The 57,671-nt window shown below is 31.1% G+C and carries 50 protein-coding genes, 2 pseudogenes and 3 riboswitches (1 of these 55 only partly in view); of the genes and pseudogenes, 40 read left to right on the forward strand and 12 right to left on the reverse strand.

The features are described 5' to 3' along the window. The first annotated feature begins 150 nt into the window (after window positions 1-150). From cbiM to pepT, 6 genes are all read left to right on the forward strand, one after another. A complete protein-coding gene (cbiM, locus tag AC0N0V_RS04110) occupies window positions 151-1,146 on the forward strand; it encodes a cobalt transporter CbiM (RefSeq protein ID WP_474462277.1) in 996 nt (331 codons plus the stop codon). Window positions 1,147-1,437: 291 nt separating this feature from the next. Next, window positions 1,438-1,794, forward strand: a complete 357-nt coding sequence (locus AC0N0V_RS04115; RefSeq protein ID WP_474462278.1) for a response regulator — start codon at window positions 1,438-1,440, stop codon at window positions 1,792-1,794. Between the two features lie 363 nt (window positions 1,795-2,157). Then, window positions 2,158-3,213 (forward strand): sensor domain-containing diguanylate cyclase, encoded by a 1,056-nt coding sequence (locus AC0N0V_RS04120; RefSeq protein WP_474462279.1) that lies wholly within the window; start codon window positions 2,158-2,160, stop codon window positions 3,211-3,213. Between the two features lie 274 nt (window positions 3,214-3,487). Further along, entirely contained in the window at window positions 3,488-7,414 is a 3,927-nt protein-coding gene (addA, locus tag AC0N0V_RS04125; protein WP_474462280.1) for a helicase-exonuclease AddAB subunit AddA, read from the forward strand. Window positions 7,415-7,451: 37 nt separating this feature from the next. Then, complete coding sequence (locus tag AC0N0V_RS04130) at window positions 7,452-9,155, forward strand: methyl-accepting chemotaxis protein (RefSeq protein WP_474462281.1); 1,704 nt, start codon at window positions 7,452-7,454, stop codon at window positions 9,153-9,155. 186 nt (window positions 9,156-9,341) lie between these two features. Beyond that, window positions 9,342-10,574, forward strand: coding sequence for a peptidase T (pepT, locus tag AC0N0V_RS04135; RefSeq protein WP_474462282.1), 1,233 nt, complete (start codon window positions 9,342-9,344; stop codon window positions 10,572-10,574). Window positions 10,575-10,648: 74 nt separating this feature from the next. Here the strand turns inward: pepT and AC0N0V_RS04140 are convergent, their stop codons facing one another. From AC0N0V_RS04140 to AC0N0V_RS04150, 3 genes are all read right to left on the reverse strand, one after another. Continuing rightward, window positions 10,649-12,715, reverse strand: a complete 2,067-nt coding sequence (locus tag AC0N0V_RS04140) for a thiamine pyrophosphate-binding protein (protein ID WP_474462283.1) — start codon at window positions 12,713-12,715, stop codon at window positions 10,649-10,651. A 67-nt stretch (window positions 12,716-12,782) separates the two neighbouring features. After that, window positions 12,783-13,205 (reverse strand): hypothetical protein, encoded by a 423-nt coding sequence (locus AC0N0V_RS04145; protein ID WP_474462285.1) that lies wholly within the window; start codon window positions 13,203-13,205, stop codon window positions 12,783-12,785. A gap of 350 nt (window positions 13,206-13,555) precedes the next feature. Then, window positions 13,556-14,503 (reverse strand): patatin-like phospholipase family protein, encoded by a 948-nt coding sequence (locus tag AC0N0V_RS04150; RefSeq protein WP_474462286.1) that lies wholly within the window; start codon window positions 14,501-14,503, stop codon window positions 13,556-13,558. 268 nt (window positions 14,504-14,771) lie between these two features. On the opposite strand from AC0N0V_RS04150, the gene AC0N0V_RS04155 reads away from it, so the two are divergent. Further along, window positions 14,772-14,894, forward strand: coding sequence for a hypothetical protein (locus AC0N0V_RS04155; protein ID WP_474462287.1), 123 nt, complete (start codon window positions 14,772-14,774; stop codon window positions 14,892-14,894). Between the two features lie 45 nt (window positions 14,895-14,939). On the opposite strand, the gene AC0N0V_RS04160 is transcribed toward AC0N0V_RS04155, so the two are convergent. The 6 genes from AC0N0V_RS04160 to thiD form a co-directional block, all read right to left on the reverse strand. Then, on the reverse strand, window positions 14,940-15,575 hold the full coding sequence (locus AC0N0V_RS04160; RefSeq protein ID WP_474462289.1) for an amino acid ABC transporter permease: 636 nt from the start codon (window positions 15,573-15,575) through the stop codon (window positions 14,940-14,942). 18 nt (window positions 15,576-15,593) lie between these two features. Next, window positions 15,594-16,415 (reverse strand): amino acid ABC transporter substrate-binding protein, encoded by an 822-nt coding sequence (locus tag AC0N0V_RS04165; protein WP_474462290.1) that lies wholly within the window; start codon window positions 16,413-16,415, stop codon window positions 15,594-15,596. A 280-nt stretch (window positions 16,416-16,695) separates the two neighbouring features. Further along, the gene (gene thiE, locus AC0N0V_RS04170) at window positions 16,696-17,307 is read right to left on the reverse strand and encodes a thiamine phosphate synthase (RefSeq protein ID WP_474462291.1); all 612 of its coding nucleotides are present in this window, start codon (window positions 17,305-17,307) and stop codon (window positions 16,696-16,698) included. Next, on the reverse strand, window positions 17,298-18,128 hold the full coding sequence (gene thiM, locus AC0N0V_RS04175; RefSeq protein WP_474462292.1) for a hydroxyethylthiazole kinase: 831 nt from the start codon (window positions 18,126-18,128) through the stop codon (window positions 17,298-17,300). The genes thiE and thiM overlap by 10 nt, the downstream gene beginning before the upstream one ends. Window positions 18,129-18,303: 175 nt before the next feature. Continuing rightward, window positions 18,304-19,476, reverse strand: a complete 1,173-nt coding sequence (gene cytX, locus AC0N0V_RS04180; RefSeq protein ID WP_474462293.1) for a putative hydroxymethylpyrimidine transporter CytX — start codon at window positions 19,474-19,476, stop codon at window positions 18,304-18,306. Next, the gene (gene thiD, locus AC0N0V_RS04185; protein ID WP_474462294.1) at window positions 19,469-20,272 is read right to left on the reverse strand and encodes a bifunctional hydroxymethylpyrimidine kinase/phosphomethylpyrimidine kinase; all 804 of its coding nucleotides are present in this window, start codon (window positions 20,270-20,272) and stop codon (window positions 19,469-19,471) included. Before thiD ends, cytX begins: the two co-directional genes overlap by 8 nt. Before the next feature lie 77 nt (window positions 20,273-20,349). Continuing rightward, window positions 20,350-20,449: riboswitch (TPP riboswitch) on the reverse strand. Window positions 20,450-20,852: 403 nt separating this feature from the next. On the opposite strand from thiD, the gene AC0N0V_RS04190 reads away from it, so the two are divergent. From AC0N0V_RS04190 to AC0N0V_RS04260, 15 genes and pseudogenes are all read left to right on the forward strand, one after another. Beyond that, window positions 20,853-21,761, forward strand: coding sequence for a D-alanine--D-alanine ligase (locus AC0N0V_RS04190; RefSeq protein WP_474462295.1), 909 nt, complete (start codon window positions 20,853-20,855; stop codon window positions 21,759-21,761). A gap of 195 nt (window positions 21,762-21,956) precedes the next feature. Further along, window positions 21,957-22,067, forward strand: a riboswitch (SAM riboswitch). Window positions 22,068-22,429: 362 nt separating this feature from the next. Then, the gene (locus AC0N0V_RS04195) at window positions 22,430-23,395 is read left to right on the forward strand and encodes a methionine ABC transporter ATP-binding protein (protein ID WP_474462296.1); all 966 of its coding nucleotides are present in this window, start codon (window positions 22,430-22,432) and stop codon (window positions 23,393-23,395) included. Next, entirely contained in the window at window positions 23,388-24,029 is a 642-nt protein-coding gene (locus AC0N0V_RS04200; protein WP_474462298.1) for a methionine ABC transporter permease, read from the forward strand. The genes AC0N0V_RS04195 and AC0N0V_RS04200 overlap by 8 nt, the downstream gene beginning before the upstream one ends. Window positions 24,030-24,106: 77 nt before the next feature. Further along, window positions 24,107-24,937, forward strand: a complete 831-nt coding sequence (locus AC0N0V_RS04205; RefSeq protein ID WP_474462299.1) for a MetQ/NlpA family ABC transporter substrate-binding protein — start codon at window positions 24,107-24,109, stop codon at window positions 24,935-24,937. Window positions 24,938-25,195: 258 nt separating this feature from the next. Next, complete coding sequence (locus AC0N0V_RS04210; protein WP_474462300.1) at window positions 25,196-25,915, forward strand: MBL fold metallo-hydrolase; 720 nt, start codon at window positions 25,196-25,198, stop codon at window positions 25,913-25,915. Window positions 25,916-26,038: 123 nt separating this feature from the next. Beyond that, a complete protein-coding gene (locus AC0N0V_RS04215; RefSeq protein ID WP_474462302.1) occupies window positions 26,039-26,419 on the forward strand; it encodes a hypothetical protein in 381 nt (126 codons plus the stop codon). Window positions 26,420-26,428: 9 nt separating this feature from the next. Beyond that, entirely contained in the window at window positions 26,429-27,067 is a 639-nt protein-coding gene (locus AC0N0V_RS04220; protein WP_474462303.1) for an HAD family hydrolase, read from the forward strand. Continuing rightward, window positions 27,068-27,391 (forward strand): hypothetical protein, encoded by a 324-nt coding sequence (locus AC0N0V_RS04225; protein WP_474462304.1) that lies wholly within the window; start codon window positions 27,068-27,070, stop codon window positions 27,389-27,391. It begins immediately after the preceding gene. Between the two features lie 24 nt (window positions 27,392-27,415). Continuing rightward, the gene (locus AC0N0V_RS04230) at window positions 27,416-29,872 is read left to right on the forward strand and encodes a glutathionylspermidine synthase family protein (protein ID WP_474464438.1); all 2,457 of its coding nucleotides are present in this window, start codon (window positions 27,416-27,418) and stop codon (window positions 29,870-29,872) included. Between the two features lie 30 nt (window positions 29,873-29,902). Next, window positions 29,903-30,109 carry a DUF350 domain-containing protein gene (locus AC0N0V_RS04235; protein WP_474462306.1) on the forward strand — a complete coding sequence of 69 codons (207 nt, stop codon included), beginning with the start codon at window positions 29,903-29,905 and terminating at the stop codon, window positions 30,107-30,109. A gap of 230 nt (window positions 30,110-30,339) precedes the next feature. Then, the gene (pdxR, locus tag AC0N0V_RS04240; RefSeq protein WP_474462307.1) at window positions 30,340-31,779 is read left to right on the forward strand and encodes a MocR-like pyridoxine biosynthesis transcription factor PdxR; all 1,440 of its coding nucleotides are present in this window, start codon (window positions 30,340-30,342) and stop codon (window positions 31,777-31,779) included. Between the two features lie 162 nt (window positions 31,780-31,941). Further along, a riboswitch (SAM riboswitch) is annotated at window positions 31,942-32,053 on the forward strand. Window positions 32,054-32,376: 323 nt separating this feature from the next. Next, window positions 32,377-33,399: a hypothetical protein gene (locus tag AC0N0V_RS04245; RefSeq protein ID WP_474462309.1), complete on the forward strand. Its 1,023-nt coding sequence runs from the start codon at window positions 32,377-32,379 to the stop codon at window positions 33,397-33,399. Beyond that, window positions 33,383-33,709 (forward strand): ABC transporter permease, encoded by a 327-nt coding sequence (locus AC0N0V_RS04250; protein ID WP_474462310.1) that lies wholly within the window; start codon window positions 33,383-33,385, stop codon window positions 33,707-33,709. The genes AC0N0V_RS04245 and AC0N0V_RS04250 overlap by 17 nt, the downstream gene beginning before the upstream one ends. Window positions 33,710-33,991: 282 nt before the next feature. Next, window positions 33,992-34,315 (forward strand): annotated as a pseudogene (locus AC0N0V_RS04255) (GTP-binding protein); the annotation flags it as partial. After that, entirely contained in the window at window positions 34,305-34,637 is a 333-nt protein-coding gene (locus AC0N0V_RS04260; RefSeq protein WP_474462311.1) for a hypothetical protein, read from the forward strand. The pseudogene AC0N0V_RS04255 and the gene AC0N0V_RS04260, both read left to right, overlap by 11 nt. Window positions 34,638-34,790: 153 nt before the next feature. On the opposite strand, the gene AC0N0V_RS04265 is transcribed toward AC0N0V_RS04260, so the two are convergent. Beyond that, window positions 34,791-35,792, reverse strand: a complete 1,002-nt coding sequence (locus AC0N0V_RS04265; RefSeq protein ID WP_474462313.1) for a helix-turn-helix domain-containing protein — start codon at window positions 35,790-35,792, stop codon at window positions 34,791-34,793. 208 nt (window positions 35,793-36,000) lie between these two features. On the opposite strand from AC0N0V_RS04265, the gene AC0N0V_RS04270 reads away from it, so the two are divergent. The 8 genes from AC0N0V_RS04270 to AC0N0V_RS04305 all read left to right on the forward strand — a co-directional run bounded on the left by AC0N0V_RS04270 (window position 36,001) and on the right by AC0N0V_RS04305 (window position 43,287). Continuing rightward, on the forward strand, window positions 36,001-36,951 hold the full coding sequence (locus tag AC0N0V_RS04270; protein ID WP_474462315.1) for an ABC transporter substrate-binding protein: 951 nt from the start codon (window positions 36,001-36,003) through the stop codon (window positions 36,949-36,951). Next, the gene (locus AC0N0V_RS04275; protein ID WP_474462316.1) at window positions 36,938-37,930 is read left to right on the forward strand and encodes a FecCD family ABC transporter permease; all 993 of its coding nucleotides are present in this window, start codon (window positions 36,938-36,940) and stop codon (window positions 37,928-37,930) included. Before AC0N0V_RS04270 ends, AC0N0V_RS04275 begins: the two co-directional genes overlap by 14 nt. A 1-nt stretch (window position 37,931) precedes the next feature. Continuing rightward, window positions 37,932-38,939 (forward strand): FecCD family ABC transporter permease, encoded by a 1,008-nt coding sequence (locus AC0N0V_RS04280; protein ID WP_474462317.1) that lies wholly within the window; start codon window positions 37,932-37,934, stop codon window positions 38,937-38,939. Next, window positions 38,940-39,740, forward strand: a complete 801-nt coding sequence (locus tag AC0N0V_RS04285) for an ABC transporter ATP-binding protein (RefSeq protein WP_474462319.1) — start codon at window positions 38,940-38,942, stop codon at window positions 39,738-39,740. After that, a complete protein-coding gene (locus AC0N0V_RS04290) occupies window positions 39,730-40,950 on the forward strand; it encodes an MFS transporter (protein WP_474462321.1) in 1,221 nt (406 codons plus the stop codon). The genes AC0N0V_RS04285 and AC0N0V_RS04290 overlap by 11 nt, the downstream gene beginning before the upstream one ends. 232 nt (window positions 40,951-41,182) lie before the next feature. Then, window positions 41,183-41,662 (forward strand): L-2-amino-thiazoline-4-carboxylic acid hydrolase, encoded by a 480-nt coding sequence (locus AC0N0V_RS04295; protein ID WP_474462322.1) that lies wholly within the window; start codon window positions 41,183-41,185, stop codon window positions 41,660-41,662. A gap of 97 nt (window positions 41,663-41,759) precedes the next feature. Beyond that, entirely contained in the window at window positions 41,760-42,329 is a 570-nt protein-coding gene (locus tag AC0N0V_RS04300; protein ID WP_474462323.1) for a LemA family protein, read from the forward strand. Between the two features lie 109 nt (window positions 42,330-42,438). Beyond that, window positions 42,439-43,287 (forward strand): TPM domain-containing protein, encoded by an 849-nt coding sequence (locus AC0N0V_RS04305; RefSeq protein ID WP_474464439.1) that lies wholly within the window; start codon window positions 42,439-42,441, stop codon window positions 43,285-43,287. Between the two features lie 48 nt (window positions 43,288-43,335). Here AC0N0V_RS04305 and AC0N0V_RS04310 read toward each other — a convergent pair whose 3' ends face one another. Then, window positions 43,336-44,424 carry a hypothetical protein gene (locus AC0N0V_RS04310; protein ID WP_474462324.1) on the reverse strand — a complete coding sequence of 363 codons (1,089 nt, stop codon included), beginning with the start codon at window positions 44,422-44,424 and terminating at the stop codon, window positions 43,336-43,338. A 420-nt stretch (window positions 44,425-44,844) separates the two neighbouring features. Between AC0N0V_RS04310 and ortA the strand changes: the two genes are divergently transcribed. The 7 genes and pseudogenes from ortA (at window position 44,845) to AC0N0V_RS04345 (ending at window position 53,506) form a co-directional block, all read left to right on the forward strand. Next, window positions 44,845-45,156 carry a 2-amino-4-oxopentanoate thiolase subunit OrtA gene (ortA, locus tag AC0N0V_RS04315; RefSeq protein ID WP_474462325.1) on the forward strand — a complete coding sequence of 104 codons (312 nt, stop codon included), beginning with the start codon at window positions 44,845-44,847 and terminating at the stop codon, window positions 45,154-45,156. Next, complete coding sequence (ortB, locus tag AC0N0V_RS04320; RefSeq protein ID WP_474462326.1) at window positions 45,156-46,577, forward strand: 2-amino-4-oxopentanoate thiolase subunit OrtB; 1,422 nt, start codon at window positions 45,156-45,158, stop codon at window positions 46,575-46,577. Before ortA ends, ortB begins: the two co-directional genes overlap by 1 nt. Window positions 46,578-46,606: 29 nt before the next feature. Then, window positions 46,607-47,944 carry an APC family permease gene (locus AC0N0V_RS04325; RefSeq protein WP_474462328.1) on the forward strand — a complete coding sequence of 446 codons (1,338 nt, stop codon included), beginning with the start codon at window positions 46,607-46,609 and terminating at the stop codon, window positions 47,942-47,944. A gap of 970 nt (window positions 47,945-48,914) precedes the next feature. After that, complete coding sequence (tetA(P), locus tag AC0N0V_RS04330; RefSeq protein ID WP_474462329.1) at window positions 48,915-50,180, forward strand: tetracycline efflux MFS transporter TetA(P); 1,266 nt, start codon at window positions 48,915-48,917, stop codon at window positions 50,178-50,180. Further along, window positions 50,167-52,122 (forward strand): tetracycline resistance ribosomal protection protein, encoded by a 1,956-nt coding sequence (tet, locus tag AC0N0V_RS04335; RefSeq protein WP_474462330.1) that lies wholly within the window; start codon window positions 50,167-50,169, stop codon window positions 52,120-52,122. Before tetA(P) ends, tet begins: the two co-directional genes overlap by 14 nt. A 524-nt stretch (window positions 52,123-52,646) precedes the next feature. Further along, entirely contained in the window at window positions 52,647-52,817 is a 171-nt protein-coding gene (locus AC0N0V_RS04340) for a hypothetical protein (RefSeq protein WP_474462332.1), read from the forward strand. A gap of 1 nt (window position 52,818) precedes the next feature. After that, a pseudogene (locus AC0N0V_RS04345) lies at window positions 52,819-53,506 on the forward strand (response regulator transcription factor). A gap of 464 nt (window positions 53,507-53,970) precedes the next feature. Here the strand turns inward: AC0N0V_RS04345 and AC0N0V_RS04350 are convergent. Next, window positions 53,971-54,276, reverse strand: coding sequence for a hypothetical protein (locus AC0N0V_RS04350; RefSeq protein WP_474462333.1), 306 nt, complete (start codon window positions 54,274-54,276; stop codon window positions 53,971-53,973). Window positions 54,277-54,674: 398 nt separating this feature from the next. On the opposite strand from AC0N0V_RS04350, the gene AC0N0V_RS04355 reads away from it, so the two are divergent. The 3 genes from AC0N0V_RS04355 to abc-f form a co-directional block, all read left to right on the forward strand. Beyond that, window positions 54,675-54,929 (forward strand): TfoX/Sxy family protein, encoded by a 255-nt coding sequence (locus tag AC0N0V_RS04355; protein WP_474462334.1) that lies wholly within the window; start codon window positions 54,675-54,677, stop codon window positions 54,927-54,929. A gap of 445 nt (window positions 54,930-55,374) precedes the next feature. After that, the gene (locus tag AC0N0V_RS04360) at window positions 55,375-56,580 is read left to right on the forward strand and encodes an MFS transporter (protein WP_474462335.1); all 1,206 of its coding nucleotides are present in this window, start codon (window positions 55,375-55,377) and stop codon (window positions 56,578-56,580) included. After that, on the forward strand, window positions 56,558-57,671 hold the 5' portion of the coding sequence (gene abc-f, locus AC0N0V_RS04365) for a ribosomal protection-like ABC-F family protein (RefSeq protein WP_474462336.1). It continues 797 nt past the right edge of the window; only the first 1,114 of its 1,911 coding nucleotides appear in the window; its start codon is at window positions 56,558-56,560; its stop codon lies off the right edge, out of view. The genes AC0N0V_RS04360 and abc-f overlap by 23 nt, the downstream gene beginning before the upstream one ends.

Raw genomic sequence — 57,671 nt, forward strand, 5'->3', positions numbered from 1 at the left:
GTACTAAAATTTGTATCGTTTTGAGAAATTTTTCTTTATTTTTTGCCTTAATACTTCAAAAACGACATGGCATGAAAGTTGCTAAAATATTAACATATAGAAAGTAAGTGATTTACATAAGTATTATATAAGGTTTAGGGGGTTTTATTAATGCATATTCCAGAGAATTATTTAAGTCCATCTACTTGTGCTGTTATGGGAGCAGTCATGATGCCAATATGGAGTCGTGCAGTAAAAAAGGTAAAAGAAGAGGTAAGCAGAAAAAAGATGCCTGTGCTTGGGGTTTGTGCTGCCGTTTCCTTCTTAATTATGATGTTTAATGTACCAGTTCCAGGAGGAACTACAGCACATGCAACTGGGGCAGTCTTAACCGCTATATTAATAGGTCCTTATGCGGCAACTATTTCTGTTACCATAGCATTGGCAATTCAGGCATTATTCTTTGGGGATGGAGGAATACTTGCATTAGGAGCAAATTGTTTTAATATGGCTTTTGCAATGCCTTTTGTTGGATACTTTGTTTTTAAGTTTATAAAAAGCAGAGTGAAAAGTGATAAGGGAGAATATATAGCAGCTTTTTTAGCAGGTTATTTTGGAATACTTACTGCAGCTTTATTTACAGCAGCAGAGTTTGGGATACAACCTACACTATTCAAAGATGCACTAGGTGCACCAATATATTGTCCATATGGACTAAATGTAGCTATACCAGCTATGGTTTTACCACATCTTCTTATTGGGTTACTAGAAGGTGCAATAACTGCAGGAGTATATGCTTATGTTAAAAAAATGTCTCCAGGAGTTGTGTATGAAGGAAAGGCAACAAATAAAAAATCATTATACGGGTTATTAATTGGAATGATAGTACTTTGTCCTCTAGGACTCTTGGCTACAGGCACTGCATGGGGAGAATGGGGAGCTGATGAAATAAAAGAGGTAGTAGGATTTGTTCCTAAGGCACTTGAAAATGGATTCAGTTTTAATGCTATTATGCCTGACTATAGTGTAGGCGGAATGAATGAGGTAATAGGATATATCTTATCAGCTGCTGCTGGAGTTGCTATTATTTTAATACTGTTTAAAATAATAGGGTCATCTAAAAAAGATAGAGTAGCTAATAGTACTGATGTAAAAGAAATTTCTTAGGTCTTAAATAAAACAACATAAACATAGGTAGAAGCTTTTGATATCCCTATATCAAAAGCTTCCTATTTGTGTTTAAACTTAAAACCAGAAACTTCTAATTAAATGCGTAAGTGTATAAATAGATAATTAATTTTAATATAAATAATATTGTAAGAATATGTTTAAAATATTGTTAAAATGTGATATTATTCTTCTGTTAACATATACAGTTTTATCTGAATTATGTTTAGCAATATTAAAAAGAATAATTTGTTAACTGATGAATATTATAAAAATATAGGGGGAAGTAAAATGGCTACTGTATTAATTGTTGATGATGCAGCATTTATGAGAATGACACTAAAGAATATGCTTGTTAAGAATGGGTTTGAAGTAGTGGCAGAGGCAGATAATGGAGAAAAGGCAGTAGAGTTATATAAACAATTTAAGCCAGACATAGTTACTATGGATATTACTATGCCTGATATGGATGGTATAGAGGCTGTTAAGCAAATAAAATCACTTGACTCAAATGCCAAAATTATTATGTGTAGTGCTATGGGACAACAATCGATGGTATTAAATGCAATTAAAGCTGGTGCGAAGGATTTCATTATAAAGCCATTTAATGAAGAGAGGGTAGTTACATCTTTAAATAAACTATTATAACTATAACAAACTTTATACCTTATAAAGCTTTTTATTTAACATTCATATGTGAATATTAAATAAAAAGTTTTTTATATATATGACTAATGAGACAATTTATTCGTATATTAATGTAAATTATTACCATAAATCTATAAATGGAATTGCCCAGATAAAATAATGCTTTTATAAAAAGTTTATGGAAAAAATATATAAAATTATGATATTCTATTTATATGACGTTTTTGTTTACAATAAAGTGGAAAAATTGGAATAATAAACAGATATGTTTAAGTATATTTTACACATAAAAATGAATACAATTACTGGGTGATAAGTTAAGTAGTGTAAATATGCGACATAATTGTAGGGGAGAGGTATAGGATGTCACTATTGAGAGAGTACAATAAGCTAAAAGATGAATTCGAAACCTATCAAAAGTTAGCTGAAGATACCATACAAAAACAGAGTATGAAAATCATAGAGTTAGATAAAAAACTAGACATGTTATCCCTTGTAGTAGAAATTAGCGAATATATAAATAGAGGCTTAGGTAATGATGAAATAACTTCAACAATCAATGATATAATGATTGGTATTTTAGGGGTGACTTATTCTAGCGTCTATTTACTAGAGAATAGAAAGTTAAAGTTAAAAGATTCGAATTTAAGTGATACAAGTCATCACTACATTGTAGATGAATTTAACAATAAAAAGGCAAGCAAACTAGACACTAGTTTGATAAATTCAAGTTCAAATATTTGCAACAGCTATGATATAGACATACATTCCTCTATTTTTATGCCCATTTATGTAAAGAATAATATTTTGGGATTAATTATTGTAGAACATAACATTTACAACTATTTAAATGAGGAACATATAACACTATTAACAGCACTTACAAATCATATTGCTATATGTTTAGAAAATAATAGGCTTTATAATCAAATAAAGGATAATTCGCAAAAGGATTATCTTACAGGATTATTTAATAGAAACTATTTCTTTAGTACAATGCAGAAAAAGTATAGAACGGATAAAGAGTCTCTTGCTATAATCATGGTAGATATAGACAACTTTAAATGTTGCAATGATGCTTATGGTCACTTATGTGGTGATGTAGTTATAAGGAAGGTCTGCCAAATTATAAAATCTAATATTAGAAGAGAGGATATTGCAGCAAGATTTGGTGGGGAAGAAATAATAATTTATTTATACGATATTAAAAGTCCTATTGATGTTTATAATAGAATGGAGATAATAAGAAAGACTATAGAAGAAGCTAAAGTTTGTTATAAGGATGCAGAGATAGGAGTAACTGTTTCTATAGGTATTGGTATGAGAGAAGAAGAGGATACTTTGGAACAAACCGTAAGAAAAGCAGATTTTAATCTATATAAAGCAAAACATTTAGGAAAAAATAGAGTAATCTATTAATTTCGGAATATTATTTATAGGTATATAATATTTGGAGATTCCATTTTCAAAAAGAAGGTCTATTACTGGATTAATTTTAAGAATGAACTTTAACTCAAAGCTTTTTACAGAAGCAAAGTTGAAATTATATTTTTGAAATTATAAGTATTAGACCTTCTAATGCTATATGATTGGATTTACAACCATTATGTATCTATGCTAATAGTTGGAGTTTGAGTGTTAAATATATAACACTTATTTGGTAATTATGATAAAATAAGGTTGGGTGATAAATATGAGTACAAAATGGACAGAAGAACAAAGAGAAGCTATTTACACAAAAAATTGTAATCTTTTAGTGGCTGCAGGGGCTGGGGCTGGAAAAACAGCAGTTCTTGTTGAGCGAATAATACAAAGAATAATAGATGGTGAGGAAAATCTAGATATAGACAATTTATTAGTTGTTACATTTACTAATGCGGCAGCGGCAGAAATGAGAGAAAGAATAGGCGATGCAATATCTAGGGAGCTCGAGATAAGACCAGAATCAAGAAAGCTGCAAAGGCAGCTTACGCTGTTAAATCAAGCTAACATAATGACAATGCATTCATTTTGTTTGCAAGTTATAAAAAATAATTTTCATATTATAGATTTAGATCCAGGATTTAGAGTCGCGGATAATACAGAAACTATACTTTTAAAGCAGGAAGCTATAGATGAGCTCTTTGAAGAAAAGTACGAAGAAGTTAACAATGAAGAATTTTTGAGATTAATAGATTCATATGGAGTAAAAAATGATACAAAAGTTCAGGATATGATACTAGGATTATATGAATTTGCTAAAAGCACTCCAACTCCAGAAAAATGGCTTATTATGATGGCTGAAAGATTTAATATAGATAAGGATTTTAGCTTCGGAGATTCAAAATGGTTTAGTATACTCCTAGTGTATTTAAGAACAGAACTTGAGGCCTGTAAATTGAAAATGGAGAAGGCTATCCAAATAATACAAAAGGCAGAGGGAATAGAGCACTATCTAGAAACTTTCAAAGAGGAACTTGAGAATATCTATTCTATAATTAACTGTGAATCCTGGGATGAATTGAGAAAAGAATTTTCAAATTTCAGTTTTGGAAAACTTAGCTCTAAAAGAAATAAAGATGTGGACGCAGAAGCAAAAGAAAAAGTTCAAAAAATGAGAAATGAAGTCAAAGAGAGAATTGGAAAGATAGAGAAAAATATATTTTCAAGTTCAGACAACATAAATATAAATTTAAAAGAGCTATATCCTATGATGAAGTGTCTAACAAAACTCGTTATTCAATTTGATGCAAAGTTCAGTGATAAGAAGAAAGAGAGAGGAGTAGTAGATTTTAGTGATATCGAGCATTTTTGTTTAAGTATACTTACAAAAGAAGATGGGGAAGGAAGTATCAAACCATCTGAAACAGCTTTAGAATACAAGCAGAAATTTGAAGAAATACTTATAGATGAATATCAGGATAGCAATGAAGTGCAGGAAGCTATTATGAATACGATAGCTAATAAGAATGATATTCCTAATATGTTCATGGTAGGAGATGTCAAACAAAGTGTTTATAGATTTAGGCAAGCTAAACCAGAATTATTTTTAAGTAAATATACTAGTTATTCAGATGAACAAGGAAGTAAAGAGAGAAAAATTAAGCTCTTCAAGAATTTTAGAAGTAGACCAGAAATAATTGATGGTGTAAATTATTTGTTCAAACAGATAATGTCTAGAGAGGTTGGAGAACTTGAATATGATGAAGGAGAAGCTCTTATAAGTGGAGCGGAATACCCTGAAATACAATGTAGTAGTGATGATATAGAAATAAAATGCAAGAAAAGTCTAATTGGGGAACAAGTAGATACAAATGGGATAACAACAAGCATATCTTGTATGCAAAATATTTGTGGGGGAGAGATTGAACTACATATAGTTGATAAGAAAAGTAATGAGGTTTTTGAGGCAGCTGAACAGAAGGAAAGTAATGAAAAAGATGATAATTCCGAAGAGGAAGAAGTGCTAGATAACATACAAATAGAAGCAAGGCTTGCTGCAAAAAGAATAAATGAACTTATACACTCACAAGGTAAGGAACAGTTTAATGTATATGACAAAGATATCAAAGGCTATAGACCTGTTAGATATAAGGATATAGTTATACTTATGCGTGCCACATCAAAGTGGGCACCTACTTTTGTGGATGAACTCACAGGTGAAGGGATACCAGTATTTGCTGACACCGCTACTGGATATTTCGAAGCTGTTGAGATAAGGACGATTATGTCACTGCTTCAAATTATAGATAATCCTATTCAGGATATACCGCTAATTTCAGTATTACGTTCTCCAATAGAGTCTTTTTCACCAGAGGAGTTAATGGATATTAGAATGGTAAACAAAGAACTGTCCTTTTATGAAGTGATGAAGTCAATATCAAGAGAAGATGAGGCAACAGATAATATCGAAGTAGATATAGTGACAGAGTTTGTGGAGTCATATAATAACGAAAAGCTAATTAGTGAAATGAAATTTGAAGATAGTAATCAGATTAGCTACAATCTGGAGCACATTAGTGAAGGTTTGCGAAGCAAAGTAAAAAGGTTTTTAAATAAATTAAATAAATGGAGAAGAAAAGTTATACATATGCCTATAGACGAATTCATATGGTATTTATATATTGAAACCGGTTATTATGGTTTTGCTGGTGCCATGCCAGGAGGGCCACAAAGACAGGCTAATTTAAGAATTCTTTTTGAGAGAGCTAAACAATATGAAAAAACTAGTTATAAGGGACTTTTTAATTTTATAAATTTTGTTAATAAGCTTAAAAATAGCAGTGGGGATATGGGAAGCGCAAAAACTTTAGGTGAAAATGAAGATGTGGTTAGGATCATGAGTATACATAAAAGTAAAGGCTTAGAATTCCCAGTTGTGATACTTGCAAGTAGTGGCAAGAATTTTAACCTGATGGATGTAAATAAGAGCATATTATTCCATAGTGAATTAGGACTTGGACCTGACTATGTAAATCCAGATAGGAGAATATCTTATCCTACAATCGTAAAAGAAGTACTAAAGAGGAAGATAAAAATTGAAACTCTTTCTGAGGAAATGAGAATTTTATATGTTGCATTCACAAGAGCTAAAGAAAAGTTAATAATAACAGGAATGGTAAATGATATAGCAAAAACAGCAGAGAAATGGTTTGAAGCAGCAGATACAGATAGTAATAAAATTTCAGAATATATAGCAGGAACTGCAAAAAATTATTTAGACTGGATAGGGCCAGCTATAATTAGACATCCTTGTGGGAAAGAACTAAGGGATATTTCAAAAGATGGGGAAAAAATTTACTTGGTTCAAGATACTTCAATTTGGAGTGTAAAAACTTGGAATAAAGAAGAGTTTAAGAATAAGAACCAGGAAGATGAAATTGATGAAGATATAATTAAAGAGATAGAAAGTGCTAATTTGATTGGAGATATCAGCGCATATAATGAAGAAATAAGAAGAAGACTGAGTTGGGAATATAAATATAAGGAAGCGAGTAATATACCTGCTAAATTTTCAGTATCTGAATTAAAAAGAAGATTTACATTAGTTGACGTAGAGGACAGTAGTGTTGTTGTCAACTCTACAACGTTAAAAAAGCCTAGCTTTATAAAGGAAAATAAAGATTTATCTCCAGTGGAAAAAGGTACAATAATGCATCTAGTAATGCAGCATCTGGATTTAGCGAAAGTTTCATCTTATGATGAAATAGAGGAACAGATAAGCAGCTTAATAAATAAAGAGTTTATTACAGAAGAGCAATCAAAAATTGTACAGATAGATAAAATATTAAGGTTTTTTGAGTCTGATTTGGGTCAAAGGATGAAAAAAGCTAAAAATATTTATAGAGAAACTCCATTTTTCATGGAACTTCCATGCACGGAGTTGTATAGAAATCTACCAGAAACATATAAAGATGAAAAAGTATTAATTCAAGGTGTAATAGATTGCTACTTTGAAGAGAATAATGAATTAGTCCTTTTAGACTATAAAACAGATTTTGCGTTAGATTCAGATGCAATAAAAGAAAAATATTCTATTCAACTTTATTATTACAAAAGAGCACTGGAGAAGATGACCGGTAAAGCTGTTAAGAATACATATATATATTTATTTTTTAGAGATAAAGTTGTGGAAATGTAATTAGTGACTTGAAATTCAATTCTAAGGGGATGGGAATATGAAGATAAAAGTGATAGGTATAGGTATATCATTATTTGTAAGTATATTTTTAATAACTGGCATAACTATAGCATATATTTCAAAAATCACACTTTATAATATACTAATTAAAGTTTTAAATAAACAGGAGGATATAGCTAGTATAGTATCTCAGTTTAATATAAAAAATACAATATTTATACTAACAGTAGTGGTAGCTTGCGGTATATTCGCCTTTGCAATATGTTTATTGATTTTTAACAGATTGTTTAGCAATATGCAGAGAGTTAATAAGGATTTGCACAAAATATCAGAAGGAGAGTTATCAATAAGAGTTAAGAATTACGGAGCACTAGATGGTTTAGCTAAGATGATAAATCTTATCGTTAGAAATACTAAAAAGATTCTATGCGAGATATACGAAGTTTCTCAAAAAAATAGAGATTTGTCTTCAGTTTTACAGGAAAATATAAATAGAACTGAAGAAGCATCAATGGAGATAGCTCAATCTGTAGAATCTATAAATGAATCCACTTACAAACAATCGGAAGATGCAGTATCCACAGGGGAAAGTGCAAGACAAATGGCTGAAAATGCAGAAGTAATAGCTAAACATGCTGAATGTACAAAACAAACTGCAGAAGAAATGATTAACGTGATAAAGGAAAATGGAGATATACTTGATCGTATAATAAATAAAATGAAGAGTGTAAGGGGAGTTAGTACAAAATTAGTTTCTAATGCTCATGTTCTTCAAGGTAAAGCTGAACAAATAAATAATATAGCTTTTGTAGTAACAGACTTGAGCAATAAAACAAATCTTTTGTCATTAAATGCAGCCATCGAAGCGGCCCGTGCAGGTGAACATGGCAAGGGATTTACAGTGGTGGCCGAAGAAGTAAGAAAACTAGCAGAACAATCATCGAGATCAGCGGGGGAGATTAGAAAGCTTATTGAGGATATAAATGAGAAAATTGCTCAGATAACCAATGAAGCTAATCAACAGGAAGTATATATAATTGAGGATATACAATTTGCAGAGCAGTCTAAGCAGTCCTTTAACAAAATAAGCCAATCAACAAATTCAACATATCAGGCTGTAAATGAAATATCTTCGTTAGCAAAAGATACATCTTTTATGGCAATCAATGTTAACGAGCTAGTAAATAATATTATTTGCACAACACAGGAAGCATTAGCATTTACAGAGGAAGTTTCTGCTGCAACGGATGAACAGACAGCTTTAATGCAAGAGGTTACCGATTTAATAATAAAAACAAATAAAACTGTAGACGATATAGATATAAAACTTAAGGGATTTATTAATAATATTAAAATAGGAAAAAGTGAAAAAATGATTATTAAAGAAGGGTTTGACAAACTTAAGTGGATATCAAATGAGGTTAACCTGAAGAATTTAAAATTAGATAAGGCTTCAAGCTTTCTATTAGAGCAAAAAAAAGCTTTTAGTGAATTTGAATACATAGGAATAATAGATTCTGAGGGGATAATGAAATCGGCTAGTGACCCTATACTAAAAGATAATAACAATTTTTCTTTCAGACCATATTTCAAGGAGGCTATTCAAGGAAAGGAATACTATACAGATCCTTATATATCAAATGTTTCCTTTAACTACTGCATAGCTATTGCAATGCCTCTTAAGGATTTGAATGGCAAAATAAAGGGTGTCATTATGGCTGATATATGCATAGAACACTAACATTAAAATAGTAATTTAATGATAATCAATACAATTTTAGGGGAAAATTTTGTTAAATGAAGCAATTTAATCAATGTAATAAAAGCAATGCAATAAATTTATTGTGATAAATTGTTATTTAAGGATAATAGTGATATAATTTGTATAGATAATAATATAATGGTTATAGTTAGAGGAGGCTGGAAAATGTCAAAGGTTGTTGAAAAGTTTCTAAAGTATGTAAAGATTGACACTAAGTCAGATGAGGAGTCTACTACAGTACCAAGTACTTCAAAACAATTAGTATTAGCAGAAGAGTTAGTTAAAGAATTAAAAGAGATTGGAATGAGTGATGTATCTGTTGACAATAATGGATATGTTATGGCTACATTACCAGGAAATGTTGATAAAAATGTTCCTGTAATCGGTTTTATAGCGCATATGGATACAAGTCCAGAAATATCTGGTGCTAATGTAAATCCTAAAATTGTTGAAAATTATGATGGAGAAGACATTGTATTAAATGAAGAACAAAACATAGTTCTTCGTGTTTCAGAATCTCCAGAGTTAAAAGATTACATAGGTAAAACTTTAATTACTACTGATGGAACAACTCTTCTTGGAGCTGATGATAAAGCTGGAATTGCTGAAATAATGGCAGCTGTAGAGTATTTAATAGAGCATCCAGAGATTAAACATGGAGATATTCGTGTTGGATTTACTCCAGATGAAGAAGTTGGACGTGGAGCTGATCACTTTGATGTTAAAAAGTTTAATGCGGATTTAGCTTATACTATAGACGGTGGTGTAATTGGAGAATTAGAGTATGAAAACTTCAATGCAGCTAGTGCTAAGGTTGCTATAAGCGGAAGAAGCTACCATCCTGGTTCTTCTAAAGGCAAAATGATTAACTCAATGCTTGTAGCAAATGAATTCATTAGTATGCTTCCAGCAAATGAAACTCCAGCTACTACAGAAGGTTATGAGGGCTTCTATCATTTGTTAGGTGTAAACGGTGCAATTGAAAAGACTACTCTTAGCTATATAATCAGAGATTTTGATGGAGAAAACTTTGAGAAAAGAAAAACTTTCATTGAGAACATAGTTAAGTACTTAAATGGAAAGTACGGAAAAGATTTTGTGATAATAGAAATAAAAGATCAATATAGAAACATGAGAGAAATGGTTGAACCTGTAAAATATATTGTAGATATCGCTTTCGAAGCAATGGAATCAGTAGGTATAAAGCCGTTAGTTAGACCTATAAGAGGTGGTACAGACGGATCAAGACTTTCATTCATGGGACTTCCAACACCAAACATATTTACTGGCGGACATAACTTCCATGGTAGATTTGAATATATCTCAACACATTCTATGGAAAAAGCTGTTGAGGTTATAGTTAAAATAGCACAAATATACTCTGAAAGAGATAAATAAAAAATACAAATTTAAAGACTACAATTTTCTTTTAAGAACTCAAACAAAGTTGAGGTGTTTAAACACCTCAACAATTAACGCCTACTTAATAATTCTAGTCTTCCTAAAGGCATATCCGAAGTATCATCTATTATCAATTCAACTACCATTGGTTTATCAAATTCATAGTCATTTAATAAATTTAAATCGGATAGACTTCTAATTTTCAGGCACTCCATACCTAGTCCTTCAGCTATCTTATGAACATCCATATATTTGTCTTCAAAACACTTTGGATGTCTTCCGTGAATTAAATCGTGACCAATTCTTACATACTCAAGAGCCGAGTTATTTAAAACTATCGTTAGAATAGGCAAGTTGTATCTGTTTATTGTAGGCAATTCTCCCGCATAATTCATTAAGAATGAACCGTCACCAACTAGAGTAACTACAGGTCTTTCTCTATCTATAAAACTTGCACCTATAGCACCTATTGACGACCCCATGCAAGCTCTAAGAGTGTTACAATAAAAATCGCCTTTTTCCGATATATTTAAGAATTTATAAGAATAATGCATACTTGTACCCATGTCACTAATGTACAATGTATTATCAGGAAGCATATTACCTAATTCTTCATAAACATCCCTTAAACATAACCCATTTGTTTTTTCTGTTGGTTTATTTAAATAAGATTTTTCAAATGTTCTACATTTTTGTTTTACCTTTTCTGTTAAATGATTTAATGCAAACTTCAAATCTGAAATTATACTTATATCAGCATTGTAGCCCTTATTAAACGTACTTGGATCGTTGTCTATGTGAATTAAGGTTCTATTTTCTGTTAGACGTTTATCAAAATTTAAAGTAGCCATAGCACTTAATTGGGTTCCTAGAGCTATTACTACATCTATACTTTTATCATTTAAAACAATCTCATTAGCTATATCTGTACCAGGAAATCCAAAGTTACCTAAGCTTAGAGGATGATGTTCATTAACTACTCCTTTGCCTCCTGCAGTTGTAACCATCTTATAATCTAATTTTTCAGCTAGAGATATTACTTCTGTCGATAATCCCCTACATCCTCCACCAACTATTATTAACCCGTGTTTGCTTTCATTAAGTGTTAGTATTGTCTTATCAAATTGTTTTAAGCTATCTTTTATCTCTAATACTTCTGCTGCGTCTAAATCTTGTCCTGAGAATTCTTCTTTTAATATATTTAAAGGTATTCCAATATGAACAGGACCTCTAGGTGGAGTCATTGCTATTTCTATAGCTTTCTTTAGCTCCTTTAAAACTTCACTTTCATATTTTATAACTTTATTATATTTAACGGCACTATCCAATAATCTATGTGCTTCAAAATCATGCATAGCTCCTAAACCTTGTTCTGGCTGGTTGACATAACCACTTAGCACTAGAATAGGTGATTTTGACTCTTTCGCTTGTAGAATACCATTCATTGCATTAGGAATGCCAACTGCACCTGACACAAGACAAACTCCTAATTTACCACCTAATTTAGAATACATCTCCGCTGAAAAACTTGCACAACTTTCATTACTCACTCTTACGAGTTCGATTTCTTTCATATCTAATAATGTATCTACTATAGGGCTAAATGTAGAGCATGGAGTACTAAATATTTGTTTTACTCCGTTTTTACCTAAATAGTTAGTTATAATCTCTGATACTTTAGCATTGGCTTTATCTTCATTGATTTCCTTATTGAACTCTTTTATTAGCTCTCCACATTTATCAATAACTTCCTGAGTAAACTCATTAAGCTTAAAGAAGTCTGGTATACAAATTAGACTATTAACTATACCATCATTATTATAAAGTGGATAAACAACTAAGCTATATATTCCAAAAGCTCTAAATGCAGGTGAAGCTAAAGGGTCATTTGGAACATCATAAATATAAACAGTCTCCCCTTTAACTATTCTCTTGAGAACTATATCATCTGATATTTTTAGTCCTTCTTTCATTTCAGCATGTGTTGCTTTCCATTGAGCATCACCTATCATATCACTACCCATCATATAAATTGGTTTTAGATGATTTCCATCAAAATGATGATAGTTTATATTGCCAACGCCACAAACCTCATACAATTTATCATACAGTTTTTTTACTTTATTAATGCTTATCATACGGTACTCCTTCTTTCTAAAAATTACTTAAATAATAATAGGTGATATATAATATCACCCACTAACATTAAAATCCTATACTATTTGCATGACTTAATGCTTCTTCCATTGTTGTAAAATATTTATCTTCTAAAATACGACTTCCTATTTTTTCTTTATCTTTTAAAGAATTACTTATTTGCATTTTAACTATTGCCTTATCTGCAACTACTATTGCACAAACTAACCCATTATCTTTACACCATTTAAGATGTTGTGCCATAGGCTCTGTAACTGAGGACATACCATACTCTCTCATGTCTACTATTTTAACCCATTTACCCATTTGTTTTATATGTGGAGCAAGGTCCTTTTCATAAGCGTTCATATATTCTCTGTAGTCATCTTCTTTCCATAAGCCTTTAACAATTTCATAAACTCTTTTTTGCCCTGACTTTATTTCTAATTTTCCTTCACAGAGTCTTCCTTTTAATTCTTTTGTTATTGCCATAATGATTTTCCTCCAGATATTTATTTTTTATTTTAATTTATAAAATAGTAACTAATACTTATAACTGAATATGAAGTTTTTTATATAAAGCTTCAATTTAGTGATATATATTTCTAATAATTATATTATTATGTGACATATTAATTCCATAAATCCTAAATTTTACTCACTTTTATAAAAATTATAACATATTTTCCATAATTATATTACAAAATTCTCTTTAAAATAGCAATTATTTTTCGACATTATATTACATGGGTTTTAATTTTATATAGAAAAAATAAAATAAATTGTATTTCCTGAAATTTGATACATCACAACCTAACTGTATGCTGTAATAGTCTTTACTTTTAAGGAAATATAAGCTTAGACTGAGGGGTAGTGTATCTAAATTCTCTTAGGTATTCTTCATAGTCCCAATCTTCATGAAACTTTGCAGCACTTCTGTAACCAGATTTGAAAAGTTTTAGAGTTTTTCCACTAGATAGGTTGAAGTCTGTAGGTGCAATCCCTAAGGTTGGAATAAGTATTGTTCTAACTAAATTTTCCCTCTTTAGCCATTCTCTGTTTTTTTCAGCGGATATGGTATTTGCTATATCAAATAAAAATGATATGGGGTCAGTTTTGCCTTGTTTTGTATTACTTATTTCCGGACTGTCAAATTTAAATCCTATAGTAGGCCATCTAGGAGTGCCCTGAACGTCAAATATATTTATAGGAAAGTTGCAACAAACAGCTCCGTCTACCACGTAGCTTATTCCATCAGCATGCACAAATTCTACTGGTTTAAAGTAAAATGGAATGCTTATACTCATTCTTACAGCTTTAGCGATAGAAAATTTCATGGGGTTTATTCCGTAATCAGGTAGGTCATCTGGAAGTATTAAAATTTTTCGCCGTGTTATGTCTGCAGCTATTATTTTAAGTTTGCATTCACCATTGAAGGTTACGTCTTTAAATCGTCTTACTCCTTTTGCCTTTAGTAGTTTGTGTATCCATTCCTCCACATAGTCACCGGAGTATATTCCTTTTTCCACTAAAAATCCTAGAGCTTTTCCGAGAACAGGTAGCCTTTGGAGACCATTTTTGTCTAAGAAATCTCTAAAATCCATATCAGATAATATTTTTTTCATTTCTCTAGCTGTATAACCAGCTGCTACGAGAGAAGCAATTACAGCACCAACAGAAGTTCCAGCAACTCTTTCCCATTCATAGCCCTTAGATTCCATATAGGTTAAGGCACCTACTATACCTATGCCCCTCATACCTCCACCTTCAAAAACAGCATCTGCCTTCATAATGAACACCTCACTCTATTATCTAAATTATTCAATGGAACCATTTATGTGAATTGAGAATATATATATATAATATTATTGGATGTTTAGAAAGGTTATATCAAATTTGAAAAAATTATTATAATATGTCAAATGCTTCTAGTATACAAAAAATTGTAAATGTGATATATTAAAGGAATGTTTCAAATAACAAAAAATGTATTTAATAAGTCATTATTAAGAGAACTTTAAAAAATTATCAACTTTTAAAAAACAGGAGGTAGTATTTATGAATAAAAACAAGGGTTTTCAAATTCCAATGGATGTTATTGAGGAATGCTTAAAAGAGTGTTTGGATAACGTTAATAAGGAAAATGGAAAAGAAAAAACAAGTTCAGTTAGCAATAGATAGCCAGAACTTGTTATTTTTAATTATTTACATTTCTATATTCGATTATTAAAATGAGTACTTCTTTTCAATCTTTCTAAACATCAGTACCAATAATGATGTAATTAAAAGGTATATGGCAGCAGCTATTATAAATGGTGTGATGGTGAAGTCTCTAGTTACTACTTCTTTAGCAGCTCTGAGCAAGTCGCCAATACCAATAGCTGCAACTAATGCCGTGTCTTTTATAAGGTTTATTGCTTCATTACAAACAGGGGGAATTACATTCCTTGCTGCTTGTGGAAGTATTATTGTTATCATTGTCTGTCTATAATTCATTCCAAGTGCTTTAGCAGCCTCAAACTGTCCTTTATCAACTGACTCAATACCAGCTCTAAAGGTTTCAGCTAGGTATGCTGCGTAATTTACTGTAAAAGCTAAGCTGGCAGCAGTTAATGGTGATAATCTTATACCTATTACAGGAAGCCCAAAGTATGTGAAGAAAAGTTGTAGTAGCAGAGGAGTACCTCTAAAAGCCCAAGTATAAAAGCTTAGAACAACATTCAAAGGTTTTATTTTTAAATTTTTACCAATAGCTACTAACATTCCTAAGGGGACTGAAAAAACTGCAACTATTGCAAATAATTCTATAGTTAATATGCTTCCTTTTAGTATAAATCCTGTAACGTTCATAAGATCAGCCATTAAAATCACTTCCTAACTTTATTTTGTAACAATATCTTTGCCAAACCATTTTTGTGATATCTTATCTGCAGTTCCATCAGCTTTCATTGCATCTAAAGTTTTATCAAGTTCTTCCTTAAATGCTTTATCAGTTTTTCTTATACCAACACCATAATCTTCTTTTCCAAAATCCTCATCAAGAACTTTATATAGCCCTGGTTTCTTTGCTATGTAGTATCTTCCAACTACTTCATCAACAACTACTGCATCTAAACGACCTTGATTTAAGTCCATTAAAGCCTCTGTATTATTTGAATATTTTCTAGTTTCCTTCAATCCATTTGAAACCTCTTTATCAGAAGTTAATGCAGTCTCACTACTGCTGCCTAATTGGATACCAACTGTTTTACCAGCTAAATCTTTTTTACCTTTTATTGTAGAGTCGTTTTTTACAACTATTATTTGCTTATTTTGAAGATATACTTTTGAGAAGTCTATTTGCTTTTGCCTTTCTGGAGTAATAGTTAAACCGTTCCAAATAACATCTATATCTTTGTTATTTAAGCTTAGCAATACACCGTCCCATTGAACTGGTTTAAACACAACTTTTACGCCCATTCTCTTACCAACTTCTTTTGCAAGGTCTATATCGAATCCAACAATTTCTCCTTTATCATCTTTAAACCCCATTGGAGGGAAGCTATCATCTAGGCCTACAACGAATTCACCTTTTTGTTTGATTTCGCTTAAAGACTTATCTTGAGCCTGGCCACCATTTGCTTGCTTACTATTTCCACAACCAGAAAGTAAAAGTCCAAGTGATAGTACTGCTATAGTTAAAATTCCAAATTTCTTTTTCATTTTTAAAACCTCCATTTAATTAATTGTTTGCTTGATTACAATGCTTATTATACTTTAGCATGGTGAATTTGTAAAGTAGTAAAATTTAGTTTATAGATATTTATTTTATCCGATGACCACCTGCCTTAATACCCCAACGAACTCTGTTAATAAGTATCAGGTGGAGTTAAAATTCCATATGATTCCAAGTAAAATAGGGGACAGCTCACAAATTTTCACTGATTTAATGAGAAAAATTGTGAACTGTCCCCTTATATAAGAAAAATGAAGACTAAGTATATTATATTTTTAGTAGTTTAGCTGCAGATCTTATATCTTGCTTTCCTAAAATAGCAGATATAACAGAAATTCCATCTACACCTGTAGAGAGTACTTCTTTAAAGTTTCTTTCATTTATGCCGCCTATTGCTACAGCAGGGATATTTATATTATTATAAATATGCTTTAAGTATTCTATGCCTATAGGTGGATCTATATCTTTTTTTGTTCCAGTATAAAATACAGCACCAATGCCAAGATAGTCTGCACCATCTCTTTGTGCTTCTAAAGCTTCGTCTAAGGTTCCGGTGGATATCCCTATGATTTTATCATTACCCAGTATTTTTCTAGCAATCTTTATAGGCATATCATCTTGTCCAAGGTGAACTCCATCAGCATTAATAGCTTGAGCAATATCTATTCTATCATTAATTATAAGTGGAATTTTGTAATAATCGGTTACTTCTTTTACATCTAAGGCTACCCTATAAAACTCTCTTGTAGAGATATCTTTTTCTCTAACTTGAATTATCGTAACTCCTCCAAGTATAGATTCTTCTACTACAGTTTTTAAGTTTCTTCCACTTAGAAAGCTTCTATCAGTTATAAGATATAAGCTGTAGTCTATCTCCATATTATTCTTCCTTCTTTCATTAGTTTTTCTTCTGTTAATGTATAAATACAGTCAATTAGCTTCACTCTAAAACTTCCAGGGAATTTAGCTATCTCGTAAGCTTCTTCGCCAGCTAAATTCATTGAAAGTACTGCTGTTACAGTAGATATAAACTTATCTTCTGATGCTCCTGCAGTTCCACCACAAAGGGCACCAACCATACAACCAGCACCAGTAATCTTAGTTAGCATCTCTGTACCATTTTTAATAATCGCACTGCGAGTTCCATCAGTTATATAGTCCTCTTTTCCAGTTGCAGCAACCACACAATTATGTTTTTGAGCTAATTTTATACAAGCCTCCAAGGCACCTTCACCGCTATCCAATGAATCAACTCCACGAACTTCTGAATCAACTCCAGCTAAGAATTTTATTTCGCCTACGTTTCCTTTTATAACATCAACTCTTCCAAGTTCTAAAATTCTATTTATTACAGAAAGTTTTCTTGGAATAGCAGCGCAAGCTACTGGATCCAAGACTACTGGCACATTATTTACTTTTGCGGATATACTTGCAAGTACTGAAGCCTCTTCTTGTTCCTTAGTTAAAGTACCTACATTTATATAAAGTGCAGAAGATATTTTTGTAAAGTCAAAGACTTCATCATAAGCTTCACACATAGCAGGAGATGCACCATAGGATAAAAGGATATTAGCACAGTCATTTATTGTTACATAGTTAGTTATGCATTGAACAAGAGGTACTCTATTTCTTAGGTTTGAGAGTACATTAGAAACCTCTCTTAGATATAACTCTTCTTTTTCATTAATAGTATTTGTCATTTTTTATGCCTCACCTTCATTTTTAAATTTTGGATACATTTACGAACTTTTATAAGTATTTATTGACTGTTGCTAGCCTCCTAAATATGATTTAATATTTTATTTTAGTTGAACCTCGGAAGAAAAACTCAACTAGAACAACTAAATTACATATAAAATTTATAGATACTTAACATTATTGTGAATTACTAATCGGAGTTGATTTTTTTGAAGACAAAAACTTTACTGCTGACACATATATTAAAGATATAATTATAAATGTAAATAGAGTCGGGATTCCAAAGGAAATCTTAGTAAAGTAATTGTACAATATCACACCAACAAGTGCAGTGATAATTCCTATAGAGTTAAGTTTTCTAGAGCTATAATCTTCCTGAAAAAAGTAACTGATAAACACTACGGTGTAAACAGGTACAAATATACTTCCTATAGTAAGAAGAAAGTTCTGATAGTTTTCAATAGGGAATATAAAAGCTATACTCATTGATAAAATGGTATAAATAAATACAAGCAAATTATCATTTTTTATTTTAAACAGTTGCTTCGATGACTCTACTGCAGAATATATATCAAGAAAAGTTGTAGTTACTGTTGAGAAGAGAATTATAAATACTGGAGCTAATTTTATACTACTTCCCGACAAAAATTCGATTACATCTTGTCCGCTATATAGACTTATAAGTAATCCTAATGTGTACATTAAGCTGCTTCCTATGAAATATCCCCAAAATGTAGCATTTAATACGCCTTTTCTGTTTTCGCCGTTCTTAGTATAGTCGCCAATTAAAGGAAGCCAGGAAATAGGCATTGATATGGATATTTCTAAAGCAGTTACAAAGCTTATACTATCTTGTCCTAATACCTGCTTTGATGTATTGAAAGAGAAGAATAACATAAAGCATAAAATTATAAGTAGTAGAACCGAAATATCATTTATCTTCTTTGAGTGATTATTAAAGAAATAAGACCACACGAAAACTACAATACCAGTTACAATTATTCCTAAAGTGTTAGACATAGGGAGAAGACCATTTAAGGCACGTCCACTTTGGATAATCATAATTGTTGACCAGCCTATAAGCTGAAGTACATTTAAAAATGCAACTATTTTTCCGCCGTATTCACCTAGAGAATCCTTAACCTTACCCATTGCATTCTTCTTATCTTTAAAAGATATATACCCTCCTAAAGTTAGAAATGTTGTTCCTATAATATGTCCGAGTATAATTGCAACTAGTCCCTTAGTTAGGCCAAGAGGGGCGATAAGACCACCTGTATATATCTCAGCTATTGAAATAGCTGCACCTGCCCATAGAAGGAACATTGATGAGTTTTTTATCTTATTCAAATGAAACACCTGCTTTCTTATAAACCTCTACAAAATGGCCGACTGGACCTACGCCATGTCCAATAGAGAAGGAATTTTCTATCGCTTTAGTAATATATTCCTTTGATAGAGTAACAGCTTCTTCTACGCTGCAGCCTTTAGCTAAGTGAGATGCTATAGCTGAAGATAAAGTGCAACCTGTGCCATGAGTATTCTGTGTTTCTATCCTATGTCCTTTTAGGGTTACGAAATTTTCTCCGCAAAGTAGTATATCATTAGCATCATTACATCTATGGCCGCCTTTTACTAATACATTCTTAGCACCAAGTGTTTTTATTTTTAATGCAGCTTCCTTCATATGTTCCTCATTTTCTATTTTCATTCCAGTCAAAACCTCTGCTTCAGGAATGTTTGGGGTAACAATACTAGCGATAGATACAAGATCTTGTATTGCTTTTTCCGCTTCCGGTTTCAATAGAAAATACCCACTTTTTGAAACCATAACTGGATCTAACACTATGTTTTTAGCGTTATATTCTTTAAGGAGAGTTTTAATTATACTTATAGTTTCACTATTAGATACCATTCCTATTTTTACAGCATCTACATTGATATCATCATATATAGCTCTTATTTGTGCATCTATAAGTTTATTTGAAACATCCATAACATCTTGGACACCAACAGTATTTTGAGCAGTAATTGCAGTAATTACACTCATTCCATAAACACCAAGAGAACTCATTGTTTTTAAGTCTGCTTGTATGCCTGCTCCACCACAACTATCAGAACCAGCAATTGTTAATACTTTTTTCATGCGAATCACTCCTATTTTCATATGTGGGTAAACCAAAAAGGTGTATTGCAGAAAAGCAATACACCAAAAATACAAAGTGCTATATTGAGCTTGCTTCCCTACGCCAGTGTTAACTGGATCAGGTTCAAAGGGTTAGAGATAACTCTTCTCAGCCGTTTGGCACCCCCACAAAAATTTATTGAATTATTACATCTTTCATTTTAGTATATTTATACAAAAGTGCAACAGTTAAAATTACTATATATTTAAATGTAATCCACTTTATGCTAAGTATTAGTAGTAAATGCTAGTTTTTTTGTATGAATCTATAATTTGATGTTAATTGTGTTTAGCTTTTACTAATTTTATCTTTCAATAGTGTTATAATAGGTGAGGAAAAGCTTAAGTAGCTTTCTAGTTTAGTTATGTTATATTTTTAGAAATCGCTTTCACATTGTGTGAGGTAGTATTAGAACGGGTAGTCATCAAATAAATAAAACCACATATGCAGTAAAATAGAGATGAAGTGGTACTTCATTTATTTTGGCATATGAATACAATATAATTAAGAAGAATAAATAATATGTATGGAGGAATGAATATGAAAATAGGAGTTATTATGGGAGGAGTATCCTCAGAAAGAGAAGTATCCTTAAATTCAGGAAAAGAAATAGTGAAATACTTTAACAAGGATAAATATGAGGTTGTACCTATAGTTATAGATAAAAAAGATGATGTAATGGAAAAAGCTAAAGACATAGATTTTGCATTTATTGCTCTTCATGGTAAGTTTGGTGAAGATGGTATGATACAAGCAGTACTTGAAACAATGGATATTCCATATTCAGGATGTGGGCCTCTTACAAGTGGTATTTGTATGGATAAGGATATAACTAAAAAGATTTTAAGATATGAGGGCGTAAATACTGCAGATTGGCTATGTGTAAGCAGTGTGGATGAAATAGATTATGATTTTATAGACAAAATGGGTTATCCTGTCTTTATAAAGCCTAATAGTGGAGGCTCTAGTGTAGCTACAAATTTAATTAAGAAAAGAGAAGATGTAGAAAATGCAGTAAGACTAGCGTTAGATTATGACAAGGAAGTTATGATTGAAAAGTATATAAAAGGAGACGAAATAACTTGCTGCATGTTAGATGGAAAAATGATAGCTATAATTGCTATTAAACCTAAAACTAATTCTGATTTCTTTGATTACACAGCAAAATATGCTGATGGTGGAGCCGATGAGATAGTAGTGCAATTTGAAGAAGGTTTGCAAAAGCAAATTGAAGAAATGGCATTAAAATGCTGGAAGGTATTAAAGTGCAGTGTATATGTAAGAGTAGATATGATAATAAAGAATGGAGTTCCTTATTTACTTGAGCTTAATACTTTACCAGGTATGACTAAAAATAGTCTATTTCCTAAAGGGGCAAAGGCCGTAAATATGTCTTACAGTGATTTATTAAATGCGGTAACTGAATTATCTTTGAAAGAAAATAGATAAAATTGTAATGATGTCATAGAGTTTAGAATATAATTTAAAGATTGAAAGAACTAAACGTAAGAATTTCTTGTTATATTGCTAATTTACAAGAAAAATGCCTAATTTGTATAAATCTATGAGTAAAATATAAAAGTTGTTGACAGTATAGCAAAACGATGATACAATTTAAATCAATAAATTGAATAAAAACACTTGAACTTATCAAGAGTGGTGGAGGGACTGGCCCTATGAAGCCCAGCAACCAGTATTATTTCATTTAATAATACAATGGTGCTAATTCCTACAGCGTAAGCTGGAAGATGAGAGGATATCGTTGAGACTTTACAAGCTCGGGGTTTTCCTCGAGCTTTAATTATTTTGTTTTAAATGTTAATAATATCAGAAAAAAGATTCTAACTAAGCTAAAGATCCTGCTTTGCTAGTTGCGTTTTGTGAAAATATATATGCAGAAAAGGAATTTTAAATATCAGTTAGAACAAAACATATCTGATGTCAGCTTACTTCATAACTTACAGTTTATTAGATTAAAACTTTACAACGGTATAACTTTAATAAGTTACAAATGAACATTGTTAAATAAGCGATAATAGGAGAATTAATAGAATAATAGCAGACACATGAATTATGAGCTTTAAAATATTAGGACATCAATAGAAAGGAGAAAATATATGATTCAAATAAAAAATGTAAATAAAAGTTTTTCTGCTACAAAGGTTTTAAGTAATGTAACCCTAGATATACAAAAAGGTGAGATTGTAGGTATTGTAGGCCACAGCGGTGCTGGAAAGTCAACCCTTTTAAGATGTTTAAATGGGCTGGAGAGCTATGATAGCGGAAGTATAAAGATTATGAATAAAGAGGTAAAAAATTTAAGTGAAAAAGGAATGAGAGATTTTAGAAAAGGCCTTGGAATGATATTTCAAAACTTTAACCTTTTAAATAGAAAAAATGTATTTGAGAATGTAGCTCTTCCACTGGAAGTATGGAATTATAGCAAAGAGGATATAAAAGATAGAGTTACAAATTTACTTGAGCTTGTAGGATTAAAGGACAAAATGAATAGTATGCCTAGAGATTTAAGTGGAGGTCAGAAACAAAGGGTAGCAATAGCAAGAGCGCTCGCACTTCAACCAGAAGTTCTACTATGTGACGAGGCAACCTCTGCACTAGACCCAAACACAACAAAATCTATATTAAATCTTATTAAAGAAATAAATGAAAAGCTAAATATAACAGTAGTTATAGTTACTCATCAGATGGAAGTTGTGAAACAGATATGTTCTAAAGTAGCAATTATGGATAAAGGAGAAATTAAAAGTTTAGGAGATGCTGAAGAATTATTTTTAAAGCCAGATAAACACCTTGAAAAGCTGCTAGGAGAAGAGGAACTACTACCTATCGATGGTGTCAACATAAGACTATTCTTTCCTAAAGAGCAGAGTCAGAAGTCTATTATAACTTCTATGGCTAGAGAGCTTAATATAGATTTTTCTATAGTTTGGGGAAAGCTTGAAAAATTTAGAGACAATGTATTGGGAAGTCTTGTTATAAATACAACCCATGAAAATGAAGAGAACATTTGTAAGTTTTTAAGTACAAAATCTATAGCTTGGGAGGTAGTTCAAAATGATTAGTGATGTTTTATTTCCTGCTTTAGGACAGACTTTATATATGGTTTTAGTTGCTACTATTCTTGCGGTAATTATAGGATTTATGCCTGCAATAGTACTTGTTATAACTGATGAAAAAGGATTAAAACCCAATAAAACTATCTATAAAATTTTAGACTTTATAATAAATATTTTAAGATCTTTCCCTTTTATAATACTTATGATTGCCATATTCCCATTTACTAAACTTGTAGTTGGAAAAACTATAGGAACAACTGCAGCTATTGTGCCTTTAACTATAGCCGCTGCGCCTTTTGCAGCAAGAATAATAGAGTCTGCTATGAAAGAAGTAGATCCCGGAGTGATTGAAGCGGCAAGATCCTTCGGTGCAAGTAACTGGCAAATAATATTTAAGGTTATACTTAAGGAAGCAATTCCATCTATAATACTTGGAATTACTTTAACAGTTATAAGTGTAGTGGGATATTCAGCTATGGCAGGTGCTATAGGCGGTGGAGGACTAGGAGATGTAGCCATTAAATATGGATACTATAGATTTAAAACAGATATTATGGTTTATACTGTTGTAATCTTGATTGCTCTTGTACAGTTACTTCAAGGTGCAGGAAACTTTATGTATAAGAAATTAAGCAAGTAGTGTTATAGGTACTTGAGGATTGACAATGAAGGATGATTTAAAAATTATTAATAAATAAAAACTAGGAGGTATTTAACATGAAAAAAGGAAAAATTTTATCAATAGCAGTATCAGCATTATTAGTTTTAGGACTAGCAGGATGTGGACAAAAACAGGAGGCTGCTAAAACAAATGACACTAGCAAGGAAACTAAAAAGGTTATAAAGGTTGGGGCATCTCCAACGCCACATGCTGAAATTCTAAGAGAGGCTGTAAAACCTATACTTGCAAAAGAAGGCTATGATCTTCAAGTTGTTGAGTTCACAGACTATGTTACACCAAATACAGCTTTAGATGGTGGAGAGTTAGATGCAAACTTCTTCCAACATGTGCCATACTTAACTCAATTTAATAAAGATAAACATACGGATTTAACTTTTACTTCTAAAGTTCATCTTGAACCAATGGGAGTATATTCAAAGGAGATTAAAAAGTTAGATGAACTTAAAGATGGATCAACTGTTGCAATACCAAATGATCCAACAAATGGAGCTAGAGCGTTAAAAATATTACAATCATCTGGAATTATAAAGTTAAAAGATGGTGAGCTTGTTTCAAAGTTAGATATCACAGAAAACAAGAAGAATATTAAGATAACAGAATTAGAAGCACCACAGCTTCCAAGGGTTTTAGCTGATGTAGATGCAGCTATTATAAATACTAACTATGCAATTCCTGCTGGATTAAACCCTATAAAAGATGCTATAGCCATAGAGTCTAAAGATTCACCTTATGCAAATGGAATTGTTGTTAGAACAAAAGATAAAGATCAAGAATTTGTAAAAGCTCTTTCAAAAGCCGTAAATTCACCAGAGGTTAAGAAGTATATAGAAGATAAATACAAAGGAAGCATAATACCATCATTTTAATACTAGGCAGCCAAGTGGCTGCCTAAATTGTTTCATATATTTGATGAATTATTCCTATTTAAATTATTATGATTAGTGTAATAATTAGAAAAGAATATTTAATTCAACCATTAAATGCAGTGGCTATAGGTTTGTGCTGTTGCATAAAAGTGATTTTATTATTCGGTCATATATGGTACAGAATTATTCATGTATTAACTATATTTCTTATAGTTGTGATATCATTTAGACAATTAAAGTTTTATTTGGAGGCTTAACATGAGTAAAATTAATATATTGAAAGTATGTTTTGATTTTGGCGGAGAAAGTAATAGTATTTATCCAGTTATATTAGAAGATGAAAATGAGACGGTTTTAATCGATTGTGGATACCCTGATTTTTTGAAACTAATTGAAGACATTGCAATAAGCAGTGGAGTTAATATAAAAAATTTATCTAAAATAATTATAACACATCATGATTTCGATCACATGGGAGCATTGGCAGAATTTAAGAGAAAATATCCTAATATAGAGGTGCTGGCATCTAGGGAGGATGTACCTTATATCGATGGGAGTAAAAAATCATTAAGACTACAACAAGCGGAGAGTATATATAATTCTTTGCCAGAAGAAGCAAAAGAGCAGGCTAAGCATTTTCATAAAATTCTTGAATCAGTGAAAAGTTGCAGTGTAGATATAGGTTTAAAAGATGGAGATTATTTTGGTTTTTGTGGAGGGATTGAAATAGTATCTACACCTGGTCATATGCCGGGTCACATATCGGTTTATCATAAAGAAAGTAAATTACTAGTAGTTGGAGATGCTTTAGTTATAGAAAATGGAGAATTAGTTATTGCATTGCCGCAGTATACATTAGACATGAATGAAGCTAAAAAATCTATTAAAAAGCTTTTAAACTATGATATTGATAGAATCATATGCTATCACGGTGGAATATATGAAAAGGATATAACAAAAGCACTTCAAAGAATTTAATTAAGTAAAAGGCACACTAATTTTTGCTGGATGTGTGCTTTTTTTATTTCTTAATAATTTTATATACCTATGTTATAGTTAATAGTATAGATATTATGATTTGAGGAAGGTGACTAATATAATATGGATATTAACATTTTCTATGATAAGGACAGTTGGGTAAATGAAACCCCTAGCGAGACTTTAGAAGGCGAAGTTCAATTTAGAAATAACTTATTTATGATTGATACACTTGAAGATTATAAAAGGTATAGACAAGTTTTATCCTCAAAACAGATATTCGCAATAACGGTTAAAATGCCTTATGGATTCGTGTACATTGAAAGAGATATATTTTTATATCTTGATGCAGAGTCATGGTCAAAATCAACGCCAGACTTTGAATTTAGAGGAGTAGTATGTGAGGATGAGTTAAACAGTGAATATGTTTCATTTATTACAAGCGATGGATATAAACAATTTATATCTAGAAGCAAGATATTTTCTTTAGTATACGAAAGATAGGTGTTTTAAGTGGAACTAAAAGAAGTAAATTTGATTAATATATATAGAAAGTGGAAGAGTAATGCAAATGTTTTCGAGGCTTTTATACGCAGCGGTCCTTTTGTGTCACTACAAACCTATGATAATTTCGAACTAGATTTAACTATAGATGCAGATGATTTACTTAATAAACATAATAAAATTATTTCCAATATACTTAGTTATAGCAAAGAAGATTTTGTTATATGTGATATGAATTTTGATGAGTGCATTGAAATAGCCTTTTTATTGAATAACAAATATCATATTAAGCCAATTATTTCTTTTAATATGATATTTCACCCTTATGGACTTATTGGTACCAATTATAATATTGAAAATATTATAAAGTATGGATTGAATTTAGATGACATATATCCTAAAAGATATGTTTTAATGTGCAATTATGAAAGATATCAAAATTTTACAGAAGATAAATATAAAAAAAGATTGAATAATCAGTATGAGGTTTGTGAAGATGATTTACCTTATGTGGAAACGCTTAAGGATATTGGCTATAAAAAAGTTATTTTCTTTACAAAGGGAAATGTTAAAGAGGATATTGAAAATTATTTAGATTATCTTAATAAATCAGATTTTATTGTTGAGATTATTAAGGGGGAAAATTAGTTGAAAAATAAAGGAAAAACATTATCCTTGGCTGTAGCAACAGCATTACTTATTTCAACTCCAGTAATGTTAGCAGGCTGTAAAAATACTGTTAAAAATACAAACAATAGTACATTAACTGAAGAGGAAGAAGAGGAGAATAATTCTTCTACAAGTAGCGGTTCAACCGCCCATAGCTCTGGTGGGTGGTTTTCTAATGGATCAAGCTCTAATTCTTCTATAAGTAGTGGGTCTTCAAAAAATAGTTCGTCAACTTGGAGCTCTCCCTCTAAGGGAGGATATTCTAGTTATTCAGGTTCTCATGGGGGAAGTACATCAAGTTAACATTTTAAGAGAAAGGTGATTTTAATGGTAGACCAAAATACTTTTACAGAAGAAACTCTGTTCAATTACTATATGGTAAGTAATAGCGAGGAAAAAAAGGTTCACTCCCAAATACCATTTTATCTAGATAGAGATACTTATAATAAAATCATTAGATATTCTGAAACAATAAACAAAATTTCTCTTAGAATTTTAAATGAAATAAACTCAAGCCATAAGAAGCTAATTGATTACATTGATGAATTTCCTTGTAAAGAGAGAATTTTCAACCTAAAATGCGAAGTATCACCTTTACTTTGGACTAGATTTGATACCTTCAGAGACACCAAAGGCTGTGTAAAATTCGCAGAGTTTAATTATGACAAGCCCTGTACTCAAAAAGAAATTGGTTTAGCTGGTTCATTTTCTTTTGATGGTAATATTAATAAAAACTTTGAAAAAAGTCTTATAAATAGAATTAAAGAAATATCGGAAAAACATATGAGTGGAAATGTTAATATTGCTGTTCTTATTGATCCATGTCATTACGAAGAGCTGCATGTTGCATATTATCTTAAAAATTTATGTGATAGTGATAATATCAGAATTCTTCAAGTTGGTCCGAAAAATTTTTCTGTAAGAGATAATAATGTTTATGCTTTTGAAAGTGAAAAAATTGATGTTATTATAAGATTGTTTCCAACAGAGTATCTTCATGAGGTGTCTAATATAGATGAAGTTTTTGATTGTTTCGAGAAAGGCAATGTGCTGATAGTTAATGATCCAAGGATTATTTCTATTCAGGCAAAGACATTCTTTGCGTATCTTTGGGAACTTGTACAAAACAATTCATCATTAATTACTAAAGAAGAATCTGAAATAATAAAAACATGTATTCCCTATACTACTATTTTTACGGAAAAAAACTATAATGAAATTTTAATCAGTAAAGATAAATATGTACTTAAGTCATCATTAGGAAGATATAGTGAACAAGTATATATAGGGAAGCTTTACACTGAAGACAAATGGCATTTAAAAGTTAATGAGGTTTTGAAAAATAAAAATATTCATATAATCCAAGAAGTTATAGATATAAAGAAAGAGTATGTTTATTATTCTACCGAGTATGGCATGAATATTCCGTCTGTAGCATACGGTAATTTTGGCACATTTCTAGTAGATGAAAAAGTTGAAGGTATATGTGTTCGATGGAGTAATAGCTTTCTCACAGATAATAGCTCAACAAAAATGTCGGCTGTTGGAGTAAAAGACTATGATTTTAAACTAAAAGAGTATAAAGAATGTGATAGAAAAAATATTTGGAACAAGATAGTAGAACGAGCTATGGCGGAATATCAATTTACAGGTCAGTATATAAATACAAATGAGTTTATATCACTAAACAGTTTTATAATTAATGGAGAATGTTTTGAGGAAATAGAGAAAATTAGTACTAAGTATGTTGATATACTTGATAAAACATCAAAGTTTATTAAAGATAATTTTGATATATTTTCCTCCTTACTAGGAATTCCAGACAGTCTTAAAGAAGTTATATTACAGTCTTGTACAGAGGCCTTTTGTGCAGTTGGTAGATTGGATTTAGCTATTGATAATAGTGGAACTATTAAAATACTAGAGTTTAATTCTGAAACTCCAGCAGGGCTAGTAGAAAGTATGGGTATACAAAAGATTATTAAAGAGGAGCTATCTATACCTTATCGCGATTCTAACAAAGAGTTGAAAAAGTGTATTTTAGAGTCATTTAAAAATATAATCGAAGATTTTAAAGAAAAAAGAGAAATTAAAAAGATTGCTTTTCTTTGTACCAGCTATCACGAAGATTGGTATAACACTGGAATACTAAGTGAGATTTGCAAAGAAATTGATGGTTACGATATACTTTTCGGAAATATTTTTGACTTAGAAGTTAAAGATAATAAATTGCATTTATACGGTACAGCTCTAGATGCTATTTATAGATATTTTCCACTAGATTGGTTTGCCTGCGAGGAAGAACTTAAAGATGTTATAAGTGTCCTTAATAAGAAAACTTATAGTATAAATCCTACTCATACTTTAATTACACAGTCTAAAGCTTTATATGCTGTAATATTTGAGCTTATTGGAAAAGGATTCTATACTAAAGAGGAAGAATCTTTTATTGAGAGACACTTACCCTATACTTGCTTGGAACCAAACGAAAAGCTTTCTGTTGATTGTCTAGTTAAGCCTTATCTTTCAAGGGAAGGTAAAGGAATAATTTTAAGCTATGAAGGCATAGAAAAAGATATTGAAAATGTTATATTTCAAGAAAGGGTAAATATTGCTCCTGTAAAAATGACAAAATATACAACGGAATCTTCCACTGAGAAATTTCAATTTCCAGTTATAGGGGTATATATTGCAGGCAGAAAACCATGTGGCTTATTCACAAGAGTTGGAGATTTTATAACAAATGAATCTGCAGCTTTTGTACCGACATTCGTTAATAGTTAATATTAAAAATAAGTTAGGGGGAATTGGTAAATGGGTTTACTACAAGGAATTAGTCTAAGTGTTGTATATGGAGTTTTAGGAACAGTACTTTTATTTCTTTCGTTAGTTGTTATTGATAAAATACTAAAAAGGATTGATTTTATGGAAGAACTGCTAAAGGGAAATAAAGCTGTGGCAACAGTAATAGGGTTTTACATGCTATCGATTTCTATTATAATTGCTAGTGCAATTTTTTAGAAAAACTGTAAAAGAAGAAGCTAATCTTGTAGCTTCTTCTTTTGTAGAAAAATTATTATATTATCAATGGTATTTTTAACTAAAAATAATAAGTAAGCTTTTTATGTTTATAGTATAGTCCATTACCATGTTTGCAATGTTTCTTTATAAATTTTAAAACAAATACTTACTGATTTTCTCCATAAAGTTCAACACATTATAGTACAATATATTTGAGGTGATATAGGACTATGTTATTTGATATAAAATTAGATAAAGACACACCTGTTTATATACAAATAAAAGACTACATAAAAGATATGATTTTAAGTGGAATGCTTAGACAAAATGAGAAACTTCCACCTACGAGAGAGCTATCTTCAATATTAAATGTAAGTAGAAATACAATAATAGCAGCATATGAATTTTTACAGGATGAAGGTTTTATATATATGGAAAAAGGAAAAGGAGCCTTTGTATCAGATGTAAATATAAGTTTTGAGGAAGAATGGAAAGTGGATTGGAATTCACAAGTAACAGACTATGGAAAGGATTCGGAAGAACTGGATATTGTAAAGCATGAGCTGAAATGGAAGAAAGGGATGATATCCTTTAAAAGTATAGCTCCAGATGAAAGTTTATTCGATGTGGAGGAATTTAAAAAGGCCTTCTTAAATAGAATTTCCATTGAAGGAGATAAAATTTTAAATTATGGTTATGCAAGAGGTTATAAACCTTTAATACAATACCTACTTAAATATATGAAGAATAAAGGGGTGCATTTAGAAGGTAAAGAAATACTCATAACTAATGGTTTTACAGAAGGATTCGATTTGGTGCTATCTTGTCTTACAAAAAAAGGAGAAAGTATACTTTGTGAGAATCCAACCCATAATACAGCAATTAAAATAATGAAACTGCATGGATTAAATATTAAAGGGATAAAAATGGATAAGAATGGTATAAGCTTAGATGCATTAAAAGGAGAAATAGTAAAGGAAAAGTTTAAGCTATCATATTTTATTCCATCCTATCACAATCCTACTGGTCTTGTGATGTCTGCAGAAAAGAGAGTAGAGCTTTATAGAATATTAAAAGAGCACAACATACCTATAGTTGAGGATGGCTTTAATGAAGAGTTAAGATATTCTGGTACTCATGTTTCTCCTATAGCAGCTCTTAGTGGAAATGGAAATAGTGTAATATACATAGGTAGTTTTTCTAAGATATTATTTCCAGGTATAAGAGTTGGATGGATTTTAGCGGATAAAAAGCTTATAGGATATTTAGAAAGCATAAAAAGAAGTAGAAATATACATACTTCATCTTTGGATCAGGCAATCTTCTTCGATTATCTTCAAAGTGGAAGTTTTGAAAAGTATATTAAAAAAGCAAGAAAAGTCTATAGAGAAAAGTATGAATTTGCTTTAGAATGTGCTAAGAAATATATTCCTTGCAAAGAGATAATGGGTGAAGGGGGACTCCATATATTTATAAAATTAAAGGGAGTAAGTTCAAGAGAACTTTTAGACAAATGCTGTGAAGAGGGAGTTATCTTTACTCCAGGAGATATTTTTTATACAAATGGTGAAGGATCTGATACTTTAAGGCTTGGATTTTCAAGAGTGAGTATAGAGGAGATAGAAAGAGGGTTTGAAATAATAGGAAGTGCTATAGAGAAATTTCGTTAAAATCAATATCTGTAACTTAATTCAGGTGTTATTAAATTAATAGTTTAATACTATTACTATAGAGGCGAGGATTTTCGATAATAAAAATGGTTGACAAATCTGGAATTCAAGTGTAGTATGATATGAAAAATGAATAATTATGCACAATATGTTATATTCGTATTCTTATCCAGAGTGGTGGAGGGACTGGCCCTATGAAACCCGACAACCGGCATTTTTATTTAAATGTATCGGTGTCAATTCCTACAGGATATTATATCCTGGTAGATAAGAAAGATAGTTTATTTTAAGATTAGATATAATTCTAACTTAAAACAAAAGGCTGTTTTTCTTATGTTGAAGAAAAATAGCCTTTTATTTTATGTTTTTTCAAGTCTTGGTATTTCCAGCAAAATAAAACTTAGTTAATACAGATGAAAGTAGAAAGTTATAACGTATGAGTGTTATTGCAATTATAATTTATTGAAAATTCAGTTTCAAGGATAACCTAATAAGTTTTGCAGTTTGATAATATGTATTTAAGCAACCATTTTACTTTATCACTGTATAACTAAGAATTAGTAAAACAAGTAATTATTTAAAGAAAGGTGAATAAAGATGATCAAAATAACAGAAGAAATTTTAAAAAGTATTGAGGAATTTAAAGTAAATGCTGAATTATGTGATAGGGATGAACTAGACGTTGCTGAATACAGAAAACGTATTGTTGCGATGGGTGTTTATAAACAAAGAGTTAAAGGCACGTATATGGTAAGGTTAAGAGCTACAGGTGGAGTTATAGAGCTAAATCAGCTCCATGCTATAAGTGAAGCGTCCAAAAAACATGGACATAAAAAAATACATTTCACCACTAGACAGGATATTCAGTTTCAAGCATTACCAATGAGCAGTATATATAACATCATGAAAGATGTTATAAAGGTTGATATAACTACAAAAGGAGCTTGTGGAGACACAGTGAGAAACGTGGGATGTTCACCGCTTTCTGGAGTAGCAATAGATGAAGTTTTTGATGTAACTCCTTATGTAAAAGCGGTTATAAATCACCTAATGAAAAACCCTGCTGCTCTTCAGCTTCCAAGAAAATATAAGATAGCTTTCTCAAATACTCCGGAGGATACTGGAAATGCTACTATGGCTGATTTAGGTTTTATAGCTAAGATAAATAATGGTGTAGAAGGCTTTGAAGTTTATGGAGGAGGAGGTTTCGGTGGAAGACCTAGAATGTCCTTAAAACTTGCAGATTTCATAGAGGATAAAGATATTTTATATTATGCACAGGCTATGAAAGAAGTCTTTGAGCAAGAAGGAGACAGAACAAATAGACATCAAGCTAGAATTAGATATATTGTGCATAGATTAGGAGAAGAAAAATTCCTTGAGTTATTTAACTCACAGGTTGCAAAGGTTAAAGCAGAGGTAAACTTAGATTTCAGAGTAGATGAAGAAGATATACGAATTGAGCAAGATCCTATACAAACAGCGGAAGAAGTAAATCAAACTCTTGAAGTTAACAAGCAATATAAAAATATGTTATTTGCACAAAAGCAATTAGGATATTATTCAGTTTATATTCATCATAAAGGTTTAGGAGGGGGACGGGGTGACTCTAAGAATTGAGGGTGTAAGTAAAAGATACAAGGGAGCTAATAAGGAATTTGAAATACTTAGAAATATAGATTTAATAATAGGTTCAGTGTTTGCTGTATCTATGTCAATAGAAAGTGGCATTAAAAATTTAAATCCTAATTATATAAGAGTAGCCGAGATGACGGGAGCTAAAGGCTATACATTATATAAAGAGGTAATTTTTCCAGCAGCTATTCCAGTTATTGTAGGTGGAGTAAAACAAGGATGGGCTTTTGCTTGGAGAGGGCTAATTGCCGGGGAAATGATAGCTTCTTCTATGAATGGATTAGGAAAAGCTTAAAGTGTAACTTATCCGCCGGGATATACTAGTAATTCTTCTGCACTATAAATACTTTTAATTCGTCTAAAGCTCAGATAGAAGAAAAAGCTAAGACTCATAAAAAAGTATTTAAATATACTTCATAATTACTAATATATCCCTCTATGTAAAGTTACTCTTCAAATCAGAATTCTATAGTTTTAAAGTACATAGATATAGCGGGAGGAATAAATAATGAGTGAATTATCACATCTTGATAAATTGGAAGCAGAAGCTATATAACACTAAAGTTCACAAAGGAGAGAGTGTGAGCAGAGGATTACAATTGATGTAGCATATCATTATCTTACAACAGATAGACGAGGCTTTATCGTAGCTGATACACCAGGCCGTGAAGAATATACTAGAAATATGGCAGTTGGTGCATCCTTTGCAAATCTTGCTATCATACTAGTAGATGCAAAGCAAGGAGTACTTGTTCAAACAAGAATACACGCAAGAATCTGTTCTTTAATAGGTATAAAACATCTTATATTTGCTGTTAATAAGATGGATTTAATCGGATATGATCAGGAAAGATTCCTGAAGATTGAAGAACAAATTAGAGAATTAGAAAATGAACTTTCTTTCTTATACAGTAGGCGATGAGATTCCAGTTAAAGGTGAGAGCTATCATTATCCAGATAATATTGACATTTTAGTTCTTCGTGATTGGGTGACAATTAAAGTACGTGATAAGATGATCATTGAGATTCAGTCAATAGATGAATATAAGTACACAGGAGTCCCAATTGTTAACGGTAGAGGATTTGCTGTAAAAGTGGATTCAGATGAGGAAACTTTAAAATTCCTAAATGAATATAAACAATTAAATGAAGTGGAATTTTTAAATAAATGGGTTAGCCTAGAAACTTATAGAAAAATAATATTTAACAGTAACTACTGTTAAATATAGTTGTTAACAAATGAAAAAAGTTAGCCTAATAAGGCTGAGACAGTAGCAAAATTGGTGGAATTTTTTAGAGGGCTTAGCAATTACGTTATATTTAGTTTTATAAAAAAGAAGATTTTTAGAAAGTTAATTACTATTCTAAAATCTTCTTTATTTTGTTTTTCTAAATTTTAATGGAGTCTTTCCGTAAGTCTTTTTAAACATTTTAGAAAAATTTGCAGAATAATTATAACCAACTTTGTTGGCGATATCCTCAATACTTAAATCTGTAGTTGATAAAAGATTTGCAGCAACAGTCATTCTAATGTGATTTGTATATTCACCAATGGACATATGATAATGTTTTGAAAATCCTGCCTTTAACTTTTGTTCATTTAAAAACACTATCTTGCTTAGTGCTTCTATACTTGGAGGATTACTGTAGTTTTTAGATAAAATATCATGAGTCTTTTGAATAGCACGGATATCAGAGGAAGTTAGTTTTATTATTCTGTTATTGCCAATATTAATATTTCCATAGTCAATTTGGTTAGCAAAAGCATTTTCAGGAGATTTGGAAACCTCATTTATTAAAATTGCTATACACTCTAAGATTTTAGCTTCCAAGTAAATGCTGTTTAAAGAATTTTCATTAGCTAAGCTTTGTAACTGATGAATAATTCCTACAATTTCTAGGGGCAGATAAGTATAAGTATAATTTTTAATCAAAGAATCAAAATCCATTACATTTGGAAAGTTAGGTCTTATTATATCAGTAAAATATCTTTCGTATATAGTTATTTCAGTTCCATGATAATGTTGACCTTTTTTCCAGTTTTGTTTCCCTTTTAGGTCTTTTTCAATGACAAAGAAGGAGGAAGGTGTGAAAGAAGATACAGGGGTATTTTCAATTTTAAATTCTGTAACTCCCTTGTAAACTAGACCAAAACGCATTAAAAGTTCAGGATTATCAAAAGATAAAGAAAAATCCTCAGAAATAGTATAATCTGCTATACCTAAATTATAATAACCACTTCTTGAATAACTAATTAAGTAACCAAATTCAGGATTGCTTTTGTTTGTATATAAAGTATAGTTTTCATTTTCAATTTTACTGAAATATAATTTCTTTAAAACTACAGATTTGAATTCTTCATTGGATTTTACTATCATAAAAAGCCTCCTTTTATAGAGTTCCAACTTAAAGTGTTAAATTATGAATAAAATTATATAAAATAATCAGCAATAATACAAGAAGAATAATTAATTAAGATGCAAAAATAATTAAATAAGGTGCAAATATTGAATTGAGAATGAAAATCATATACAATTGACTTTGTTGAGAATAAATAGAATTTAAGTTTTGAAAGGAAGATATAAGATGAAAAAAAATTCTATATTGAAAAAGCTTTTAGCGATTTGTATAACATCTGTGATTTTTGTTGGTTGTACAAACATAAATACTTCCACAGTAAAAGAAGAAAAGAAGATGATTAAAGTAACGGATGTTAAAGGAGATGTTGAAATACCAGAAAAACCTGAAAGAATAGTGGATTTAAGCGGTAATAGCGATATTTTATCTATTTTAGGATATAAGGTAATAGGAACTGCCAACAGTGATGCTTATGATTATAAAAAACTTCCTACATATTTACAAGATACATTAAAAGGTGCCAAAATATTAGGCTATAACATGCAAGATACCATGGATATTGAAGCAATAATGAATTTAAATCCTGACCTGATTATAATTTCAACAGTACAAGAGAAAATGTACGATCAATTAAGCAAGATTGCTCCAACAGTTATGGTTAAACTACAAGCATTAGACTGGAAGGAAGATGTTAAAGCTTTAGCAAAAGTCTTTAATAAAGAAGATGCTGCAAATACTTGGCTTGTAAACTATAATAAAAAAGCAAAAGAAGCTGAAAATAAAATTAAAGGAGTTCAGGATAAAGATACAACTTACTTATCTTTCCTAGCTAGTGCCGGCCAATTTTATGTATTCGATGGATCTGGATTCGGCAGCGTTTTATATAAAGATATGGGCTTAAGTAAACCTGAAGGTATGCCTGAACAAAAAGATATAAGTTTACCAGTTGCAACTTATGAGGGACTAGCAAAAATAAAGGCAGATCATATATTTGTTATTGGAACGGATGAAGATTTAAAGGTTCTTGAAGGAAATGCAATATGGAACAGCCTTCCTGCTGTAAAGGCAGGTAAAATTACAAAATTACCTTCTTCTCCTTACTTCACACAAGGATATAGTTCAATTGGTAGAGAAAAACTTTTAGATGAAATAGTGGAGATGTTAAATGAAAAAAAATAATAAAAGTACAATAACTTTTACAGTTTGTAGTATTTTTATTCTAATAATTGGATTGTTCCTAGCCATAAGTCTAGGAGCTGTCCATATTGGAATTTCAGAAATATGGCATAGTATTTTTAACTATAGTGAAAAGCTTGAACTTGTGTTAATTAGAGATGTGCGTATTCCAAGAGCTCTCTGTGTATTGCTCACTGGAGGAATTTTGGGGGTAACAGGGGCTATGATTCAAGGAGTTACACGAAATCCAATAGCAGAACCTTCCCTTCTTGGAGTAAGTCAAGGAGCTACATTAGTTGTTGCAATATTTTATGCTACTCAGATTTCAATAAACACCGCAAATGTTATGATAGCTTCATTAATTGGAGCAATATTTAGCGGAATTATAGTAATAGGGTTTATATCAAAAAAAGCAAATAATAGCTCAATTACAAAAATACTTTTGGCAGGTACTGCTATGAGTACCTTCTTTATTTCACTAACAACTATTGTAGGACTTTTATCAAATAAATCTCAATTTATTGCATTTTGGGTAGCTGGAGGTTTTAGAAATGTATCCTGGTCAGATTTTAAATTAGTTGCAGTAGTTGGGATATCAGGTTTAATAATAGCTATCTTACTTTCAAAGAAAATAAATGTACTTAGCTTAGGGGACGATGTGGCAATAAGCTTAGGCGAAAATCCAGAAAGAATAAGATTAATAACTTTACTTGTTATGATACCAATGTGTGCAGCAGCAGTTGCTGTTGGTAAAAATATTGGCTTTGTTGGGCTTATAGTTCCACAAATAGTAAGAAAAATGTTAGGAGAAGATTATAGGAAAAGCATACCTTCTTCTTTTTTATTAGGTGCAGTACTTTTAACCTATTCTGATATTGCTGCAAGAATGGTTTATAATCCCTATGAAACTCCAATCGGAATATTTACAGCCTTAATAGGAGTTCCGTTCTTTATAGCTGTAGCAAGAAAGGAGAAAGGCTAATATGAAAAAAAGAAGCTTTAATATGGTAGTCTTAATATTATTCAGTTTGTTATTTATGTCTTTTATCTTATATTTAGGTTGGGGATCTTATAAAATATCGCCAATAGATATTATAAAAACTTTATTAGGTCAAGGAACAAGAATTCAAAAGGCAGCGCTTTTAGACCTTAGGATTCCGAGGATGTTAGTTGGAATTTCAGTTGGTATAGCCTTATCCACAGCAGGTGCATTGTTACAGACTATAACAAAAAATGAATTAGCTGATTCTGGGATAATTGGTATCAATGCAGGAGCAGCAGTGGCGGCAGTTATTTTTATTTCATTGAAAACTACAAATTATTATAGTGAGCTTGGAACCTTATCTGTTTATGTACTACCTTTTATGGCTATTTTAGGTGCAGGAATCTCAGCCTCTGCGCTTTACTTCTTATCAAGTAGAAATAGAATTAGACCAAAGAGATTACTGCTTATTGGACTTGGAATAAACGCAGGGCTAAATGCTTTTATTACTTTCTTTACTTTTAGAGGTGGAGCTAGTGATTATAACAGAGTGCTAGTTTGGATTTCTGGAAGTCTTTGGGGGTCAGGCTGGAGCTATGCCAAAATAATAGTTCCGTTAGTTGCTTTGATGTTTATCTTAATATTTTTAAATAATAAAAAGTTAGATGTTCTTAATTTATCTGATGAACATGTAATTTCTCTTGGTTTAAACTTAAATAAGGAAAGAAAAAAGTTTTTAACCTATGCGGTTATTCTTGCTGGCGGTGCTACAGCCTTTGCTGGAAATGTTGGCTTTATTGGATTAATCTGTCCCCACATGGCAAGAAAGTTAGTGGGGCCTTATCATAAAAACTTTCTGACAATATCTGCAGTTATAAGTGTAGTAATAATTTTATTTGCAGACGCAGTCTCTAGAAATTTATTTTCTCCAATTGAAATACCAGTAGGGATTACAATTTCAGTATTTGGAGTACCATATTTTATTTATTTAATGATGAAGGAGAAATAGATGGAAGCTATTAGTGTAAAAAATTTATCCGTAGCCTATGAAGATAATTTAATAATAGATAATATGAATCTTTCAATTCCCAAAGGTGAAATAAGTATTATTATAGGTGCAAATGGATGTGGAAAATCAACTTTGCTAAAAACTATAGCGAGGATTGAAAAGCCTAAAAGTGGTGAAATTTTTATAAATGAAAAAAACATCAAAAATCAAAAAGAAAAATATATAGCAACTCAAGTTGCCTTTTTACCTCAAGGACCGATTTGTCCAAGTGGGATTACAGTTAAAGAGTTAGTTACTTATGGTAGATTCCCGCATCAAAGAATGATAGGTGGACTTAACAGCCATGATAAAGAAATTATAGAGTGGGCAATTGAGGAAACAGGGCTTAATGGTTTTGCAGATAGAGAAGTAGAAAATCTATCTGGAGGACAAAGACAAAGAGCCTGGATTGCAATGACCCTAGCACAAGAAACAGACATAATTATGTTAGATGAGCCAACAACTTATTTAGATATGTCGTACCAACTGGAAGTACTGGAAGTGTTAGAGAGACTAAATAAACAAAAGAATATTACCGTTGTTATAGTTCTTCATGAACTAAACAATGCTTGCAGATTTGCCAGTAATATCATTGGTCTAAAAAAGGGAAAGATTATTTGTGAGGGTATTCCAAAGGAAGTTATAACAAAAGAAAGTTTAAAAGAAATTTATGGAATAGACGTTAGATTACAATTAAGTGAAAGTAAAAACTATCCAATTTGCATAGATTATGAACTTATAAGAGGGCACAATGAAAAATAAAAGCTTTATTATAGTGATTATTGGACAGATAATATCTTTATTTGGAAATGCAATTCAAAGATTTTGTATGTCCTTATATATTTTAGATTTAACGGGAAGTGCTGCAATTTTTTCAGGAATATTGGCAATATCAACCACTCCATACATATTATTTGCACCAATTGCAGGACTACTGGCAGACACAGTAAATAGAAAAAAAATAATGGTTTATCTTGATTTTTTAAGTAGCGCTTTAATGGCTGTGTATTCAATAATAATAATAAGTGGAAGAGATAACACCACAATAGTAGCAGTTGTAATGTTTATGCTATCCACTATTTATACTTTATATAGCCCTTCTGTTACAGCTTGCATTCCACAAATTGTGGAAAGAGAAAAATTAGCGTCTGCAAATGGAATAATTCAACAGGTTGGCTATATAGTTAACCTAGCGGGGCCCATAATTGGCGGATTATTATATGGGTTTGTTGGAATAAAAATTATAGTAATATTGAATGCCGTCAGCTTTTTAGTAGCAGCTATTTTAGAACTGTTTTTGGACATTCCGAATTTAGAAGTAAAAGGGAAATTTAAGAATCCTCTTTTAGAATCCATTAAAGAAATGAAAAGAAGCTTTATATATTTGAAAGATAAAAAGAAAATTGTTTTAGGAATTATATTTTCCTATGCATTGACTAATATCCTTGTGGTACCGGTTTTAAGTGTTGTATCTCCTTATTTTATTAATGTAAAATTGAACATGCCTTCCAGTATATATGGTTGTATAGAAGCTATATTTATTTTAGGAATGATAATAGGAGGTATGCTTATAACCTTTATGCCTAAATTGTTCAAAATGAAAGAAATACACAGAACTATGTATCCAATGGTAATAGCTATGATAACTATGGGCATAGCTACTTACTTAAAGATGGAAAACAAATTTGTTATTTTAGGACTTTATTCTATAGGAGGCCTTGGAATAATGTTATCTTTAGCTTTATCTAATATTCTCTCTTTAACCTACATTCAACAAGAGGTAAAAGAAGATATGCTGGGAAAGGTTAGTGCTTTTTCAACTGCAGTTGCTACAGCAAGTGTTGCACCTGGTCAATTAATATATGGACAACTAATAAATCTTAATCTAAGTCTTTTCAATATCCTAATGTTAACTTTTATTTTTAGTATAGGAGTAGTTAGTTTTATAAAATGGAATGTTAGAAAAATTTAAATAAAAGGCTTCTCTAAAGGATGGCTAAAAAGATATCCTTACGTAAAATTACAGTTATTTTTTAAAAATTAATCCATTTTGTAGTTTCTATACCCTCCTCGGTGATACTACAGTATGGGTTTTTTTTATGTTCATCATCATATTTTTAGATAGCCATTTATGAAAATACTAATAATAATTTGAAAATTAAATAATATAAATATATTGTTTAATAGAATAGGGGGATAGATGCATGGAAGAAAAGTTATACACAGAAAAAGAATTGACAGAGGCCTTTAGAATAGCTATGGAAGATAGGGGAACATGGTTTTACTTACTTTTAAAGGCTGCTAAGAAGCAGGGAGTAAATATAGAAAAAATGGCAGAGGAAGCTATTACTGAATTTGGGGTAATGAAGGGTAGAGCTATAGGAGAAGCTAAAACTCCAGGAGACCTTGCAATAAAGCTATCAAGTGGGCATTCAAAGAACATATATGACATAGATAGAGTACAAATTGATGAAAATAAAGCGGTTCTAAACTTTAAATATTGTGCAATAGTTGAGGCATGGAAAAAACTAGGCTGTAGTAAAGAAGAAATAGCCTTACTATGCAAACTTGCAAGAAACAGTGATTTAGGTATAGTAAGCTGTTCACCAGAATTAAAACTAGAGTTTCCAAAGCTTTTAAGTGAAGGTGATGATTACTGTCAGTTAGTTTTCACAAAAAAGTAGATATGTGCTAATAGTTGAATATAATTTTTAATCTAGTATATTTATTTTCAAAATCCTAAAAATAAGTATACTAGTAATTTTTTATGGTGGTGAAAATATGAAAAAGGGACTAAAAACAGTATTGATTATAATAGGGGTAATTATAGTTTTAGTTTTTCCTTTAATAGGAAGCTACAACTCAATGGTAACTCTGGAGCAAAAAGTAGAGGCAGCGTCCTCAAATATAGACACTAATCTTCAGAGAAGATCAGATTTAATTCCTAACCTAGTGCAAACTGTTAAAGGGTATGCATCACAGGAGCAAAAAATATTTACTGATATTGCAAATGCTAGAGCAAAGCTTGGAGGAGCGCAAAATGTTCAGGATAAGGCAAATGCAGATGCGGATCTTTCATCAGCTTTAAGTAGATTACTTGTTGTAGTTGAGAGATATCCAGATTTAAAGTCAAACCAGAACTTTAGGGACTTATCAGTAGCTTTAGAAGGTACTGAAAACAGAATAGCTATTGCAAGACAGGATTATAACAATGTTGTAACAAACTATAACACTACAATAAGAAAATTTCCAAACTCAATAATTTCAGGTATTTTTAGATTCGAACAAAAGCCTTATTATAAAGCAAGTGAAGGTGCAAAAGAAGTTCCAAAGGTGGATTTCACTAAATAATAATATTTCATGATTTAGCTCTTGATTTTTTAAGATATAAGATTAAATTTAACACTATCTTTAAATGTTATAAGAGTAGAATTGTGAATGTTATTAAATGGTTGAAGAAATGGTAAATAGAATTAGTAAGTTTACAGATAGTGTTTTTAAGTATAGTCTATTTAAAAACAAACTATCTGTAGGTATACTGACATTTGTTTTAATATTAATAGTATCAATACCTTCCTTGGTTAAAGGTCAATCAAATATACCTGAACCAGCAAGTTTAAAATATATAAATGATTATGTAGGAGTTATAGATGAGGACACTAAGAATTACATAGTATCACTTGGCAGTGAGTTAGAACAAAAAACTGGTGCGCAAATGACTATTGTAATAATAAATTCTCTCCAAGGCAGAGATATAGAATCCTACGCTAATGAGCTCTTTAGGTCATGGGGAATAGGACAAAAGGATAAGGATAATGGTCTTTTAATACTGCTCTCCATGCAGGATAGAAAGTGGAGAGTAGAGGTGGGAAGAGGATTGGAGGGTGCTATTACAGATATATATTCAGCTAGGACTATGGATAATATTGCAAGGCCTCTTTTTAAACAGGAACGATATGCAGAAGGTTTAAAAAATGTATACTCAATCTTTGCAGCAGATATTGCTAAAGAATATAATGTTACAATAGAAAGTAAAATCCAAGTTCCTGAAAGACAACAGGTTAGAGAAGTTAAGGTAATAAATCCTATTTATATTTATATCATCTTGGGTGCATTCCTCATTGATATTATATTTAATAGAGCTAGGGTAACAAGATTTCTGCTTTACAGTATGTTTTGGAATTCCTTTTGGCGAGGTGGTCCAAGAGGTGGAGGCGGGGGTTTTGGCGGAGGCTCTAGTGGAGATTCTGGAGGTGGCGGTTTTGGCGGAGGAAGCTCAGGCGGTGGGGGTTCTTCCGGAGGATGGTAATAAAAATTCCTACAGAAATTACTAAATACTTCTGTAGGAATTGATTAATTAATGTATCATAGGCAAAGTTTTATCAAAGATTCTTGTCCAATTCTCAACAGAATTTCCGTTAGTCCATTGAGACATAATCATAATCTCACCTTCATTCAAGTTAACATCTAAAGCAGCAGTTCCTATAGTACCTTTTGAATAAGGATAAAAAGTTAATTTACTATCTGTAAAAACTCCAAGTATATCTTCATCAGGAGAAGATATTCCATCCTTCGCAGAGGGAAATTTTTCTTTTATAGAATCAAAATCAGTACATAAATCATTGTATGAAACTATGCTTTGAGGAAGTTCGAGAGGAGTATTATACAAGGTATATGTACTATTTTTTTCTCCATATTTAAAGGTTTTTGCTATCTGAGCAACCCACTTTCCGTCCATTCTTCCGACTGTCCAGCTATCCCCATTAGTAGTATTTATACTGTTATTATCAGGACTCTCTCCTAAGTTTATTTTTTGTTTCTTAATTTTTTTAATAACTGAAGTACATCTGTCATTGAATACATTCTCCATTGTAAGCTTATCTTCCGTATTCTTATAATATGTTAACTTTTCTAATTCAACTACAGTGCAGTCATTGTTAACATGAGAAGTTTTCTTACTAGTATGAAATTTATTGTAGGTAATTATAGAAACATGATTTTTATCGACAAAATTCAACTTACTATTGTAGGTGTTAAATTTATATTCAAAGGTTTCTGGAGTATAACTGCTGCCAACAGCATGAGCTACAGGATATTCAATTGAATCCCCTGTATTTGTAAAGCTGTAGTGAACAGGCTCCAATTGCCAAAAAGTATCCTTATGAGGGACTAGTATATAGTTTAATTCTTTCATAATTTTTAAATGGTTGTCCTTATCTGGAGCAATCCAAAGAGTTCTATAAGTGGATGTATTTTTGTCAATGTCTGTTCTAAGTCCTATAAGCAATCCAGAATTGTATTGAACTGATAAGTTATCCTTTACTGTAAGTTCATTTTTAAAAGTAGGTGTGCTTATAAATAATTTAGAGCTTATAAATATAAAAACAATTAATGTCGATGCTAATATGTAGTAAAAGATACGCTTCTTTTCTTTTATTAAATTCATATTTTACCTCCGTAATTAAAGTTTCTGAAATAAAAGTCAAATGTAATATAGTTAAATCATACCCAGTTATTTTAAGTTCATATATTTTTATAAAATTGAATAGTCACTATTAATATAAACATATGCTTTGAGAATTGGATTTAATATAAAATATTGATATGAAGATTTATCCGATGACTACCCGCTCTAATACTCCCATCACACTCTGTGAAAGTGATTCACACAAAATCGAAAGTTTTAGTTTTCTGCTTGCACGATGTGAAAGCGACTATCGAATGAACCAATGACCATACATAATAATCAAAATGTAATAAATAAGATTAATATGAATAATTATATAATGTATCTCGTAAATTTCTAAGTATTGTCATGATGATTTAAGTATTTAGAAGTCACAAGCATTAATAGGAGGGAGAAAAAATGGGTGTAAAAGTAAATAAAGGAGAATGGGTGCAAATACATAATATTGTATTAAAACCTGAAGAACGTACTGGAAAAATTCCAGAGGATACAAAAGCTGTACCGCTGGAAATGTGGATAAAGGGATTCTTAAATAGTGATGCAGAAATAGGCGATAACGTAGTTGTAACTACATTAACAGGAAGAAAGGTAGAAGGAGCACTAGTAGAATCAAATCCTAGATATGTACACAGCTTTGGTGAAGATTATGTACCTGAACTTTTAGAAATTGATGCACAGGTTAGGAGTATTGTAAAGGAGGGGGAAAGATAATGAATGTTGACAAAAGCTATGCAGCAGTAATGTCTAGAAATAATGAAATTATGCAAAAAGCTACTGGAATTGATTATTCTAAATATGAATCCGGCGGAATAGCCTTTGATTATGAAAAAATGATGAATGATACTGGATATACCTTAGAGGATATAATAAAAATTCAAAGAGAAGTTGGAGTTGGAAATACACCTCTTTTAGAACTTAGAAATCTAACTGCATTAGTTAGAAAAACCGCCCCTTCTGGTAAAGGTGCAAGAATATTTATAAAGGATGAGCAATGTAATCCTTCAGGAAGTTTTAAAGATAGGAGAGCTTCAATCTCGGCTTATCAAGCCAAACAACTTGGATACAAAGGGATAGCAGCTGCTACTAGCGGAAACTACGGTGCGGCAGTAGCATCACAGGCAGCTATGAGAAATTTAAATTGTATAATTGTTCAAGAATGCTTTGATTCGAGAAAAATTGGACAACCGGAGATACTAGAAAAGCAGAGGAAATGTGAATCTTTAGGTGCAGAGGTTGTTCAACTTTCAGTAGGACCAGAGCTTTTTTATTCTTATCTAAGAGTATTAGAAGAGACAGGCTATTTTAATGCTTCACTTTATTCCACCTATGGCATAGCTGGAGTTGAATCTTTAGGCTATGAAATATCAATGCAGTGCAGAGAGCTTATTGGACGTGACCCAGACTATGTAATTGCTACCCAAGCTGGTGGAGGAAACTTAACTGGAACAGTAAGAGGACTTATAAAGGCGGGGGCTACAAATACAAAGACTTATGGTGCAAGTGTTGACTTATCTGGGCTTCATATGGCATCAGATGGAGACTTTAATAAAAAATCCTTTACGACTGGGCATACTGGTTTTGGAGTACCTTATGCAACAAATCCAGATCACTCAGATGTACCAAGAAGTGCTGCTAGAACTCTTAGATATATGGACGAGTTCTTAACTGTGAAACAGGGAGAGGTATTTTATATAACAGAAGCTTTATCAGTTCTTGAGGGTATGGAAAGAGGTCCAGCAGGTAACACATCACTAACTGCCGCTTTTGCACTTGCAAGAGAATTGGATGAAGATCAGGTTATAGTAGTGCAAGAAACGGAATATACAGGGGCAGGAAAACATCCATTAGCCCAGTTATCCTTTGCTAAATCAAATGGAATAAAAGTTAAGTTTGGAAATCCTGATGAAGAAATACCAGGAAAAGATATTATACTTCCACAGCATCCATCCTTTATAAAAGCTAGATTTGAGGATATGGTTAAATTAAGAAAGTCATATATTAAAAATGCAGTAAAACATGTTGGTGCTACAAGTGCAGATGAAAGAGACATTCAATTCCTAATAGAGGATACTAAATCTGATAGAAAATTTGTAATAGATACTCTTAAAGAATTAGGAATAGAACTAAGATAGAGTTATAAATTTTGATTGAGAGGGGTAACATGGAAGGGAATAGTAGCGGACCAGTTTTAAAAAGAAATATCAAACTAGGGCAAGCAACTTTACTTGTAGTTGGTGTAGTTATAGGAAGTGGTGTATTCTTCAAGCCTGCTCAGGTTTTCAAGAATGCAGGTGCCCCAGGTCTTGGAATGCTCGCTTGGATAGTTGGTTGTATAATAACTGTAGCTGGAGCACTTACTATAGCAGAAATCGGATCATCTATACCTAAGTCAGGAGGCTTATTTGCATATCTTAAGGACTTATATGGTGAAAAGTGGGCATTTTTGCTTGGTTGGGTGCAGACATTAATATACTATCCAGGAATAGATGCAGCACTTGCTGTTGTGTTTGCAACTCAATGTACTAGTTTCATAGATTTAACACCAGGACAGCAAAAGGGGATGGCTGTTGGAATAATAATTTTTCTAACTATAGTTAACTTAATATCCACAAGTTTTGGAACAAGATTTAATGGGTTGTTCACCATAGGTAAATTAGTACCAATAGGTGTAATAATTGTATTTGGACTTCTTATGGGCAAGGTCCATGATTTTACTCCTATGGTTACTGAAGAAAGTACAGGTGCTGGTTTTGGAGCAGCATTACTTGGAGTTTTATTTGCATATGAGGGTTGGATTGCTGTTACTAATATGGCTGGAGAAATGAAAAATCCTGCAAAGGATTTACCAAAGGCTATAGTTTTTGGACTTGTAATTATAACTATTGCATACTTAGGAGTTAATCTTGCTATAATCAACACTATGCCAGTAGCAGATGTGGCAGTTTCTAAAAAGGCAGCTTCAGATGCAGCAGTTATACTATTTGGACCAATAGGTGAAAAGTTAATTGCCACTGGTATTTTAATATCTATAACTGGATGTATAAGTGCCTTCATAATGACAGGTGCAAGAATACCCTATGCTATGGCTGCGGATAATTTATTTGTATTTAAGAAGTTTTTTGGTAAGCTAACAGAAAAAGAAGCAATACCTGCTAATGCTATGATATTTGAGTCAGTACTAGCTTGCCTATATGCTTTATCAGGGTCTTATGACACATTAACCGACTTAGCAGTATTTGTTATGTGGTTATTCTTTATACTTGGAATAGCTGGTGTATTTGTATTAAGACAAAATCATAAGGAACTTATAACAGAGGATTCGTATAAAGTTCCTTTCTATCCGATAGTTCCTATAATAGGAATAGCCGGAGCACTGTATGTTGTTGCTAGTACCCTTATGACTGGGACTGCAAATGCTATTTTTGGACTTGGAGTTACTATGATAGGATTGCCTGTATACATGTTTATTAAGAAGGATGATTTGATGAAGGATGAATAGGATTATAGAATTTTAAATAAACTCCTTTTAATTAGTATTTTGTGGTATATTAAATATTAATACACCGCAAAATACTACTACTAAAAATATGGAGATGATTTTATGATAAAAGCAATGATAATAATGTGCAGTATAATAGCTGTGATATTAACCATAGTTGTAATTATGGTGTTTTTTATTCTGTTTTTTAAGAAGAAATAGGTGGAGACAGGGTAAAATTTGAATGACAAGCCAAGTTACTTCTTTAGCTTTTTTGTTTCATCTATAGATAATCTTGTTTTTATTGCAATTGTTTCCATGTGGTTTACATCAACCAATGAAATTTATGAACGCATAACGAGCACATCCGAGAAATCTGATATGATTTTTAGTTGAAATTGGTAATGTATTATAATTAAGATAAAATAAATCTATTGAAAAAAATCCAAAATTATGTATAATATAAACAGACTCAAATATAAACATGAAAAAATATAAATGTAAAGGTGTTGTAAATATGCGCAAAGAGGTAGTTTTTAACTAAACTAACTGAATAAGGATTATTTTTAGCAAGTACGTTCAAAAATCTTGAATTACTCAAGGTTTATTCGTGGTGGAATTAATTTTTGAAAAATTAATGTTCACCATGTTTATTTGTGTACTTCAAAAATAATCAGTATTAAAATGAGCATGTTACACCTTATTTGCATAATAGGAAAACCGTGTTCTAAACGCGGTATTTTTATGCCTATTTTTGCTGCATTTGTAAATATGATATAAGATTTTAATTTATATAACTTATTAATAAGTTGTATAAATTAAAGTCCTATATTTCATGTTTATATTTAGGTCATATAATTATGAGGCTGTAAGTGAACCTATGTTCATTTGCGGTCTTTTTGTTTTTTAAGGAGATTATTAAGATGATTGAGATATCTAGATTACAAAGTACAAACAAATTTTTTCATAATACAAGGATGGTGAATAATTAATGGTTAAAAAACTTTCAGCATATAAAATTTATTTATTATTTTCAGCTATTACAGCAATGTGTTTTTCATTGGCAGCTACAGTTATGATAGTGTATCACATTGAAACGATTCATTTGAACCCACTTCAACTTATACTTGTTGGGACTACGTTAGAAGCAGCATGCTTTCTGTTTGAAATTCCTACAGGGATAGTTGCAGACGTATATAGTCGAAAACTATCTATTGTTATCGGTGCGGTTTTGACAGGATTAGGATTTATTTTAGAAGGTTCTAGTTCTAGTTTTGCCTTTGTACTTGTAGCACAGATAATATGGGGATTAGGTTCAACTTTTATCAGTGGATCTGTTGAGGCATGGATTGCAGAGGAAGAGAAAGGTGAAGATTTAGATAGAGTATATATAAAAGGAGCACAAGCAGGCCAAATAGGAGCAGTTGTCGGGATAATATTAAGTACTATAGTAGGTAATTTGTCTGTTAGATTGCCTATTATAATCAGTGGATGTTTATTTGTGATTTTTGCATTATTTTTAGCATTTTATCTGCCAGAGAACAATTTTACACCATCTGCCCCTGAAGATTTAAATACTTTTAGAAAGATGGGATATACCTTTAAATCTGGCTTAAAATTTGTAAAAAGTAAATCTATAATAATGATTCTACTTTCTGTAACTTTGTTTCATGGTTTATCTAGCGAAGGCTATGATAGACTTTCTAATGCACATTTTCTACAGGATGCTACGCTCCCTAAGCTAGGAAACCTTCAGTCTGTAACTTGGTTCGGTATATTTGGTATTGTAGGAATGGTATTAAGTGCCATAGCAATGCAGTTTATAGCAAAGAAACTAGAAGAAGAGGATAAGAATCAGAGTGGGAAGATATTATTGATTACAAATATATTTCATATATCATTCATGTTAGCATTCGCACTTACAAGAAACTTTAATTTAATGCTAGTAGCTTATTTATCAACAAACCTGTTTAGAGCTATAAATGATCCTATATTTAATGCATGGCTAAATAATCATATAGATGATAATGCAAGAGCTACAATACTTTCTATGAATGGACAAATCAATGCTTTAGGACAAATTATAGGTGGCCCAATTATTGGGGTTATAGCTACAAAATCTTCTATAAGCATTGGTATAGCATCTACTTCATTATTGGTAACGCCAGTGTTAGTTTTATATATTGTCTCTTTGATACTGGATAAAAAAGATGTTAAGAGTGCTAGAGGGGGAGAGGATACATATGAAAACAATTAATATAGGAATTGTGGCTCACGTTGATGCTGGAAAAACAACTACAACTGAAAATCTCTTATATTACAGTGGAGCTATAAAAACAGTTGGAAGGGTGGATTTAGGCAATACTCAAACAGACTCAATGGAGCTTGAACGTAAGAGAGGAATCACTATAAAATCATCAGCAATATCCTTCACTTGGAATGGCGTTAAAGTGAATATTATCGATACCCCAGGACATGCAGATTTTGTATCTGAGGTAGAACGCTCCTTGAGTGTTTTAGATGGAGCTATATTAGTTATATCTGCAGTAGAGGGGATTCAATCACAGACGAGAATACTATTTAACACATTAAAGGCTTTAAAAATTCCAACAATAATTTTTATAAATAAAGTAGATAGAGCTGGGGCAAATTGTAATAAAGTTTTTGAAGAAATAAAAAGGACAATGTCTAATAAAATAGTCAGATTACAGAAGGTATATGGTGAAGGAAGTAGAGAGGTATATCTAAATAATTTAGATGAAATAAGTACAACAAATGAGGATATTATTAATGTTTTATCAGATTTAGATGAAGTGTTTTTAGAGAAATATGTTAACGGAATAGAATATGATAAAAAAGAAATACAAGAAAAGCTTTCATTGTATTCAAGAGGAGGAAGTTTCTATTCTGTGCTTTTCGGTGCAGCGTCAGTTGGTCTTGGCATAAAAGATTTGTTAGATGGAATTTGTAGCTACCTACCATTTGCAAGTAATTATAGCAACGGTGATTTATCGGGAGTGGTGTTCAAGATTGAAAGAATGAATACAAATGAAAAGAAAGTTTATGTAAGATTATTTGGAGGCAAAATATCTGTAAGAGATAGAATTGAAGTGCCTAATAAAGATATAGTAGAAAAGGTGAAGAAAATTAGTGGTTTAGAAAATGGTAAGCTTGTTGAAACCTCCAGTATAGAAGAGGGGGATATAGGTATCTTATATGGGTTAACGAATTTTCAGGTTGGAGATGTTATTGGAATTTCAAATAATAGAATTAAAAATATATCTATAGCTAAACCAACATTAAAGACGAATATATCTGCTGTTAATAAAGAAGAGAATAGAGAACTATTTAAGGCATTAACCTTCCTTACAGAAGAGGATCCATTATTAGAATTAGGTACGGATGACGGTGATAAAGAGATTTATGTTAACTTATTTGGTGAAGTTCAGATGGAAATATTAAGTTCTATATTAGATGACTTTTATGGAATTAAAGTAGAGTTTTCAAATATCCAGACCATTTACAAAGAAACGTCTAAAAATGTCGGTACGTCAATAATGCATATGCAGGAAGGCTTAAATCCTTTCTGGGCAACAGTAGGTCTAAAAATAGAACCTGCAGGTAGGGGTGAAGGACTAAAATATATTTCTAATGTGTCAGTAGGATCATTACCAAAATCTTTCCAAAATGCTATTGAGGAAGCAGTTGTTAAGACAAGTAAACAAGGCTTGTTTGGTTGGGAAGTCACTGATATAAAGGTTACACTTACATGTGGAGAGTTTTTTAGTCCAGCCAGCACTCCAGCAGACTTTAGAAATGTAACACCTATGGTATTTATGGAGGCATTATATGAGGCTAAAACTGATTTATTGGAGCCTCTGCATGAGTTTGAATTAAGGATACCTCAAAATGTTTTGAGTAAAGCTATTTGGGATTTGGAAACTATGAGAGCAACTTTTGATAATCCGACTATTGTTAAGGATGAATTTTTAATAAGAGGTTTAATTCCTGTGGAAAATTCAAAAGAATATAAGTTAAAAATAGCTTCCTATACAGAAGGTAAAGGTATGTTTTTAACAAAGTTTTTTGGATACAAGGAAGTTCCATTTGAATTTGCTAAAACACGTCAAAAATCAACATATGACCCTTTAAACAAAAAAGAGTATTTACTGCATAAGTTAAATGCAATTAGAGATTAAATTCAATGGAACACTTATTATTAAGGATTTACATCATATGCTGATTACAAATATGAAGGTTAACTCAAAATGGAACTACTTTTATTTTATAATATAATAAAGGGACTATCTTAAAATAGAAATTAATTTCTATTTCAAGACAGCCCTTTTCTGCTAGACATATATAATATTTGCTTTAGGAAATCTACCTGTCAGAAGACAAGCTATCAATATTAAATTTTTTTAGATTATTCGTAAATTTAAATTCATTTGAAATTTCTAGAGTAGACTGCAAAACCAGTTCTCTTTCCTTTTTTATTAATTCAATAGGAACAATACCATTTTGAGTTTGGGCAATTATAAAAATATATATAGGTTTTTATTCAAAAAATTTTAATTAGCATTTCGATTGAGTAAGTACGTTTTTCCTATATAAATAATCTTCTTCTGTTATTTCGCCATTAGCGAATTTATTATCCAGAATTCTTAATGCATCACTTTTGCAAATATTGGATTTTTTAAACATCCTCCTTATAAGTACAACTATGGCTGCAATTATTATAAATTTTATAAACATAGCTATAAGAATAAAACCTGGAAATCCAAAACCTAATCTAAACATAGAAGAACATGAAGGCAGGATTTGGGCTGAAAGTGAAGAAGAAATAGGAACTAGTATATTTTCCACTCTTAAAAAAATAGCAAGGCAGGGATAAAATGAAAAAAATACTTATTATAGAAGATGAAAAGAGTATTGCAGAACTTGAAAGGGAGTATCTTGAGATAAGTTCTTTTTATGTAGATATTGAAAATAGTGGTGACAGCGGATTAAGAAAAGCAAAAAGTAAAGATTATGACTTAATTATAGTGGATTTGATGCTTCCTAAGGTAGATGGTTTTGAAATATGTAAACAGATTAGAAGTGAGAGTAATATTCCGATTTTAATGATTTCTGCAAAAAAGAAGATATTGATAAGGTTAGAGGTTTGGGGCTTGGTGCTGATGACTATATAACAAAGCCTTTTAGCCCAAGTGAGCTTGTAGCAAGGGTAAAAGCTCATCTTGCAAGATATGAGAGACTTATAGGAATCCAGGAACAAAAAAAGGATGAAATAAAGATTAGAGGACTTTGCATAGATAGGTTATCGAGAAGAGTATTTTTAAACGATAATGAAGTTATATTTACAACAAGGGAATTTGATTTGCTTATATTTTTAGCGGAGCATCCTAATAGAGTCTTCAGTAAAAGTGAGCTTTTCGAAAGAATAGGGGGTGTAGATTCTTTAGGGGCATATCTACAGTTACTGTTCATATAGGTAAACTCCGTGAGAAAATAGAAGCAAATCCATCAAAGCCTCAGTATATTGAAACTGTTTGGGGAGCTGGTTATAGATTCAAAATATAGTATATTCGGAAGAAAACTAATATTGTTAATAATGTTGTGGTAGGATAGGGCTTAATCTACTTTGAATTGTTTTTTTCTAATATCGTACCTTTCTTACACAACGTAGTAAAAGCATGTAATCAAATAGATAAAGGATCATTTGTTATAGCAAATAATCCTAACTATATTGAGAGTAACTTGGTTTAGGGGGGTATAAAAACCATCATAAAGTATAAAATTTAATTATGTGGTTAAACTTTAAATTGTATTATAGATACTCCGCTATAATGCGTAATACTGAATGAACAAAACAGGCACAAACAATTCAGGAATCTTGTTTATTCAAAAGGTAAGCTGGGTTAATTCCAGCTTATTTTTATTATCAAGAATTTTTAATTATATCATATATTGATTACCAATATAGAGGTTAACTCAAAATCCAACTACTTTTATGATAGGCATATATAATATTTGTTTTAGGCAATCTATCTGTCAGAATATAAGCTATCAATATTAAATTTTTTAAGATTATTCTCACGTTTAAATTCATTTAAAATTTCTAGAGTAGCTTGTAAAATCAGTTCTCTTTCCTTTTCTATTAACTCAATAGGAACAAGGCCATTTTCAGACTGATCGGAAAGAATGGAAAATTTGATTAATCTCATGGAGCGATTATATAACCTATAGCATTGCCAGGATAAGTCTTTGTTGTTTACTATATTTCCCTTAACAATATTCAAAACCTGTTCACTAGCAATATCAATATTATCTAGTATATTATCTTTATTCATAGTGTTCATCTCCCTTATTAGTATATACCTTATGTATATATTACGATAATCTTACAATAAATGATAGCTTATTAAGCATTAAAACAAAATACTATTTTACTTATATACATGATATAAAAAGTATTAGTAATGATTTGTTTGCATGTTACAATTTATAAATGAAGGTGTAGTTGACTTCTATTTTTTGCTATTATCTAGATGTATAAGCAAATACATCTATACATTTGGGAGTATAATCGACACTTCTGATCATAAAATGAGTATACAATTTAGTGGTATAAATTTACAAGTGAGGTTTATTAAATCTAATAAAGTATGGTACAATTTTTTATGAAACAGTATGATAGTTGCAAGACAAAGCGAAATAAGCTTCTAGATTTCAAAGGGAGGGAAAGTTGATGGGAGAATTATGTAAACTACCTAATATAGGTAGTAAATTAGAGGCACAGCTTAATGAAGTTGGAATAGAAACAGTTGAACAATTAAAAGAAGTTGGAAGTAAACAGGCTTGGTTAGATATTAAAGCTATGGATAATTCAGCTTGCATTAATAGGCTATGTGCCATAGAAGGGGCAATAGAAGGAATTAGATGGCACAATCTTTCAAGTGAAGTGAAAAATGAACTAAAAGAATTTTATAATACAGTAAAATAACTGAAAGAAAAATTGTAACTTTAAACAACTAGAATACATATGGGGGGAATAAGTAGTGAATAAAATTATATTCAAAAAGTGGTGGTAATTTATTACTAAATTGATTATAATAATAGATATATTTAATTTTACTTAAGGAGGGTCTAGTATGAAATGCATGATGTGTAGCAGTTCGTTTACAAAAAACGGAAATGTACTTTTTTACGGGAGAAGTGCGTCCTTTTTTAGAGAAGCTATACGTATAAAATCATGCTTAATTAAATGCTAAGATCTTTTATTAAAGTTTAGCACGGATTATAGCTCTATGGTTTTATACTATAGAGCTTTTTTAATGAAACAAATTTCAATGTTTTTGGATGTACACTCTCATAAGCCAGTAAATCAAAACTAGTGATTTATATGGCTTATTTGTTTTTTTGTAAAATATTCAATAGGAGTGATATCAATGAAAAACAACATTAAAGTTAGTTATGTATATAATTTTTTTACTTATTTTAATATAACTTCTGCTATATGGGTGCTTTATTTAAGTTTTAAGGGCCTAAGTCTAGTAGAAATAGGAATTTTGGAATCTATATTTCATTTGACAAGCTTTCTAGGGGAAATTCCTACTGGAGCTATTGCAGATATATATGGGAAAAAAGTCAGTGTAATGCTTGGAAGAATACTTAGTGGAATATCTACTATTCTTATGATATCTTCTAACAGCTTTACAGGCTTTGCAATTGCTTTTATATTCTCTGCTCTTTCTTATAATTTAAATTCTGGTGCATCAGATTCACTAATATACGATAGTTTAAAGCTTTTAGGAAGAGAGAATGAATATAAAAAAATATTTGGATCTATATCCTTTTATATAGAAATAGCAAGAGCTGCAGCGGTTTTACTTGGGGGAATTCTTTCGGACTTAAGGTTTATTTACGCTTATATTTTGGCATTAGTAATTGACATTTGTTCACTATCTTCAGCTTCCTTTTTTAAAGAGCCGCCTATAGAGACTAAAAAATGTGAGGAAAATGTATTTGTACATCAAGTTAAAGAAAGTTTTAGCATTTTAAAAAAGAAAAAAGTTGTACTTTACTTAATTCTTTTCTATGCATTAATTACGACTATGGGAACTACAGTGTATTTTTATTGTCAAAAACATTTTGAAAACATGGATTTTTCGAGAACAGCTATAGCGATTATTTTTACACTAAATAATTTATTCAGTGCTCTAAGTTCGAAATATGCTTATTACATTGAAAATAAATTAAAAATGAAAAAGGTAATCATCATACTGCCAATTTTAAACGTGATAATCCTTGGAGGTCTTGCGGTAAGTAGTGGTTATGTTTCAGTTTTAGTTTTCTTGTTATCGTCTATGATAAGTGGATTTACTGTACCAATTTTTAGCGATTACATTAATTCTTTAATTCCATCACAATATAGAGCAACTATATTATCTTTTGATTCACTATGCTTTAGTGCTTTTATGCTCTGTGCTTTTCCTGTGGTTGGGTTTATAGGAGAAAAACTGGGACTTCCATTAGCTTTTGGAATAATAGGGTTAGCCTTTATTCCTGCAATAGTTTTTATAATATTTAAGCTTAAAAATGTAAATGAAACGAGTGAAGGGGATGAAAATTATGATAGCATTAGCTCTAAATAACATTAAAAAATACTATGGAGGAACTCAAATTATTGATAATATGAACTTTGAAGTTCAGGAAGGTGAAAAGGTCGGTATAGTTGGCAAGAATGGTTGTGGGAAAAGTACCATATTAAAGCTTATAATGGGCCTTGAAGCAGAGTACAATGGCAATATTATCATAAAAAAAGATTCTAAACTGGGATATGTAGACCAGTTGCCAAGTTATAATGAAGAACTTAAGGTTATTGATGTATTAAGTTTAGCCTTCAATACTGAGGATGAAATCTTAAAAAATATGAAAAAACTAGAAGAAGCAATGGCAAAAATTGATGAAAGCGAATTAGATAAGACTCTTAAAATTTATAATGACCTTCAACAAAGGTATGAACAGGTTGGGGGCTATGAAATAGAAGAAAGGCTAAGCAAGGTTTGTATTGGACTTAATATTACCGAGGATTTTAAACAAAGGACCTTCAGCACGTTAAGTGGTGGTGAAAAAACCACTGTACTTCTTGCTAAGGTGTTACTTCAAAAATCTGATATTTTATTACTGGATGAACCTTCTAATCACCTTGATTTAAAGTCCATAGAATGGCTAGAGGATTTTTTAAAGAATTATAAGGGTGCTGTACTTATAGTATCTCATGATAGGTATTTTTTAGATAAAGTAGTAACTAAAATAATTGAAGTTGAAAATATGAAAAGTAAAACCTATTTAGGAGGATACTCTCAATATCTAGAACAAAAAGAAAAGGATATTGAGCTTCAGCTTGAATCTTACAATATTCAGCAGAAAAAAATTAATGCTATGGAGAAAACTATAAAAGACTTAAGAGATTGGGGAATGAAAGGAGATAATGAAAAGTTCTTTAAAAGAGCTGAAAATATTAGAAAGAGATTAGAAAAAATAGAAAAGGTAGATAAACCTAAGCACGAAAGTCGCAGCATGAATTTAAATATTAATACAGGTCAGCGCTCAGGAAAAGATGTAATTAAATTAGAGGATGGATTTAAAAAATTTGAAAACAAGATTATTTTAAGCAATGCTAATCTTCATTTTAGATATGGAGAAAAACTAGCCTTAATAGGAAATAATGGTTGTGGAAAAT

Source organism: Clostridium sp. CS1-1 (assembly GCF_056135525.1).

Excerpts from the sequence above, each read along its gene's own strand:
- cbiM (WP_474462277.1), top strand. The coding sequence starts at position 151 with ATGCATATTCCAGAGAATTATTTAAGTCCATCTACTTGTGCTGTTATG.
- AC0N0V_RS04115 (WP_474462278.1), top strand. The coding sequence starts at position 1,438 with ATGGCTACTGTATTAATTGTTGATGATGCAGCATTTATGAGAATGACA.
- AC0N0V_RS04120 (WP_474462279.1), top strand. The coding sequence starts at position 2,158 with ATGTCACTATTGAGAGAGTACAATAAGCTAAAAGATGAATTCGAAACC.
- addA (WP_474462280.1), top strand. The coding sequence starts at position 3,488 with ATGAGTACAAAATGGACAGAAGAACAAAGAGAAGCTATTTACACAAAA.
- AC0N0V_RS04130 (WP_474462281.1), top strand. The coding sequence starts at position 7,452 with ATGAAGATAAAAGTGATAGGTATAGGTATATCATTATTTGTAAGTATA.
- pepT (WP_474462282.1), top strand. The coding sequence starts at position 9,342 with ATGTCAAAGGTTGTTGAAAAGTTTCTAAAGTATGTAAAGATTGACACT.
- AC0N0V_RS04140 (WP_474462283.1), bottom strand. The coding sequence starts at position 12,715 with ATGATAAGCATTAATAAAGTAAAAAAACTGTATGATAAATTGTATGAG.
- AC0N0V_RS04145 (WP_474462285.1), bottom strand. The coding sequence starts at position 13,205 with ATGGCAATAACAAAAGAATTAAAAGGAAGACTCTGTGAAGGAAAATTA.
- AC0N0V_RS04150 (WP_474462286.1), bottom strand. The coding sequence starts at position 14,503 with ATGAAGGCAGATGCTGTTTTTGAAGGTGGAGGTATGAGGGGCATAGGT.
- AC0N0V_RS04155 (WP_474462287.1), top strand. The coding sequence starts at position 14,772 with ATGAATAAAAACAAGGGTTTTCAAATTCCAATGGATGTTATTGAGGAA.
- AC0N0V_RS04160 (WP_474462289.1), bottom strand. The coding sequence starts at position 15,575 with ATGGCTGATCTTATGAACGTTACAGGATTTATACTAAAAGGAAGCATA.
- AC0N0V_RS04165 (WP_474462290.1), bottom strand. The coding sequence starts at position 16,415 with ATGAAAAAGAAATTTGGAATTTTAACTATAGCAGTACTATCACTTGGA.
- thiE (WP_474462291.1), bottom strand. The coding sequence starts at position 17,307 with ATGGAGATAGACTACAGCTTATATCTTATAACTGATAGAAGCTTTCTA.
- thiM (WP_474462292.1), bottom strand. The coding sequence starts at position 18,128 with ATGACAAATACTATTAATGAAAAAGAAGAGTTATATCTAAGAGAGGTT.
- thiD (WP_474462294.1), bottom strand. The coding sequence starts at position 20,272 with ATGAAAAAAGTATTAACAATTGCTGGTTCTGATAGTTGTGGTGGAGCA.
- AC0N0V_RS04190 (WP_474462295.1), top strand. The coding sequence starts at position 20,853 with ATGAAAATAGGAGTTATTATGGGAGGAGTATCCTCAGAAAGAGAAGTA.
- AC0N0V_RS04195 (WP_474462296.1), top strand. The coding sequence starts at position 22,430 with ATGATTCAAATAAAAAATGTAAATAAAAGTTTTTCTGCTACAAAGGTT.
- AC0N0V_RS04200 (WP_474462298.1), top strand. The coding sequence starts at position 23,388 with ATGATTAGTGATGTTTTATTTCCTGCTTTAGGACAGACTTTATATATG.
- AC0N0V_RS04205 (WP_474462299.1), top strand. The coding sequence starts at position 24,107 with ATGAAAAAAGGAAAAATTTTATCAATAGCAGTATCAGCATTATTAGTT.
- AC0N0V_RS04210 (WP_474462300.1), top strand. The coding sequence starts at position 25,196 with ATGAGTAAAATTAATATATTGAAAGTATGTTTTGATTTTGGCGGAGAA.
- AC0N0V_RS04215 (WP_474462302.1), top strand. The coding sequence starts at position 26,039 with ATGGATATTAACATTTTCTATGATAAGGACAGTTGGGTAAATGAAACC.
- AC0N0V_RS04230 (WP_474464438.1), top strand. The coding sequence starts at position 27,416 with ATGGTAGACCAAAATACTTTTACAGAAGAAACTCTGTTCAATTACTAT.
- AC0N0V_RS04235 (WP_474462306.1), top strand. The coding sequence starts at position 29,903 with ATGGGTTTACTACAAGGAATTAGTCTAAGTGTTGTATATGGAGTTTTA.
- pdxR (WP_474462307.1), top strand. The coding sequence starts at position 30,340 with ATGTTATTTGATATAAAATTAGATAAAGACACACCTGTTTATATACAA.
- AC0N0V_RS04245 (WP_474462309.1), top strand. The coding sequence starts at position 32,377 with ATGATCAAAATAACAGAAGAAATTTTAAAAAGTATTGAGGAATTTAAA.
- AC0N0V_RS04260 (WP_474462311.1), top strand. The coding sequence starts at position 34,305 with ATGAACTTTCTTTCTTATACAGTAGGCGATGAGATTCCAGTTAAAGGT.
- AC0N0V_RS04265 (WP_474462313.1), bottom strand. The coding sequence starts at position 35,792 with ATGATAGTAAAATCCAATGAAGAATTCAAATCTGTAGTTTTAAAGAAA.
- AC0N0V_RS04270 (WP_474462315.1), top strand. The coding sequence starts at position 36,001 with ATGAAAAAAAATTCTATATTGAAAAAGCTTTTAGCGATTTGTATAACA.
- AC0N0V_RS04275 (WP_474462316.1), top strand. The coding sequence starts at position 36,938 with ATGAAAAAAAATAATAAAAGTACAATAACTTTTACAGTTTGTAGTATT.
- AC0N0V_RS04280 (WP_474462317.1), top strand. The coding sequence starts at position 37,932 with ATGAAAAAAAGAAGCTTTAATATGGTAGTCTTAATATTATTCAGTTTG.
- AC0N0V_RS04285 (WP_474462319.1), top strand. The coding sequence starts at position 38,940 with ATGGAAGCTATTAGTGTAAAAAATTTATCCGTAGCCTATGAAGATAAT.
- AC0N0V_RS04290 (WP_474462321.1), top strand. The coding sequence starts at position 39,730 with ATGAAAAATAAAAGCTTTATTATAGTGATTATTGGACAGATAATATCT.
- AC0N0V_RS04295 (WP_474462322.1), top strand. The coding sequence starts at position 41,183 with ATGGAAGAAAAGTTATACACAGAAAAAGAATTGACAGAGGCCTTTAGA.
- AC0N0V_RS04300 (WP_474462323.1), top strand. The coding sequence starts at position 41,760 with ATGAAAAAGGGACTAAAAACAGTATTGATTATAATAGGGGTAATTATA.
- AC0N0V_RS04305 (WP_474464439.1), top strand. The coding sequence starts at position 42,439 with ATGGTAAATAGAATTAGTAAGTTTACAGATAGTGTTTTTAAGTATAGT.
- AC0N0V_RS04310 (WP_474462324.1), bottom strand. The coding sequence starts at position 44,424 with ATGAATTTAATAAAAGAAAAGAAGCGTATCTTTTACTACATATTAGCA.
- ortA (WP_474462325.1), top strand. The coding sequence starts at position 44,845 with ATGGGTGTAAAAGTAAATAAAGGAGAATGGGTGCAAATACATAATATT.
- ortB (WP_474462326.1), top strand. The coding sequence starts at position 45,156 with ATGAATGTTGACAAAAGCTATGCAGCAGTAATGTCTAGAAATAATGAA.
- AC0N0V_RS04325 (WP_474462328.1), top strand. The coding sequence starts at position 46,607 with ATGGAAGGGAATAGTAGCGGACCAGTTTTAAAAAGAAATATCAAACTA.
- tet (WP_474462330.1), top strand. The coding sequence starts at position 50,167 with ATGAAAACAATTAATATAGGAATTGTGGCTCACGTTGATGCTGGAAAA.
- AC0N0V_RS04340 (WP_474462332.1), top strand. The coding sequence starts at position 52,647 with ATGGCTGCAATTATTATAAATTTTATAAACATAGCTATAAGAATAAAA.
- AC0N0V_RS04350 (WP_474462333.1), bottom strand. The coding sequence starts at position 54,276 with ATGAATAAAGATAATATACTAGATAATATTGATATTGCTAGTGAACAG.
- AC0N0V_RS04355 (WP_474462334.1), top strand. The coding sequence starts at position 54,675 with ATGGGAGAATTATGTAAACTACCTAATATAGGTAGTAAATTAGAGGCA.
- AC0N0V_RS04360 (WP_474462335.1), top strand. The coding sequence starts at position 55,375 with ATGAAAAACAACATTAAAGTTAGTTATGTATATAATTTTTTTACTTAT.